Origin of the sequence: Streptomyces coerulescens (assembly GCF_042657965.1) — a bacterium.
Lineage (GTDB): Bacteria > Actinomycetota > Actinomycetes > Streptomycetales > Streptomycetaceae > Streptomyces > Streptomyces coerulescens.
Window position 1 is genome coordinate 1 of record NZ_JBHSKM010000024.1, and the last position, 55,419, is coordinate 55,419.

Below are 55,419 nucleotides of genomic sequence, written 5' to 3' on the forward strand. Positions count from 1 at the left end.
CTTACAGCGCCGATGGTACTGCAGGGGGGACCCTGTGGGAGAGTAGGACGCCGCCGAACTCCTTTTAGAGCTCTGGCTCTTGGGCACTCAGCCCGAGGGCCAGAGCTTTTTTGCGTTGAGGTAGGGTCAGGGGGCATCGTAGGTACGTTTCCCCAGGAGGCTCCCGGGTGGAGGTCCAGGAGACCCGTGTCCAGACGGACCGGGTCCTCACCATCCCCAACATCCTCAGCATGGCGCGGCTCCTTGGCGTGCCGCTGTTCCTGTGGCTGATTCTGAGGCCCGAGTTCGGCGGGCCGAAGAGTGATGGCTGGGCCCTTCTGGTGTTGGCTCTGAGCGGCGTCAGTGACTACCTGGACGGCAAGCTCGCACGCCGCTGGAACCAGATCAGCAGTCTCGGCCGGCTTCTCGACCCGGCGGCCGACCGGCTCTACATTCTCTCGACTTTGGTCGGCCTCACCTGGCGGGAGATTCTGCCCCTCTGGTTGACCGCTGCACTTCTGGCGCGTGAGCTGGTTCTCCTGGTGATGGTGGGCATCCTCAGGCGTCACGGCTATCCGCCTCCGCAGGTGAACTTCCTTGGGAAGGCAGCTACGTTCAACCTGATGTATGCCTTCCCGTTGCTACTGCTGAGTGACGGAAGTGGATGGATCCCGTCACTCGCTGCTATTTTCGGATGGGCGTTCGCCGGATGGGGTACAACGCTGTACTGGTGGGCAGGAGTTCTCTACGTGGTTCAGGTCCGCCGCCTGGTCCGTGCGGACGCCATGGCCGAGTGAACTCGCGGATTGAAGCGGGCGTAGTGGCCCGATGGCCCGCGGTGGAAAAGTGCGGGACAATCTGGACGGGTGAAGTCGGCTAGACCGTCGTCTCTTCGAGGAGGACGCTTCCGACATGAAGGCCGTCGTGATGGCCGGAGGCGAAGGCACGCGCCTTCGCCCCATGACCTCAAGCATGCCCAAGCCGCTCCTGCCGGTTGCCAACCGGCCGATCATGGAGCATGTTCTGCGGCTGCTCAAAAGGCATGGGCTGAATGAGACCGTCGTGACCGTTCAGTTCCTGGCTTCGCTGGTCAAGAACTACTTCGGTGACGGTGAAGAGCTCGGAATGGAGCTCAGCTATGCCAACGAGGAGAAGCCACTCGGTACCGCCGGAAGCGTCAAGAACGCCGAAGAGGCGTTGAAGGACGATGCTTTCCTCGTCATTTCCGGCGACGCGCTGACCGACTTCGACCTCACCGAGCTGATCAACTTCCACAAGGAAAAAGGATCGCTCGTCACCGTCTGTCTGACCAGGGTGCCCAATCCGCTGGAATTCGGTATCACGATCGTCGACGAGGAGGGCAAGGTCGAGCGCTTCCTCGAGAAGCCGACCTGGGGCCAGGTCTTCTCGGACACCGTGAACACCGGTATCTACGTCATGGAGCCCGAGGTATTCGACTATGTCGAGCCCGACGTGCCCGTGGACTGGTCCGGTGATGTCTTCCCGCAGCTGATGAAGGAAGGCAAACCGATCTATGGCTATGTCGCTGAGGGCTACTGGGAGGACGTCGGCACTCACGAGAGCTATGTGAAGGCGCAGGCCGACGTCCTGGAGGGCAAGGTCGACGTCGAACTCGACGGCTTCGAGATCTCCCCGGGCGTGTGGGTGGCTGAAGGCGCCGAAGTGCATCCCGACGCGGTGCTCCGTGGGCCGCTGTACATCGGCGACTACGCCAAGGTCGAAGCCGGTGTGGAAATCAGGGAGCACACCGTCGTCGGCTCGAACGTGGTCGTGAAGAGCGGAGCCTTTCTGCACAAGGCCGTCGTGCACGACAACGTGTACGTCGGGCAGCACAGCAATCTGCGTGGGTGCGTCGTCGGAAAGAACACCGACATCATGCGCGCCGCCCGGATCGAGGACGGCGCGGTCATCGGTGACGAGTGCCTGATCGGCGAGGAATCGATTGTTCAGGGCAACGTGCGGGTCTATCCGTTCAAGACCATCGAGGCCGGCGCCTTCGTCAACACCTCGGTGATCTGGGAGTCGAGAGGCCAGGCGCATCTCTTCGGCGCCCGCGGCGTCTCCGGGATCCTGAACGTGGAGATCACGCCGGAACTGGCTGTTCGCCTCGCCGGTGCCTACGCGACGACCTTGAAGAAGGGCTCCACCGTCACCACGGCCCGCGACCACTCCCGTGGTGCACGGGCACTCAAGAGGGCGGTCATCTCCGCGCTCCAGGCCAGCGCCATCGACGTACGGGACCTGGAGAACGTACCGCTGCCGGTGGCGCGGCAGCAGACCGCGCGGGGCAGTGCCGGCGGGATCATGATCCGAACGACACCGGGTGTACCGGATTCCGTGGACATCATGTTCTTCGACGGGCAGGGGGCGGACCTGTCGCAGGCCAGTCAGCGGAAGCTGGACCGGGTCTTCGCCAGGCAGGAGTACCGGCGTGCGTTCCCTGGAGAGATCGGGGACCTGCACTTTCCGGCCAGTGTGTTCGACTCGTACACCGGCTCGCTGCTGCGGAACGTCGACACGACGGGGATCTCGGAGTCGGGGCTCAAGGTCGTCGTCGACGCGTCGAACGGCAGCGCCGGGCTCGTGCTTCCCAGCCTGCTGGGCAAGCTCGGTGTGGACTCGCTGACCATCAACCCCGGTCTCGACGAGTCCAGGCCCACGGAGTCGGCGGATACGCGGCGGTCGGGGCTGGTGCGGCTGGGCGAGATCGTGGCGTCCGCGCGGGCCGCGTTCGGCGTGCGGTTCGACCCGGTCGGTGAGCGGTTGTCGCTGGTCGACGAGAGGGGGCGGATCGTCGAGGACGACCGGGCCCTGCTGGTCATGCTCGACCTGGTGGCCGCTGAGCGGCGTAGCGGGCGTGTGGCGCTGCCGGTGACCACCACGAGGATCGCCGAGCAGGTGGCGGCGTATCACGGGACGCAGGTGGAGTGGACGACCACCTCGCCCGATGACCTGACCCGGGTCGGGCGCGACGACACGACGATCTTCGGCGGCGACGGCAAGGGCGGGTTCATCGTCCCCGAGTTCAGCAGTGTCTTCGACGGTACGGCGGCCTTCGTGCGGCTGATCGGGCTCGTGGCGCGGACGCAGCTCACGCTGAGCCAGATCGACGCGCGGATTCCGCGGGCGCATGTCATCAAGCGTGATCTCGCGACCCCCTGGGCCGTCAAGGGCCTCGTCATGCGGCGGGTCGTCGAGGAGGCCGGAGATCGCTTTGTCGACACGACCGACGGAGTGCGGGTCGTGGAGACCGACGGGCGGTGGGTGATGGTGCTGCCGGACCCGGCGGAGGCGGTAACCCATCTGTGGGCCGAGGGGCCGGACGACGCGTCCGCCCAGGAGCTGCTCGACGAGTGGTCCGCGGTCGTGGACAGCGCCGGCCGGTAGAGCAAGCAGCACACGCGCGTGCCGGACAGGTGTCCCCGAAAGGGGGCCTGTCCGGCACGCCGGTGGGGCCATTCGGAGGTAGCGGCCGCGACGTGCGACGATGTGCGGCATGCCGCAGCCGCCCCCCGTTCGGAGCACATCTACGCCCCCTGCGCGCCCGGACGCGTCCATGTCGCTGCTCACCAACGTCATGGATCACAGCCTCGACGACGGGTACGCCGAGGCCGCCGCCCGCAAGAAGGCCGCGGGTGACGGGGGACTGCCCAAGACGCTGAGGGCGAAGCTGGGGCTCGCCGCCGGTCTGGTGCTCGCGGCGCTCGTGGTGACCGTGGGAGCGGCGCAGGCGCGCGTGGCGGCCCCCGTGGTGGCCAAGGAGCGCGAGGAGCTGATCGACCGCATCGACCGTGAGACGGCGACGGCGGACAAGCTGGAGGAGACCGTCGACGACTTGCGCGCCGATGTGAGCGCGCGGCAGCGCGAGGCCCTGAAGACCGCCGGCGGCGACCAGGCCGAGCTCGTGGGCATCCTCGCTGGCGCGGTCGAGGTGCACGGGCCCGGCGTGAAGCTCGTCGTGAACGACGCCAAGGAAGCGGGCACGGACGGCGACGGCGACCCGCGCGGGTCGTCCGGGTTCTCCGACACCGGCCGGGTGCGCGACCGCGACATGCAGCGTGTGGTCAACGGGCTGTGGGAGTCGGGTGCCGAGGCCGTCTCGATCAATGGACAGCGGCTGACGGCCCTGTCGGCGATCCGAGCCGCGGGTGACGCAATACTGGTCGACAACAAGCCGCTGGTGCCGCCGTACACGGTGCTCGCGGTGGGGGACGGGGAGCGGCTGAGCACCAGGTTCCAGGACAGTGCCGACGGGCTGTACCTGCACGCCTTGCAGGAGAACTTCGGTATCCGTACCAGCATTTCCGTGCAGGAGGACCTGCGGCTGCCCGCCGCCCCGAGCGTGATCGTACGTACAGCACAGCCGAACACCGAGAAAACCGAGAAGGGCACATCGTGATCGCCGTACTGGGCCTCGTCGTCGGAGTCGTGGCCGGACTGTTGGTCCGGCCTGAGGTTCCGGCGGTCGTCGAGCCTTATCTGCCGATCGCCGTCGTGGCGGCTCTGGACGCCGTCTTCGGGGGTCTGCGGGCCATGCTCGACGGCATCTTCGACGACAAGGTCTTCGTCGTGTCGTTCCTGTCCAATGTGGTCGTGGCCGCGCTGATCGTGTTCCTGGGCGACAAGTTGGGCGTCGGGGCCCAGCTGTCCACGGGTGTCGTCGTGGTGCTCGGCATCCGGATCTTCTCGAACGCCGCGGCGATTCGCCGGCACGTGTTCCGGGCGTGAGGCCGATGAGCAACCAGGAACAGAGCCCCGAGAACAGGCTGCGCAAGGAGCTGCCCGAAGAGGTGGCGACGGGCGCGGGCGAGGCGTCGGACGCCCCTGAGAGCACGGACACGCCCGAGGGGCGGCAAGAGCGACAGTCCGGGCTGACCGGTCGGCAGCGGCTGGCTCAGGGCCTGTGGCCGCCCCGCGTGACCCGGGCCCAACTCATCGTCGCCCTGCTGCTGTTCGGCCTCGGGTTCGGTCTGGCGGTGCAGGTCGCGTCGAACAGCGACAGCGACAGCGCCCTGCGCGGCGCACGTCAGGAAGATCTCGTTCGCATCCTCGATGAACTGGACGACCGTACTCAGCGTCTAGAGGACGAGAAGCAAGGTCTCGAGAAGCAGCGTGACGAACTGGAGAACAGTTCGAACCAGGCCGAGGAGGCCCGCAAGCAGACGGTCGAGAAGGAGAGGCAACTCGGCATTCTGGCGGGCACGGTGGCCGCTCAGGGACCTGGCATCACGATGACCATCGACGACACGAAGGGAACGGTCGAGGCGGACATGCTGCTCGACGCGATCCAGGAGCTGCGCGCGGCCGGCGCGGAGGCGATCCAGGTGAACGGCGTACGCGTCGTCGCCGGCACCTACCTCACCGATTCCGGCAACAGCGTGAGCGTCGACGGGAACAAGATCAACGCTCCCTATCGTTTCAAGGTCATCGGCAAGCCACAGGACCTGGAACCGGCGCTCAACATCCCTGGAGGCGTGGTGCAGACTCTCGAGAAGGAGCAGGCCACCGTGACGATCGAGCGGTCGGACAAGATCGTTGTGGACGCCTTGCGAGCGGCGAAGCGGCCTGACTACGCTCGGTCGTCCTCCCAGTGAACCGGCGGTGCATGGGGGACGTCCGGCCAGGGCATGAGGTTGCGGGGGGTCGGCGCACCGAATGGGTGGTGCGTGGTGGAAACTGTCTGGTGGAGACGGACGTTGTGAAGATGTCCGGGTCGGCCAGAGTGAGCAGTCAGGGTTCGTCCTGCCCCACGGGCGGGTCTGTTTCGGTCAAGGGGAATCGCCCGTGAAGTTGTTTGCGAAGTTGTTCGGCAAGAGCGCGCGAGAGGGCAGCGACAACGCCACCGCTCGTCACCGCGCACAAGGGGACGACGACGGCCAGCGCCCGCTGTTCAGGGACCAGGTGTCTGGGCCGGGCGGTGACATTTCCGGAGGTCAGGGCGCGCCGTCAGTTGACCCTGGCCAGTCCGGCGGCATAGGTTTCGGGCAACCGTCAACCTCAAGTACGGGTGGAGGGTTTTCCCCGATGTCGGCCCTGGTGTGTACGAGGTGCGGTAACCGCAACGCGGAGAACAGCCGCTTCTGTTCCAACTGCGGTGCTCCGCTGCGCAGCGGCGCGACGCCCGAGCGGCCGTCCGAGACGACCTCCACGATCTCCATCTCCGGTATCGAGGCCTACGACGCCGAGACCACCGGTCAGACGCAGATCCCGGCGCTGTCGCCCGAGGCGCAGGCCGCCGTCGACGCGCTGCCGCTGGGCTCCGCGCTTCTGGTGGTGCGCCGCGGACCGAACTCGGGCAGCCGGTTCCTCCTGGACGGCGATCTGACCACCGCCGGTCGGCACCCGCAGAGCGACATCTTCCTGGACGACGTGACGGTCTCGCGTCGGCATGTGGAGTTCCGTCGCGCTCAGGACGGCTCCTTCACGGTCGCCGACGTCGGCAGCCTGAACGGCACGTACGTCAACCGCGAGCGGATCGACCAGGTTGCTCTGAACAACGGCGACGAGGTGCAGATCGGCAAGTACCGGCTGGTCTTCTACGCAAGCCAGCGGGGCTACTGACCCTCCCCCGGAGACCGTCCGGGGAGACCCAGGGAAGGTCCATGCTGAAAACACCGAGCGGCGGTGCCGGCCACGGCATCGCCGCCACGGACGGTCGGCTGATGAGCATCGGCACGGTGCTGAACGTGCTGCGTGACGAGTTCCCTGACATCACCATCTCCAAGATCCGTTTCCTGGAGTCGGAGGGGCTGGTCGAGCCGCAGCGAACCCCCTCGGGGTATCGCAAGTTCAGCGTGCAGGACGTCGAGCGGCTCGGTCACGTCCTGCGGATGCAGCGGGACCACTATCTGCCCCTGAAGGTCATCCGGGAGCATCTGGACGCCATGGAGCGCGGTCAGGCGGCACCGCTGCCGACCGTGTGCCGGCAGCGGGACGGTGAAACGGTCCTGGAGCCCGTGGAAGGGCCCACGGCGGCCCGGGTCGGGCGCGCCGAGCTGCTGGCCGCGGCCGGGATCGACGAGCGCGAGCTCGCGGAATGGGAGTCGTACGGCCTGATCGCTCCGCTGCCGGACGGGGCGTACGACGCGGAGGCGGTCACCGTGGCCACGCTGGTGGCCGAGCTGGGGCGGTTCGGGATCGAGCCCCGGCACCTTCGGGTGATGAAGGCCGCCGCCGATCGTGAGGCCGGACTGGTGGACCAGGTCGTGGCGCCGCTGAAACGGCACCGCAACCCTCAGACCAGGGCTCATGCCGAGGCGCGCGCCAAGGAACTGGCGGGGCTCACGGTCAAGCTGCACTCCGCGCTGGTGCAAACGGCTCTCGGGGTGCGGCTGCCCTGAGCGGGGCATGCACAGGAAGGCCGGATCGGCCACCCGTTCTCTGCCCGACTACCCAAACGTCCCGGGCACGGCCTAGGGTTGCTGTGTGAACGAGCTCGATGTCGTAGGTGTCCGGGTCGAAATGCCCTCCAACCAACCGATCGTGCTCCTGCGCGAAGTGGGAGGCGACCGCTACCTCCCCATCTGGATCGGGCCGGGGGAGGCGACGGCGATCGCCTTCGCCCAGCAGGGCATGGCCCCCGCGCGACCGCTGACCCACGACCTGTTCAAGGACGTGCTGGAGGCCGTCGGCCAGGAGCTCACCGAAGTACGCATCACGGATCTGCGTGAGGGCGTCTTCTACGCCGAGCTGGTGTTCGCCAGCGGCGTCGAGGTGAGCGCCCGTCCGTCTGATGCCATAGCGCTGGCCCTGCGCACCGGAACGCCGATCTACGGCAGCGACGGGGTGCTGGACGACGCCGGCATCGCGATCCCGGACGAGCAGGAGGACGAGGTGGAGAAGTTCCGCGAGTTCCTCGACCAGATCTCGCCCGAGGACTTCGGCACCAGCAGTCAGTGAGACGGCGTGGGCGTCGGCCGGACTTGCGGTCCGTAGTGGCTCGGCCCACAGTCGGTTACGGCTCAAATGCCAGAATTTGTCGCCGGTGAGCGAGAGCGTCCCCGAGGCCCGCTCCGAAGGCATTCGGCTAGCCTTTCCCCGCGGTGGGGTGCGGGAAACCACTCCTAGGGTGATTATCACTCGGCGTGCCGAGTGTGGCGATCGTTGACGCACCCCTGGTGACTGCCTACCGTCGAGAAGGCAGGTCAAGGACGGAGGTCGGCGTGAGAAGCAGCGGCGACGGTACGGCTGGGGGTGCCCCCGGGCGCAGTCTCGGGGCGAGCGGTCCGTACCCGCTTCACAGCAGCGCTGTTCAGGGCGGTGCTGCCGATCACGCTCCGCATCGGCCGACGGCCGTGCCGAGCACCGGTGGAGGGGCGGCGTCCATGGGGTCGGAAGAGATCGGCTACCGCGGTCCGACGGCGTGCGCTGCCGCCGGCATCACATACCGCCAGCTGGACTACTGGGCACGCACCGGCCTCGTCGAGCCGAGCGTGCGGCCCGCCTACGGGTCCGGGACGCAGCGGTTGTACAGCTTCCGGGACGTCGTTGTCCTGAAGATCGTCAAGCGGTTCCTCGACACCGGGGTGTCGCTCCAGAACATCCGTACCGCGGTGCAGCACCTGCGGGAGCAGGGCTTTCGCGACCTCGAGCGCATGACGCTGATGAGCGACGGCGCGACCGTGTACGAGTGCAGCTCGCCGGACGAGGTGCACGCGCTGCTCCAGGGCGGACAGGGGATCTTCGGGATCGCCGTGGGTGTGGTCTGGCGGGACGTCGAGAGCGCGTTGTCGCAGCTGCACGGGGAGCGGATCGACACCGGGGAGACGCTCATCGGGCACAACCCGGCGGACGAGCTGGCTCGCCGGCGTAACCGGGCGGTCTGACAGGGCTTCGGCCCGGCCCGGCCGTGCTGCTCATTGTCAGTGGCGTGAGGCAGCATCGGAGATGTGAGAAACGCGCCCACGATCCTGCATCTCGACATGGATGCCTTCTACGCCTCGGTGGAGCAGGCATCCAAGCCGAGCCTGCGGGGGAAAGCCGTGATCGTGGGCGGGCTCGGGCCGCGTGGAGTCGTCGCCACCGCTTCCTATGAGGCCCGGGTGTTCGGGGTGCACTCGGCGATGCCCATGGCGCAGGCACGCCGGCTGGCGCCGAACGCCGCGTATCTCGTGCCCCGCTTCGGGATCTACCGCGACATCAGCGAGCGGGTGATGGGGCTGCTGCGGGAGCTTTCGCCGCTGGTGGAGCCGTTGAGCCTGGACGAGGCGTTCGTGGATCTGGAGGCCGGAGGGGCGGCTTGGGACGCGTCGTCGGCGCGGCTGGTGGGGGTGAAGCTGCGCGGCGACATAAGGGCTGCCACGGGACTCGCGGGGTCGGTGGGGCTGGCCGCGTCCAAGATGCTCGCGAAGATCGGCTCGGAGCAGGCCAAGCCCGATGGGCTGGTGCTGATCGAGCCGGGGACCGAGCGGGCGCTGCTCGGGCCGATGTCGGTGCGGACGCTGCCGGGGGTGGGGCCGGCGACGGGGGACCATCTGCGGCGGGCCGGGATCCATACGGTCGAGGAGATCGCCGAGGCCGGTGAGGACGAGCTCGTACGGCTGCTGGGCAAGGCCCATGGGCATGCGCTGTACGCGATGGCGCTGGCGCACGACGAGCGGCCCGTGGTGGCCGAGCGGGAGGCCAAGTCGGTGTCGGTCGAGGACACGTACGACGTGGACATTCATGACCGGGTGCGGGTCGGTCTTGAGGTGCAGCGGCTGGCCGATCGCTGTGTGCGGCGGTTGCGGGGGGCCGGGTTGTCGGGGCGGACCATCGTGCTGAAGGTGCGGCGGTACGACTTCTCGACCCTTACACGGTCCGAGACGTTGCGGGGGCCGACGGATGATCCGGCGGTGGTGCGGGAGGCCGCTGCTCGGCTGCTGGACTCCGTGGACACGACGGGCGGGGTGCGGCTGCTGGGGGTCGGGGTCAGCGGGCTGGCCGACTACACGCAGGAGGACTTGTTCGCCCAGGCCGCGGGGGAGCTGGGGGAGCAGCAGTCGGTGGAGGACGGTGAGGAGAGCGCGGAGGGGGTGGTCGTGGCGCGGGGGGAGGAAAGGCCGAGCGAGCGGAGATGGCTCGCCGGGCACGATGTGCGGCACGCCGAGTACGGGCATGGGTGGGTGCAGGGGAGCGGGCTGGGGCGGGTGACCGTGCGGTTCGAGACGCCGGGGTCGGAGCCGGGGCGGGTGCGGACGTTCCAGGTGGATGATCCGGGGCTGGAGGCGGTGGAGCCGCTGCCGCTCGTGGAGGAGCGGCCTGGGGAAGGGGGAGAAGTCGGGGGACCAGGGGGCTCTGAGGGCTCCGTGGTCGGTGGGGATGGTGCGGCTGCGCTGCCTGGATAGGAGGGTGTGGCTGAGGGGGTCGGCCGGTGGGACGTCCGTGCCGGAGTCGGCAGGGCTTGGAGGTCGGCTTTCGTCGTCCTCGTCGCTCTCGTCGGCGGGAAGGGGCGGAAGGCGGCCCGTTCGGGCTGGTCAGGGGTGCGGGGTCGTGGGGTCGTTGTTGTTGGGCGGCTCCGTGGGGGCCAGGTTGCCGAAGTCCCGGTCGGGGGGTGGGGGCGGGGCCGTTACATCAAGGCCGTAGTGGTGGTAGAGCTGGAGCTCCTGTTCGGGGGACAGATGGCGGCCCACTCCGAAGTCGGGGGCGTCCTTGATCAGGGCACGGTCGAAGGGGATGTGGAGGCTGCCCTCCACCAGCTCGCTGGGCTCCAGGGGGACGAAGGCGTCCCGGGAGAACAGGCCGGTGCGTATCGCCGCCCATTCCGGTACCCCGGTCGCGTCGTCGAGGTAGACCTCGTCGATGGTGCCGATCTTGGTGCCGTTGCGGTCGAAGGCCTTGCGGCCGATCAGATTGCGCGGATCGATGTCGGTCTGCACGGGCCCTCCACTTGGTCACAACTCATCCGTAAGCACTACGAAAAGGCAGATTGGTGAGAGCGGCCACTCGAAGGTCCGTGCGTCGACCTCGCTGGTAGGCTTCATAGCGGCTGCTGACCCCGTGCGGGAGAGTCCTCCGGACACCATCGGAGGCGCCGAAGGAGCAAATCCTCCCCGGAATCTCTCAGGCACACGTACCGCACGGACGAGGTCACTCTGGAAAGCAGGGCGGGTGTCGACGGCTTCCGCTCTCACCGACGGTGAAAGCCGACGGCCTTCGGGCGGTCCGGTGAAGCTCTCAGGTTGAGATGACAGAGGGGGAGGCCGTTCGGGTACCCGCGCCGTGGTGCCCCTCGAAGGTCGTGTCAGACCAGGAGGCCTCCGCAAATGACCGCCCATCGCATTCCGCTCTCCGAGCTCGAACAGGGAATCCCCTTCGAGCAGCGTCATATCGGCCCTGATCATGAGGCCCGGGCCAAGATGCTCGCCCAGGTCGGGTACGGCTCCCTCGACGAGCTCACCGCCGCCGCGGTGCCGGACGTGATCAAGAACGCCGACTCGCTGGATCTGCCGGGTGCCCGCACCGAGGCCGAGGTGCTGGCCGAGCTGCGTTCCCTCGCCGACCGCAACCAGGTGCTGGACTCGATGATCGGGCTCGGGTACTACGGGACCTTCACCCCGCCGGTCATCCTGCGGAATGTCATGGAGAACCCCGCCTGGTACACGGCCTACACGCCGTACCAGCCCGAGATCTCCCAGGGGCGTCTCGAGGCCCTGCTGAACTTCCAGACCATGGTCGCCGAGCTCGCCGGGCTGCCGACCTCCGGTGCCTCGCTGCTCGACGAGGGGACGGCCGCCGCCGAGGCCATGGCCCTGTCCCGGCGCATGGGCAAGAACAAGAAGGGGCTGTTCCTGGTCGACGCGGACGTGCTTCCGCAGACCATCGCCGTGATCGAGACCCGCGCCGAGCCGACGGGCGTGGAGGTCGTCGTCGCCGACCTCTCGGACGGCATTCCGGCCGAGATCGCCGCGCGCGAGATCACCGGCGTGCTCCTGCAGTACCCGGGCGCCTCCGGTGTCGTACGGGACATCAAGCCGGTCATCGACCAGGCGCACGAGCTCGGTGCCCTCGTCACCGTCGCCGCCGACCTGCTCGCGCTCACGCTGCTGAAGTCGCCGGGCGAGCTAGGGGCGGACATCGCGGTCGGTACGACACAGCGGTTCGGTGTGCCGATGGGCTTCGGCGGACCGCATGCCGGCTACATGGCCGTCCACGAGAAGTTCGCGCGCAGCCTGCCGGGGCGGCTCGTGGGCGTGTCCGTGGACGCCGACGGGAACAAGGCCTACCGGCTGGCGCTGCAGACGCGTGAGCAGCACATCCGGCGGGAGAAGGCCACCAGCAACATCTGTACGGCTCAGGTGCTCCTCGCCGTCATGGCCGGCATGTACGCCGTCTACCACGGTCCCGAGGGGCTGCGGAGCATCGCGCGGCGGACCCACCGCTACGCCTCGATCCTCGCCGCGGGGCTCAAGGCCGGCGGTATCGAGGTCGTGCACGGCTCCTACTTCGACACCCTGACCGTGCGGGTGCCCGGGAAGGCCACCGAGGTCGTCGCCGCCGCTCGGCAGAACGGCGTCAACCTGCGCCTCGTCGACGCCGACCACGTCTCCATCGCCTGCGACGAGACCACTCTGCGGGCCCAGCTGGGCGCCGTATGGGCGGCGTTCGGCGTCGAGGGCGACATCGAGGCGCTGGACGCGAGCGCCGCGGACGCGCTCACGGACGGGCTGCTGCGTACCGACGACTACCTCACGCACCCCGTCTTCCACCAGCACCGTTCCGAGACGGCGATGCTGCGCTACCTGCGCCGGCTGGCCGACCGGGACTACGCACTCGACCGCGGCATGATCCCGCTGGGCTCCTGCACGATGAAGCTCAACGCGACCACCGAGATGGAGCCGGTCACCTGGCCCGAGTTCGGGCAGCTGCACCCCTTCGCGCCCGCCGAGCAGGCGCAGGGCTATCTGACGCTCATCCACGAGCTGGAGGAACGTCTCGCCGAGGTCACCGGCTACGACAAGGTCTCCCTCCAGCCCAACGCCGGCTCGCAGGGTGAGCTGGCCGGACTGCTCGCCGTGCGCGGGTACCACCGGGCCAACGGCGACGAGCAGCGCACCGTCTGCCTCATCCCGTCCTCCGCGCACGGCACGAACGCCGCCAGCGCCGTGATGGCCGGCATGAAGGTCGTCGTCGTGAAGACCGCCGAGGACGGCGAGATCGACGTCGAGGACCTGCGGGCCAAGATCGAGAAGCACCGGGACGAGCTGTCGGTGCTGATGATCACGTACCCGTCGACGCACGGCGTCTTCGAGGAGCACGTCGCCGACATCTGCGCGCAGGTGCACGAGGCCGGCGGGCAGGTGTACGTCGACGGCGCCAACCTCAACGCGCTGGTGGGGCTGGCCAAGCCGGGCCACTTCGGCGGCGACGTCTCGCACCTGAACCTGCACAAGACCTTCTGCATCCCGCACGGCGGCGGCGGTCCGGGCGTCGGTCCGGTCGGTGTGCGCGCGCACCTGGCGCCGTACCTGCCGAACCACCCGCTCCAGCCGGCCGCCGGTCCGAAGACGGGCGTCGGCCCGATCTCGGCGGCGCCGTGGGGTTCCGCGGGGATCCTGCCGATCTCGTGGGCGTACGTCCGCCTCATGGGCGGTGAGGGTCTGAAGCGGGCCACGCAGGTGGCCGTGCTGTCCGCGAACTACGTCGCCAAGCGACTGGAGCCGCACTACCCGGTGCTCTACACCGGGCCCGGCGGACTCGTCGCGCACGAGTGCATCATCGACCTGCGTCCGCTGACCAAGGCGACCGGCGTGAGCGTCGACGATGTGGCCAAGCGGCTCATCGACTACGGCTTCCACGCGCCGACGATGTCGTTCCCGGTGGCCGGCACGCTGATGATCGAGCCGACCGAGTCCGAGGACCTGGCCGAGCTCGACCGGTTCTGCGAGGCGATGATCGCCATCCGTGCGGAGATCGAGAAGGTCGGGTCGGGCGAGTGGCCCGCCGAGGACAACCCGCTGCGCAACGCCCCGCACACCGCCGGCGCGCTGGGCGGCACGTGGGAGCACGCGTACAGCCGTGAGGACGCCGTCTTCCCGGCCGGGGTGTCCGCCGCCGACAAGTACTGGCCGCCGGTGCGCCGCATCGACCAGGCCTTCGGTGACCGGAACCTCGTCTGCTCCTGCCCGCCGCTGGACGCCTACGACGACTGAGCGGCAGCGGGCTGAGGTCCGCAGGGACGCTGCACGGAAGAAAGAAGGGCTCCCCTACGGCCACGCACGGCCGTAGGGGAGCCCTTCCGCGTGGGGAGCACTTTCGCGTGTCCGCCTCATACGGTCGTCAGGGCGACCTCCGTGGCCTCGACCAGGGCGACGACGGGGACGCCGGGGGACAGGTCCAGGTCGGTGGTGGCGTCCCTGGTGATGGCGGCGGTGACCGCGCCGCCCTCGACCGCGATCTTCACCGACGCCATCGCGCCGCCGGTGGCGATGCCGGTGATCGTGCCGGGGAGTTGGTTGCGCAGGGGGAGGCGGTCCTCGATCGGCGAGGTGGCGAGGGAGATGTGGGTCGCGGTCACGAGGGCGTTGACGGTGGTGCCCTCGGCCAGGCCGAGCTCTTCGACGGCCGACGGGGCGATCGCCGCGGTGAGGTCCTGGCCGCCGGTGAGATGGACGTCGACCATCGCCGTGGCCGCCCCCGGGGTGATGGCCGTGATCGTGCCGGGGAGCTGATTGCGGATGCTCAGGCCCATGGGAGACGCCTCGCACGGTGTTGTTCATGTGCTTGTGCGGCTTTTGCTCACCACCCTAGCCTTCGCCGCAGCTGCCGGGGCCCGCCCGGCGCGCGCCGTTCAGGAGATGCCGGACGCGTTGAGTACCGCCTCCGCCGTGGCGTCGTCGATCTCATGTCTCAGTCGTTCCAGTACGTCGATGCCCTCCAGCAGGGTTCCGCCGGCGCGGGAGCGGCGTACCCCGGTGTCCAGCTCGTGCCACAGCAGCGGGTTGCTGAGCAGGACGCGCGGGTCCAGGTCCAGACGGCGGCCGTCCGCGTCGCGCAGCGTCAGGTGCGCCGAGACGTCGCCGTACTGCCGCACGGTCACCAGCTCGTCCGTGCGCACGGCCTGACGTCGTACGAGGCCGCGCACCGCGAGCCAGCCGGGGCCGGCGGTCACGCGCTGGGGGAGCAGGATCGTGAACAGTACGGAGGTCATGACCAGCCACAGCAGGGTGCGCGGCGGCGTGAGGGTGTGGCCGTCCCAGTCGACCAGCAGGGTCAGGCCGAAGAACGTCGCTGCGCAGCCCGCGGCGAACCGGGCACTGTCATGCCAGTGACGGTCACCGGTCGGGGCCGGGCGCGGTCTGCTTCCGTCCACAGTGCCGACGGTAAGGGGCGGCGGCGCGGGAGCGAATGGCGCTGACCGTGCTCTGACGCCTTACGGCTCATCGTTGACGCGATCCTGTTGGGCCGCGGCCGGTTCGGCGGTGTGCGGGCGTCAGCCCGTGTGGACGCGGGGTCTGCGGTCGCGGTCCGGCTCGGCCTCGCGCAGGACCTCGCGGGTGACCGGGGCGACCTCGCCCTGGCCGAAGAGGAAGAAGCGCAGAAAGTTGGCGAACGGGGTGCCCTCGGTCCACTCGAAGTAGATGTGCGGGATACAGCCGGTCGTGTCGCGCACGTTCAGCAGCAGTGCGGCCAGCGCGTTGGGGATGGAGGAGGACTCCAGGGTGAGGACGCGGTAGCGGTCGTGCATGACCTGGCCGCGCACGATCAGGCCGGCCTCGAACTCGGACGGGTCGGTGACCGTGACCTCGACGAAGACGAAGTCCTCCTGCTCCGAGAGGTCGTTGTCGGTGCGGATCTGCTCGATCTTGTCGCGGTACTCGGCCTTGTCCCGGCTGTCGGGCTCGTTGGCGATGAACCGGATCTTGCGGCTGGCCATGTCCCGGATGAATCGTTCCGCCATGACATCGAGCGTCACGCCGGTGACACGGAGCTCGAAGGCGCGCAGCAGCCGCGACAGCAGCGAGATCAGGATGATGCCGGCGATGAAACAGGCGCCGATCTTCACGCCGTCGGGGCGCTCGACGACGTTCACGACGGTCGTGTAGAGGAACACCACCGAGATGACCGCGAAACCGATGAACCAGTTGCGCTGGCCGGCCTTGCGGGCCGCGATGGTCACGGCGATGGCGGCGGAGCTGATGAGCACCAGCACGCCGGTGGCGTACGCGCCGCCCTGGGCGTCGACGTCGGCGTCGAAGATCCAGGTGACCAGGAAGGCGACCAGAGTGAAGACGATGACCATCGGGCGCACCGCGCGCGCCCAGTGCGGGGCCATGCCGTAGCGGGGGAGATAACGCGGCATCAGGTTGAGCAGGCCGGCCATGGCGGAGGCGCCGGCGAACCACAGGATGGCGATGGTGGAGACGTCGTAGACCGTGCCGAAGGCGTTGCCGAGGTACTCGTGTGCGAGGTACGCGAGCGCGCGGCCGTTGGCCTGGCCGCCGGACTCGAACTCCTTCTCCGGAATGAGCAGGGTGGTGATGAAGCTCGTCGTGATCAGGAAGCAGCTCATGATCACGGCGGCGGTGGTGAGCAGTTTCTTGGTGTCCCGGATGCGTCCCTCGGGGTTCTCCTCGGTCTCCCCGATGTCGCCCTTCACGTGCGGCATCACGGCGACGCCGGTCTCGAAGCCGGAGAGGCCGAGCGCGAGCTTGGGGAAGACGATCAGGGCGACGCCGATCATGACGAAGATGTTGCCGTGCTCGGCGGTCAGGGCGCTGGTCCAGTCGGTGACCACATGGCCCGCGGTGATGACGTGGTACAGGCCGGAGACCACGACCACGGCGTTGAGCGCGAGATAGAGGCCCACCAGCGCGACCGCGACGCCGATCGCCTCCAGGAAGCCCTTGAGGAACACCGCGCCGAGCAGCGCCACGAGGACCAGGGTGATCAGCATCTGCTTGTCGTGCAGGGCGCTTTCGAGGTGCGGGTTCTCGACCAGGTGGGTGGAGGCGTCCGCCGCGGACAGGGTGATGGTGATCAGGAAGTCCGTGGCCGCGAAGCCCAGCAGGGTCAGGACGAAGAGCTTGCCCTTCCAGAACGTCAGCAGCCGCTCCAGCATCGCGATCGAACCCTGGCCGTGCGGGCTCTCCTCGGCCACCCGGCGGTAGACGGGCAGGGCGCCCGCGAGGGTGACGACCACCAGCACGATGGTGGCGATGGGCGACAGCAGGCCGGCCGCGAGGGCCGCGATGCCGGGCTGGTAGCCGAGGGTCGAGAAGTAGTCGACGCCGGTGAGGCACATGACCCGGTACCACGGCTGGCCCTCCTGGGCGGGCTCCTCCGCGGTCTGCGTGCCCTTGGGAGCATGGCCCTTGCCCATGTCGGACAGGCCCTCCAGCATCCAGGCGCGCAAGCGACTGGGAGGAGGGTGTTCGGTCGTGGCCATCGGCCTGCTCCTGACGTGCGGTCGGCATGCGATTCCGGCCATCACGCAGACGGCGGCACCAGCGTAAGCAGAGAGTGACGCATGGGCCCACGGATCAAGGGGCTGCGGGCGTCAAGCTTCCGTTAAGACTGGCCGGATCGGCGTCGGTGCCGCATCAACAGGCGGGCTCACGCACCTGTTGGGGCCTGGTTGGGCTGTATGGGCGAGGGGTGGTTCGGGTGAACACTCAGCGTCACCACCCCGGCAATACGGCGCCTCGCAGGCTCTCGTTCGTGACGTACCGAGCGAGGGCGTGTCCTTGTGGTGGTGGCGTTCGCACGCCGTCCGCGAGGAGCCGGACGCCGTGATCCGCGGGCTGCGGTTCCGCCTCCGGCACGGCTGCGACCTGCGGTGATCGTGGGGCCGTAAGAGAACCGTCAAAGGCGTGCAGCGGGCCGTATGGGAGCCGTCAACGGCGCTCGAAACCGGCCACGAAGGCTGTTTCCTCGGAATCGTCCCTGCCCGACCGAACCTCACTCCAGGAGCTCACGATGGCCGATCTGGCCTTCGTCGTCATCACGATCGCGTGTTTCGCGCTGGTGGCTCTCGTCGCCAAGGGGGTGACGAAGCTGTGACCGCCGAGAACATCGTCGGCCTCGTCGTGGCCGTCGCCCTGCTGGGCTATCTCGTCCTCGCCCTGATCTTCCCGGAGAGGTTCTGAGCCTAGACATGGGTCCCGTCCTCGCCGGCGTGCTCCAGCTGCTCGCGCTGATCGCGGCTCTGGCGCTCGCCTACATCCCCCTCGGCACCTACATGGCCAAGGTCTACTCCTCCGACAAGCACTGGCGTGTCGAGAAGTGGATCTACAAGGGCATCGGTGCCGACCCCGACACCGAGATGCGCTGGCCCGCCTACCTGCGCGGCGTGCTCGCCTTCTCCGCGGTCGGCGTGCTGTTCCTCTACCTGCTCCAGCGGCTGCAAGGTGTGCTGCCGGGTTCGCTCGGGTTCAAGTCCATCGACCCGGACCAGGCGTTCAACACGGCCGTGTCGTTCGTGACCAACACCAACTGGCAGTCGTACTACGGCGAGCAGGCCATGGGCCACGTCGTGCAGACCGCCGGTCTCGCCGTCCAGAACTTCGTCTCCGCAGCCGTCGGCATCGCCGTCGCCGTGGCGCTGGTGCGCGGGTTCGCGCGCTCGCGCACCGGTGAGCTGGGCAACTTCTGGTCCGACCTGGTGCGCGGCACGGTCCGCGTCCTGGTGCCGATCGCCACGATCGGCGCGATCGTCCTCGTCGCGTGCGGCGCCCTCCAGAACTTCTCCGGCATCCACGAGGTCGGCCAGTTCATGGGCGGGCAGCAGCAGTGGAACGGCGGTGCCGTCGCCTCGCAGGAGGCCATCAAGGAGCTCGGCACCAACGGTGGAGGCTATTTCAACGCCAACAGCGCCCACCCGTTCGAGAACCCCACCCCGTTCTCGAACCTGTGGGAGATCTTCCTGATCCTGCTCATCCCGTTCGCGCTGACCCGCACCTTCGGCCTGCTGGTCGGCAGCGTGAAGCAGGGCTACGCGATCCTCGCCACGATGGCCACCATCTGGCTGGGCTTCACCGCCCTGATGATGTGGACCGAGTTCGCCCACCACGGTCCCGCGTTCCAGATCGCGGGCGGGGCCTACGAGGGCAAGGAGGTCCGCTTCGGCGTCGGCGGTTCGTCGATCTTCGCCGTGGCGACGACCCTGACCTCGACCGGTGCGGTGGACTCGTTCCACTCGTCGTTCACGGGTCTCGGCGGCGGCATCACGATGCTCGGCATGATGCTGGGTGAGATCGCGCCCGGCGGTACCGGTTCCGGCCTCTACGGCATGCTGATCATGGCGATCATCGCGGTGTTCATCGCAGGACTGATGGTCGGCCGTACGCCCGAGTACCTGGGCAAGAAGATCGGCTCCCGCGAGATCAAGCTCGCCGCCTGCTACATCCTCATCACGCCGGCGCTGGTACTCGTCTTCACCGCCATCGCGATGGCCCTGCCCACCCCGGGCAACTCCATGACCAACAGCGGGGCGCACGGATTCTCCGAGATCCTCTACGCCTACACGTCCGCCTCCAACAACAACGGCTCGGCCTTCGCCGGTCTGAACGCGGACACGCAGTGGTTCAACAGCACGCTCGGCCTGTGCATGCTCTTCGGCCGCTTCCTGCCGATGATCTTCGTGCTGGCCCTGGCCGGCTCGCTCGCCGAGCAGAAGCCGGTCCCGAAGACCGCGGGCACCCTGCGGACCGACAAGCCCCTGTACACGGGCCTGCTGGTCGGCACGATCCTCATCATCACCGGTCTGACGTACTTCCCGGCCCTCGCACTCGGGCCGCTGGCCGAGGGGCTGGCGTGATGACCACCCGTACAGAGAAGCAAGAGGACTCGATGTCCACAGCCACCCCGACCCGGGCGCCGCACAGCGACGTACCCACCGGGCACAAGTCCCCCGAGGGCCGTGTCGGCGCGGGCCTCTTCGACCCCGGGCAGCTGCTCAAGTCGCTGCCGGACGCCTTCCGCAAGCTCGACCCCCGGGTGATGGTCAAGTCCCCCGTGATGTTCGTGGTGCTGATCGGGTCCGTGCTGACCACGGTCTTCTCCTTCAAGGACCCCGGCGACTGGTTCGGCTGGACCATCAGCGCCTGGCTGTGGCTGACGGTGATCTTCGCGAACCTGGCGGAGGCCGTCGCCGAGGGCCGCGGCAAGGCGCAGGCCGACACGCTGCGCAAGGCCAAGACCGACACCGTGGCGCGCAAGGTCGACGGCACCGTGGTCGCCGGCACCGAGCTGCGCATCGGCGACCTGGTCGTCTGCGAGGCCGGCGATGTCATCCCCGGCGACGGCGATGTCGTCGAGGGCGTCGCGTCCGTCGACGAGTCGGCGATCACCGGTGAGTCGGCTCCGGTCATCCGTGAGTCCGGCGGCGACCGCTCGGCCGTCACCGGTGGCACGAAGGTCCTCTCCGACCGCATCGTCATCAAGATCACGACTAAGCCCGGCGAGACCTTCATCGACCGGATGATCAACCTGGTCGAGGGCGCGGCCCGGCAGAAGACGCCGAACGAGATCGCGCTGAACATCCTGCTCGCGTCGCTGACGATCGTCTTCCTGCTGGCCTGCGCCACGCTGCCGCCGCTCGCCGACTACGCGGGCACGCATCTGACGATGGTCGTGCTGGTCGCCCTACTGGTCTGTCTGATCCCGACGACCATCGGCGCCCTCCTCTCCGCGATCGGCATCGCCGGCATGGACCGGCTCGTGCAGCGCAATGTGCTCGCCATGTCCGGCCGCGCGGTCGAGGCGGCCGGTGACGTCTCCACGCTGCTGCTCGACAAGACCGGCACCATCACCCTCGGCAACCGCCGGGCGGCCGAGTTCGTGCCGGTGGACGGTGTGACGGCCACCGAGGTCGCCGACGCCGCCCAGCTGTCCTCGCTGGCCGACGAGACGCCCGAGGGCCGCTCCGTCGTCGTACTCGCGAAGGAGCAGTACGGGCTGCGCGAGCGCGAGTTGACCGGCGCCGAGTGGATCGCCTTCACCGCCCAGACCCGGATGTCCGGTGTCGACGTCGACGGGCGCAGGATCCGCAAGGGCGCGGCCGGTTCGGTCATCGCCTGGGTGCGGGAGCAGGGCGGCACCGTCGCCGACGACGCGGACCGCATCGCCAACCGCATCTCCGAGGCCGGCGGCACCCCGCTGCTGGTCGCGGTGGACGACGCCGAAGGCGCCCGGATCCTCGGGGTCGTCCATCTCAAGGACGTCGTCAAGGACGGCATGCGGGAGCGGTTCGAGGAGCTGCGCCGCATGGGCATCAAGACCGTCATGATCACGGGTGACAACCCGCTGACCGCCAAGGCGATCGCCGAGGAGGCGGGCGTCGACGACTTCCTCGCGGAGGCCACCCCCGAGGACAAGATGGCGCTCATCAAGCGGGAGCAGGCCGGCGGCAAGCTGGTCGCGATGACCGGCGACGGCACCAACGACGCCCCGGCGCTCGCGCAGGCCGACGTCGGCGTGGCGATGAACACGGGTACGTCCGCCGCCAAGGAGGCCGGCAACATGGTCGACCTCGACTCCAACCCGACCAAGCTGATCGAGATCGTCGAGATCGGCAAACAGCTGCTGATCACCCGCGGTGCGCTGACCACGTTCTCCATCGCCAACGACGTCGCCAAGTACTTCGCGATCATCCCGGCGCTGTTCGCGGCGGTCTACCCGGGCCTGGACAAGCTCAACGTCATGGGCCTGTCCTCGCCCGACTCCGCGATCCTGTCCGCCGTCGTCTTCAACGCGCTGATCATCATCGCGCTGGTGCCGCTGTCCCTGAAGGGTGTGCGGTACCGGCCGGTCAGCGCCGACCGGCTGCTGCGCCGCAACCTGACCATCTACGGTCTGGGCGGCCTGGTCGCCCCGTTCATCGGCATCAAGCTCATCGACCTCCTCATCTCCCTCATCCCCGGAATCGGCTGATCGCCATGAACAACTCCGTATCGAACACGGCCCGGTTGCTCGGAGCGGGCCTGCGCGCCTTGCTCGTGCTGACCCTGGTGACGGGCGTCATCTATCCGCTGGCCGTCACCGGCATCGCCCAGGGGCTGTTCAGTGACAAGGCGAACGGCTCCGAGATCAAGGCGGACGGCAAGGTCGTCGGGTCGTCCCTCATCGGCCAGGCCTACAACCTGCCGCTGAAGAAGGGCCAGGAGACCCCGGCACCCGATCTGAAGTGGTTCCAGGGCCGACCGCAGAACGGCCTCGGCATCAACAGCGTCAACACGCAGTACCAGCTCATCCTGTCCGGCGCGACCAACCGGTCCGGCGACAACGAAGAGCTCATCCAGTGGGTGGAGGACGCCAAGGCCGCCGTCGTCAAGGACAACTCGACACCGGACCACAAGGTGAGGCCCTCGCAGGTCCCCGCCGACGCGGTGACGTCGTCCGGCTCCGGCCTGGACCCGGCCATCTCCCCGCAGTACGCGGACCTCCAGGTCCACCGGGTGGCCGAGAAGAACGGCCTGCCCGTCGCCCGGGTGCAGAAGCTGGTCGACGAGCACACCGACGGCCGCATCCTCGGCTTCATGGGCGAACCGCGGGTCAACGTCCTGGAGCTGAACATCGCGCTCAAGGCCCTCGTGGCCAAGAGCTGACGGCGTTAAGCGATCCGCACGGGAGTCGGCGGCCGGGCACGTCCGGTGAACCGGCCGAGGGCAACCGGAGCCGTACGGGACTGCTGGCCGCCGTAGCCCTTCCAGGACACCTCCGCCACAGCCCTCCAGCCAGCGCGGACGGCGCTTCTTGGCATACCTCTGACGGCGTTCCCCCCACGCCCGGCCGGGTCCGGTGTCAGCATCGCGTCAGCGTCCGGTGGAAACCCGTCAGCATCCCGTCATGAGGAGTCCTGACCCCCGGGCCACCGGGCATAGCGTCAAGAGCGAGCCCCGGTCCGCCTCCCCGCGTCCGGGGCGCCAAGCACTCGTGGAACGACCCCGATCCACCTCGGATCTCCCGGAGGCATCCATGGCAGACCACCTGTCCGACGAAGACCCGGAGCCCTCTCAACGGTTCCCGGCCGGCCCTCTGTATGTTCCGGTCCGGCCGGGACCGGCCGCCTGCGCGGCCCGCATCTTCCGTACGCCCCTCGGCGCCCGTACGGCCGTAGGGTTCACCTCGCGGGGGAAACTGACCGCGACCCTCGGCGCCGAACAGCCCTGGATCCGGCTCGCCGAACCCGCCCTGCGCGCCCTGATCGCACCGCTAGGCGTCACCACCGTCACCGTGGACCCTCAGTTCTGCGCCCCGGCCGCATCCGCGACCGCGGAGTGGGAGCACGAGGGTGCCGGGTACCGGTGCCCCCGCCCCGGCGAAGCCGTGCGTGTGACGGGGGCGGCGCGATGACCACCCTCCACCAACCCGCCGTCCCCACCGCGGACGACGCCCTCTCCGTGTGGCCGGCCTCGGCCGTCGAGCCCCGCGAGGGCGAACTCACCGTCGGCGGCGTGGCGCTCGCCGAGCTCGCCGACCGTTTCGGCACCCCCGTCTACGTCATCGACGAGGACGAGGTCCGCGAGCGCTGCCGTACCTACCGGCACGCCTTCCCCGACGCCGAAGTCCTGTACGCGGCCAAGGCGTTCCTGTGCCGGGCCATGATCCACTGGATGGCCGAGGAGGGCCTGGGCCTGGACGTCTGCTCGGCCGGCGAGCTGGAGCTCGCCGTCACCACCGGCTTCCCGCCGGAGCGGATCGTGCTGCACGGCAACGCCAAGTCCCCGCGCGACCTGGACACCGCGCTGCGCCTCGGGGTCGGCCGGATCGTCATCGACAGCCCCTCCGAGATCGCCCGTCTCGCGGCGGCGGTCGGGCCCGACGGTCGCCAGAGGGTGATGGTCCGCGTCGTGCCCGGCATCAGCGCCGGCGGCCACGAGAAGATCCGCACCGGCACCGAGGACCAGAAGTTCGGCCTCTCCATCGCCGACGGCTACGCCCAGCACGCCATCGCGCGCATACTGGGCCAGCCGCAGCTCGAACTCACCGGCCTGCACTGCCACTTGGGCTCACAGATCACCAGCGTCAAGCCGTATCTGGCCGCCGTACGACGTATGGTCGGCCTGATGGCCCGGCTGAACGAGCAGCACGGCATGGTCCTGCGCGAACTCGACCTGGGCGGCGGCCACGGCATCGCCTACCGCCCCGGCGAACCCGCCCTCGACCTCACCGCCCTCGCCCGCAAGGTACGCGCCGAACTGACGGAGGCGTGTGCTGCGGCCGGACTCACCGTGCCCCGCCTCATCATCGAGCCGGGCCGGGCCATCGCGGGCCCCGCGGGCATCGCGCTCTACCACGTCCTCTCCGTCAAGCGGACCGGCGCGCACACCTACGTCGCCGTGGACGGCGGCATGAGCGACAACCCGCGTCCCGCGCTGTACGGGGTGCGTTACGCGCCCCGCCTGGTGGGCCGGCACAGCACCGCCGCCCCGGCTCCGGTGACCGTGGTGGGCCGGCACTGCGAGGCGGGCGACATCGTCGCCGCCGACGTCGAGCTCCCCGACGACATCCGCCCCGGAGACCTCCTCGCCGTCCCGGCCGCCGGCGCCTACCACCTGTCCATGGCCTCCGGCTACAACCTGGTCGGCCGCCCGCCGGTGGTCGCCGTGGGCGACGGCCACGCGCGCCTCCTGATCCGCCGCGAGTCCCTGGAGGACATCCGCAGCCGTGACGTGGGGCTGTAGCCCGACGCGGCGAGTCGTCTGAACAGTCCGGCACTTAATGTTCGCCGCTCGGGTCGAATGTTTCGGCCCGAGCGGTACCTCACCTGGCCGTGCGTCAGAGCGCCGTCCGGCAGATTCACCGTGTTCAAGGGGTTGCCACCGTTTGGGAGGCGTCTCTAGGGTGCGGCAGCAGCGAAGCTTTCCGGATTTCATCCGAAACTTTCGAAGCTAACTGCTACCCAAGGAGCGCATGATGGGCGACCCGGGACTGTCCCGCAGAGGCTTCCTGGCGGCCTCCGCCGCGGCCGGTGTGGGCATGACGGCACTGAGCGGCTGCGGTGGCGACTCGGACGGAGGGTCGTCGGACGGCACGACCACCATCGAGTGGTGGAACATCTCCACCACCGAGCCGACCAAGGGCGTCTGGGCGGCGCTGGCCAAGAAGTTCGAGGCCCAGAACCCCAAGGTCAAAGTGAAGATCGTCCAGCTGGAGAACGACGCCTACAAGTCGAAGATGACGGCCCTCACCGCCTCCGGGAAGCTGCCCGACATCTTCCACACCTGGGGTGGCGGTGTCCTCAAGCAGCAGGTCGACGCCGGGCTGGTCGAGGACCTCACGGACCGTACGAAAGATTTCGCCGAGGGCCTGCTGCCGGTCGCGAAGGAGCCGTACCTGCTGGACGAGAAGGTCTACGGCATACCGTTCGACATCGGCATGATCGGCTTCTGGTACAACAAGGCGCTCTTCAAGGACGCGGGCATCGCCGAACCCCCGACCACCTGGAGCGGCTTCCTCGACGCCGTACGCAAGCTGAAGGCCAAGGACATCACCCCGCTGGCCCTCGCCGGCAAGGAGAAGTGGCCCGGCATGTACTACTGGGCCTATCTCTCGATGCGCACCGCCGGCGCCTCCGCCCTCCAGAAGGCCTACGACGACAAGGACTTCACCGGCGATCCCTTCGTCCAGGCGGGACAGCACCTCCAGGAGCTCGTCGACCTCCAGCCGTTCCAGAAGGGCTTCCTCGGCGCCGCCTACTCCAGCCCCACCGGTCAGGCCGCGACCGTCGGCAACGGCAAGGCCGCGATGGAGCTCATGGGCCAGTGGGCCCCGGTCGTGCAGGCCGACGCCGGCAAGGGCCTCGAGGACGACCTGGGCTTCTTCCCGTTCCCCGCGGTCGAGGGCGGCAAGGGCACGATCACCGAGGTGTTCGGCGGGGGCGGCGGACACGCCCTGCGCAGCGGAGCCCCGCAGGAGGCCGTCGACTTCCTGAAGTTCTTCGCCTCCGAGGCGACCGACGTGGAACTGGTCAAGAAGACCGGCGTCATCCCGGTCGTCCCGGCCGCCGAGAGCGCCCTCACCGACCCCAACATCAAGGCCGTACAGGCACAGTTGAAGGCCGCCACCGGCTTCCAGCTCTATCTCGACCAGGCCTACGCGCCCGCCGTCGGCCAGGAGGTCAACGACAGCGTCGGCGCGCTCATCGCCGGGTCCAAGTCCCCGCAGCAGGTCGCCGAGTCGATCACGAAGACCGCGAAGGAAGAGCAGTAGCCGGCGATGACCTCCACGTTCCTGCCGTCCGCCGACAAGCAGCCCGGCGCCGGCGTCGAGCCTCCGCCCCCGTCCGCCGGCGCGGCCCGGGGGCGGGCCCGGCGGCGCATGCTGCACTGGCTCACCGCGGTCGGTTTCCAGGTGCCCGCGCTGGTGCTGTTCCTCGTCCTGGTGCTGCTGCCGATGCTGTTCGCGCTGTACGCGGCCTTCTTCCGCTGGGGCGGCTTCGGGATGCCGTCCGACTACATCGGCGGCGACAACTTCACCCGCCTCTTCGAGGACCCCGTCTTCCTCGGGGACCTGTGGCGCTGTCTGCTCCTCGTCCTGCTGTCGCTCGCGATCCAGCTGCCGTTCGCGCTCGCCATGGCCGTCCTGCTCAACCAGAAGCTGCGCGGCCGGGCCTTCTACCGGATGCTGTTCTTCGGGCCGTACGTCCTGTCCGAGGCCATCACCGGCGTCCTGTTCGGCATGATCTTCGCCCCCGACGACGGCCTCGCCGACCAGATCCTCGGCGGCATCGGCCTCGACGGGCTCGGCGGCGAGTGGTTCGCCGACCCGTCGAACGTCATGGCCACCCTCTTCCTGGTCATGACCTGGAAGTACTTCGGCTTCCACATGATGCTCTACCTGGCCGGACTCCAGTCCATCCCGGCCGAGTTGACCGAGGCCGCGCTCATCGACGGCGCGAACGCCTGGCAGCGCTTCCGCAGCGTCACCCTGCCGCTGCTCGCGCCCACCCTCAGGATCAGCGTGTTCCTGTCCGTGATCGGGTCCATTCAGCTCTTCGACCTGGTCTGGGTGACCACCGCGGGCGGCCCCGACCATCACTCCGAGACGATGGCCGTGACCATGTTCCAGTACGGCTTCAAGCGCTACCAGGTCGGCTACGCCAGCGCGATCAGCGTGGTCATGTTCGGCATCAGCCTCGTCTTCGCCCTCGCCTACCAGCGGTTCGTGCTCCGCCGCGATCTCCAGGGAGCCACCACGACGATGCGGGGAGGCGCCAAGTGACGGCCAGGTCCGGCAGGAAGACCGGCACGAGGAACATGCCGCTGCACGTGATCCTCATGGTGGTCGGCGCGGTGATGGTCGTGCCGCTGCTGTACGCCGTGCTGTCCGGCTTCAAGTCCACCGACGAGCTCTCCCGCAACCCGGTCGGGCTGCCGGAGTCCTGGGTGTCCGGCAACTACACGGACATCCTCGGCTCCGGGGACTTCTGGCGGCTGATCGGCAACAGCACCCTGATCGCGGTCGGTACGACCGTCCTGGTCGTGGCGGTGTCCGCGCTGTCGGCGTTCTCGTTCGCGCGCTTCGCCTTCCGCGGCCGGGAGGGACTGTTCACCCTGTTCACCATGGGGCTGATGTTCCCCTTCGCGGTGGCCGCCCTGCCCCTGTTCCTGCTGCTGCGCTCCCTGGGCCTGCTGGACAATCCGCTCGGCGTGATCCTTCCGCAGGCCGCGTTCGGGCTGCCGATGACCATCATCATCCTGCGCGGCTTCTTCCGGGAGATCCCCGGCGAGCTGGAGGAGGCGGCCACGCTGGACGGATGCAGCTCCTTCGGGTTCTTCTGGCGGGTGCTGCTGCCCATGGCACGGCCCGCGCTGGGCACCGTCTCGGTCCTCGCCGTCGTCACCAGCTGGAACAACTTCTTCCTGCCGCTGCTGGTGTTCACCGACTCCACCTGGTGGACCATCCCGATCGGCGTCCAGCAGTTCCAGGGCCAGTACTCCGCGGACTACGCCCGCGTCTTCGCCTACCTGGTGCTGGCCATGGTCCCCGCCCTCGCCTTCTACTCGGTCGCCGAACGCCAGCTCGTCGGCGGCCTCACCGCCGGCGCGACCAAGGGATAGCCCGCGCAGGCGGACGTACGGCTCACCCACCATCCACCCAGTGAGGAGTCGCACCATGCGCAAGAACCGCCTCAGACTCGTCGGCGCGCTCGCGGCCGTCCTGGTCGCGGCGACGGTCCCGGCCGCGCAGGCACAGGACAAGCGGCCGCCCACCCTCGCCGACCTCGCCGAGCGCCATGGCCGCTACTTCGGCAGCGCGACCGACAACCCCGAACTCGTCGACGAGCCGTACACGGCACTCCTCGGCAGCGAGTTCGACCAGATCACGCCCGGCAACGGCATGAAGTGGTACGCCACCGAACCCCAGCAGGGCGTCTTCGACTTCTCCAAGGGCGACGAGATCGTGGCGCTCGTCCGCGCCAACCACCAGAAGGTGCGCGGTCACACCCTCGTCTGGCACAGCCAGTTGCCGGACTGGCTCACCGGCCGCGAGTGGACGGCGCCCGAGCTGCGGGCCGTGCTGAAGCAGCACATCCAGACCGAGGTGCGGCACTACCGCGGCAAGATCTACGCCTGGGACGTCGTCAACGAGGCGTTCAACGAGGACGGGACGTACCGCGAGACGGTCTTCTACCGGACGCTCGGCCCCGGCTACATCGCCGACGCCCTGCGCTGGGCCCACCAGGCCGACCCGAAGGCCAGGCTGTACCTCAACGACTACAACGTCGAGGCGACGGGCCCGAAGAGCGACGCCTACTACGAGCTGGCCAAGCAGCTGAAGGCTGAGGGCGTCCCGCTGCACGGCTTCGGCCTGCAGACCCATCTGGCGCTCCAGTACGGCTATCCGTCCACGCTGGAGGACAACCTCCGCCGCTTCGCCCGGCTCGGCCTCGACACGGCGCTCACCGAGGTCGACGTACGGATGCAGCTGCCCGCCACCGAGGAGAAGCTGGCTCAGCAGGCCGACTGGTACCGGGACATGACCGAGGCATGTCTGGCGGTGCGCCGATGTGTGGGGATCACGGTCTGGGACTACACGGACAAGTACTCCTGGATCCCGGCGTTCTTCCCGGGCGAGGGCGCGGCCCTGCCCTGGGACGAGGAACTGCGGCCCAAGCCCGCCTACTTCGCGCTGCGCCGGGCTTTGGGCTAGGCCGCCGCCGGCGTGTCCCGGGCGTCGGTACGAGGGTCGCCCGGGACACACGGTGCACTACCGTGTGTGATCGCCTCCGGACACACGTCGGGGCCGGCTCGCAGTCAGGGTCTGCGACCGGCCCCTGGGAGTACTCCGGGCGTCCGTCGTGCCGCCCGGTGGTGCGGGTCCTCACCGGCGTGGTCCGCCGGCAGGGGGTGCTACGCGGCGGTCATCACCTTGCCGGTGCCCAGCGGACGGTGCGGGGCGATGATCTGGCCGTCGGGCAGGAGCTCACCGGTGTCCTCGAAGAGCAGAACGCCGTTGCACAGCAGGCTCCACCCCTGCTCCGGGTGGTGCGCCACGAGGCGGGCGGATTCCCGGTCGGCGGAGTCGGCTGAGGGGCACGGTGGCTGGTGCTGGCACATGGATGGGATCTTTCGCTCTGTTGTGATCTGTGAGATGGCTGTTTCGTCTGTCGTGCGGCGTGAAGCTTCGTTCATGGCCGCTCCCCCGTTGCGATAAGTCGGTCGGAACCAAGTGTTGCCCCACGGGCGTCAATCCGCAGGGATTTCGCAGCACCGCTTTCTCACAGGTTGATGACGCTTCACCCGCGCGGATGGTTCATCCCAACTGCACTGTCTCTTCGGGTGGTTCGCAGTGGTCGGATGGGGCTAGTCCGTGTGGGCCGGAACGCCCGAGCGGCTCATTCGAGCGCTTTCTTGCTCGTACGAGTAATTCATGGTTCGTAGGCGCGTTTCCAGTTGTCCGGTACGAGCCTAATCCCCCCTCCGGAAACACGCGTACCCCGCCACCCGGAATGGGTGGCGGGGTACGCGGGCGCCCGCGGCGGTGCTGTCAGGCGGGGGAGCCGAGCAGTGGGGGCAGGGGCGGCAGCGGGGCCGGGGTCGCGCGGAGGGTGAGCACCGGGAGCAGTTCGGCGACCCGGTGCGGCGCGTGAGCCGCGATGCCGGGCGGCGCCGGGGCCAGCGGTACGAGGATGTCCTCGGCGGCCGGATGGCCGGTGGCGCCGTCCGCCGCGCAGTCGCCGTGCAGCCACAGGGCGAGCATGTAGAGACTCGGGATCGACAGCAGGCGAGGCTGGTAGGGCTGCGCGATCGTCTCCGCCTGGCGCAGCGCCCGCTCGGTCGAGGCGATGTAAGGGCCCTCGAAGAAGTGAGAGAAGGCCCAGCCGTCGGGCGTCAGCCGGGTCTCGGCGGCTGCTACCGCACGCTCCCCGCACCGGATCAGGAAGCGCCAGCCGGCCAGCCGTGTCGCGGACACACCCGCCGGGGTGATCTCGTCCAGGACATGGACGGGCAACGGCAGTTCGGGAGTGGCGGGCCCCTGGGCGGCGCGCAGCGAGGGCGTTCGGGCCTCGCGGACGGCGGTGGGTGAGCCGAGTGCGGTGAGGACGGAGCGAAGTGCGGGCGCGGGAGCCGGGGGGACATGCAGCGGCATGGTGGGTCGCCTCTCATTCGACAGGCACGGTGGCGCGAGGGCGGGGCGGGGGCGGACGGCGCTGTCAGCTCACGAGGTCAGAGAGGCGGGGGCCGGGGTCTGGAGCCAAGGGGGATGGGTGAGGCCTGCCGCACGTCACCTGGACGGCAGGACCGGGACCGCGGGCGCCAACCCTCTGCCTTGATTGCGGAGTTTATACGACGAGTGTTCAGACGGTGTTTCGTCTAACCGCTTTCAGTGCACTCGGCAAGGAGTCAATCGGTCGCTGATTCGCGGGAATCATCCCGATTCCCGCGCGGTGTCGGGGCGGTGACCTCGAAAAATGGCATGGGCGCGGACGGCCAATTCTCGTCGGCGTTTTTCACGAGTTCGTGAGCCGTCCGAAACTGCACAGTGCACCATGCCCGCCGAATGTGCCACCGGTCACATCCGACAGAGTAGCGGGCGCGGGGTTCGCGTGGGACGTTATCGATCGCTTCGGCTGGGCACACTCTCACCTGACCCGGGAGACCGGCGGCCGGATCTTCGGCCTGCCCATCCGAGGAGGGACGCTTCGATGGGGGAGAAGGTCGTGGCAGGTCGGTTCGATCTGTCCGATCGCCAGCACTACCGCGAGAAGTTGCGGCAGTGTCTGACGGGCCTGGAGCGGCTGCTGGCGGAGAAGCGGTTCGACCGCCCCAAGAACCTGATGGGGCTGGAGATCGAATTGAACCTCACCGGCGCCGACGGCATGCCGAAAATGTTGAATGCGCAGGTACTGGAGCGGATCGCGAGCCGCGATTTCCAAACAGAACTCGCCATGTTCAATCTGGAAGTGAACATAGCCCCACACCGATTGCAGGGGCGGGTATTCGACCAGCTCGCAGAGGAACTCCGTACGTCACTGGCATATGCCGACCGAAAAGCGGGCGAGGTCGACGCGGGAATCGTGATGATCGGCATTCTGCCGACGCTCGACCGGGACGACCTGGTCTCCTCGAACCTCTCCGACGTGGACCGCTACGCCCTGCTCAACGATCAGATCGTGGCGGCCCGCGGCGAGGACTTCATGCTCGACATCGAGGGCGTCGAGCGTCTGACGTGCACGTCGAAATCCATCGCCCCCGAGGCCGCCTGCACCTCCGTGCAACTGCATCTCCAGGTCACACCGGGACGCTTCGCCGACGTCTGGAACGCCGCCCAGGCGGTCGCCGCCGTCCAGGTCGCCATCGGCGCCAACTCGCCCTTCCTGTTCGGGCGTGAGCTGTGGCGCGAGTCGCGTCCGCCGCTGTTCCAGCAGTCCACCGACACCCGCCCGCCGGAACTCCAGGCCCAGGGCGTGCGACCGCGCACCTGGTTCGGAGAACGGTGGGTCGGCTCCGCCTACGACCTCTTCGAGGAGAACCTGCGCTACTTCCCGGCCCTGCTGCCGATCTGCGCCGACGAGGACCCGCTCGACGTGCTCGACTCCGGCGGCGTCCCCGGACTCGCCGAACTCGTCCTGCACAACGGCACCGTGTACCGCTGGAACCGGCCCGTCTACGGCATCGCCGACGGCGTCCCGCACCTGCGCGTGGAGAACCGGGTGCTGCCCGCCGGGCCGACCGTCACGGACGTCATCGCCAACGCCGCCTTCTACTACGGCGTCGTCCGCGCCCTCGCCGAGGAGTCCCGGCCGGTGTGGACCCGGATACCCTTCGAGGCAGCGGCCGCCAACTTCGACGCGGCCTGCGAGCACGGCATCGACGCCCGGCTGAACTGGCCCCGGCGCGGGCGCTACGGCGGGATGGCCGAGGTCGACGCGGTGAGCCTCGTACGCGACGAACTCCTGCCGCTCGCCGAGGCGGGCCTCGACGCATGGGGGGTCGAGCCGGCCGACCGGGACCTCTATCTCGGCGTCATCGAGGAGCGCTGCCGCAGGCGCATGAACGGTGCGTCCTGGCAGGCGGCCACCTTCCACCGCGCACTGGACTCGGGCCTGACCCGGGACGCCGCGCTGGCCGCCACGACCCGGCGCTACCGCGAGCTGATGCACCGCGGGGACCCGGTGCACACCTGGCCGGTGGGCCTTTTGGAGCCGGTGCCGCTGGGGTGACGGACGGTGCGAGCCGGCCTCGTCAGCCGCGCCGGTCCGGGGACGCCGCGTTCACGATCGCCTTCAGGATCACCGTGTGGATCTGGGACGGGTCGGTCACCTCGTGGCCCGACCCGCCCGTGGCCTCCGCGATGCGGTTGGCCTCGGCACGGTCGGCGTCGGGACCGACGGCGATCATGATGAGGGGCACGTGGCGCTCGGGGTCGGCCAGGCGCTCCAGCCGTGCGAGGAGCTCGGCGCGCGAGAGGCTGCCGGGGTCCTCGTTCACGCCGTCGGTCAGGATGACCAGGGCGTTGAACTTGCCCTCCGCGTAGGAGTCCGTCGCGTCCCGGTACGCGGCGAGCGTGGTGTCGTACAGGCCCGTCGCACCGTCCGGCACCGGCTCCAGGTCGCCGAACGCCGCCGACAGCCGGTCGCGCTGGGTGCCGGTGCCCTCGCGGTCCCCGAGCCGCTGGGTGGGCACACGGACGCGGTAGTCCTTGTCACCGTCCAGCTTGGTCGAGAAGTCCCACAGCCCGATCTCGTCCTCGGCCGTGAACGTGGCGAGCGCCTGGAGCAGCGACGCCTTGGTCACGTCCATCCGTGACCGCCCGGTCCCCGGCACGGTCTCGGACATCGAGGCGGAGGCGTCCACGACCGTGGTGATGCGCGCGCTCTGCACGGTGATCGTCCACACCCCGAGGGTCTCCTGGAGCGCGACCGCGGAGGCCGGCCGGGCAGGGGCCTTGGTGTACGGCTGAGGGCTGCTGCCGCCCGCCCGTGTCACCAGCGCGTCCGGCACCGCCTCGTCGGACGTCCGGAAGCCGTGCCGCTCCAGCAGCCGCAGCTGCCGTGCGTCCCGCAGATAGCTCATGAACCGGATCGCGGCCCGGCTCTCGTCGGTCGTCAGCCCGGTCTGGGGGAGCAGCGTGTACGGGTAGTCCAGTCGGGGCGAGCCGTCCTTCGGGTAGAAGAAGTCCAGGCCGCCGCCCTCGCCGTCGGACGCGGAGTTGTACGTGTGCGCCGACTGCTCGCTGACGACCAGCGCCTGATTGCGCTTCGGATTGCCCTGCTCGGTGCCCGAGGAGTCACGCGGCAGCGTGTCCAGGATCTGCCCGTCGCTGTCGGAGACACGCTGCGAGAGCGCCTTCATCATCGCCGCGGCCTGCGTGTCCCCGCCCGCTGTCCCGGCGGAGGCCGCGCTCAGCCGGGTGAGCGCGAGCAGCCCGGTCGCACTGCGCGCGGGATCGGCCGCGCCGAGCCGCAGCGAGTCGTCGCGCAGGGCGGCCCCGGCCAGCTCCAGCCAGGCGTACGACTTCTTCGGCCACCCCAGTGACTTCGCCGCCGTCGGCAGCATCGCCACGCCCACCGGGGTGGAGGCGACATGGCCGACCGTGGAGACGTCGGCCGTGTCGCCGTCCGTGCTGAGCCGCTCCAGCCACACCTCCGAGTCCGGCACCCACACCTGCGCGCCGGGGTCCTCGCCCGCGAGGAGCGTGTCGGCGACCTTGTACGACTCGCGTGCGCTGACCGTGACGGAGACGCACCGCCCGTCGGAGGTGAGGTCGTCGTCCAGGGCCTGTGCGGCGGCGGTCTCCAGGGCGGGGGCCAGGTCGGGGGAGGCGGCCAGGGTCAGCCGCACCGGGTCGTCCTGGCAGGAGGATCCGAAGGAGAGCAGTCCGCCTCTGACGGCGGCGGCCGTACCGCCGGCGACGGCCAGGACGAGGACCGTGGCGATGGCCACCGTGCGGCGTCGTGCGCGTCGACGGGGGTCGCTGCCGCCCGCCCCATACTGATCGGGCAAGCTGTGACGTCCCATGTCGGTCGTGCCCCTCCCTGTTGCCCTGCTGAACCGCGTGCCGGAATCCGGCCGTATGGCAGGCAGAGGGGCGGTACGCCCCGTACGGCGCCCGTCCCCCCGACGGCCTGTCGCGCACGGTCTTCGCAACTGCTTTCGAGACCCTAGCGGGGCGGCGATGAGGATGAGGCGGGATTACACAACTGGAGGCAGGAGTGCAGGGCGAGGCAGGCCCCGTGGCCGATTCTTTTCCTCATGAGCGGCTCTCGCGACGGATTCTCCGTGACGAGACGCTGCTCGTTCTGGGGCTTTCGCTCGGTGCGAGCGGTGTGTCCGCCCTGATCAGTTTTGTCGGCTCGGTCACCAAACCCGGTGGTCTCAAGGACCAGGCCGCCACCCTCAACGCCTCCGCCGCGCCGGGGCGTCCCTGGCTGGATCTCGCCTGGCAGCTCTTCGGGATCACCACCGCGCTGATTCCTGTCGCCCTGGTCGCCCACTTCCTCATGCGCGAGGGCCGGAGCCTGCGCACCCTCGGCTTCGACCGCACCCGCCCCTGGTTCGACCTCGGTCGCGGGGCGGCGATCGCGGCGGTGATCGGCAGCACCGGAATCGCCTTCTACCTGGCCGCCCGCGGACTCGGCTTCAACCTCACCGTCGTGCCCGAGGCGCTCCCCGACGTGTGGTGGAAGTACCCCGTACTGATCCTCTCGGCGTTGCAGAACGCGATCCTGGAAGAGGTCATCGTCGTCGGTTATCTGCTGCGCCGGCTGGGCCAGTTGGGCTGGACACCCGGCACCGCGCTGGTGGCCAGTTCCGTACTGCGCGGCTCGTACCACCTCTACCAGGGCATCGGCGGCTTCCTCGGCAACATGGCGATGGGCGTGGTGTTCGTCTACCTGTACCGGCGATGGGGCCGGGTGGGCCCTCTGGTCGTGGCGCATTCGCTGCTGGACATAGGAGCGTTCGTCGGTTACGCGCTGCTGGCCGGGAAGGTGGACTGGCTGCCGACGGCGTGACCTGGTCGCCGCCTAGGCGATCAACTCCCCCTCGATGACCGTCACGGCCCGGCCGCTCAGCAGCGTGCGGTCGCCGCGGAGCTCCGTGCGGACACGGCCGGAGCGGCGGGAGGCCTGAAGGCCCGTGAGGCCGGTCCGGCCGAGGCGCTCGGACCAGTAGGGGGCGAGGGCCGTGTGGGCGCTGCCGGTGACCGGGTCCTCGTCGATGCCGACGTTCGGGAAGAAGCAGCGGGAGACGAAGTCGTATCCGCGCGCCGGGTCCTCGGCGCGGGCGGTGGCGATGATGCCGCGCGACGAGTAGGCGCCGAGCGCCCTGAGGTCCGGGGCCAGGGCCAGGACCGTCTTCTCGTCGGCGAGTTCGAGGAGCAGGTCGCCGACGTTCGGGCCGGTGTCGAAGGCGGCGAGCGGCCGGGCGCCCAGCGCCCCGGTGACGCCCTGCGGGACCTCGACCGAGGTGAGCGGGGCGGTCGGGAAGTCGAGCGTGATCGACCCGTCGTCACCGGGCGTGGCGACCAGCACGCCACTGCGCGTGGCGAACCGGACGGGCCCCTCGTGGGCACCGGTGCCGTGCAGCACATGGGCCGTGGCCAGCGTGGCGTGACCGCACATCGCCACCTCGGCGACCGGTGTGAACCACCGCAACGCCCAGTCGGCCTCCCCGCCCTCGGGCAGCGGGTGCGCGAACGCCGTCTCGGCGTGATTGACCTCCATGGCCACGTTCTGGAGCCAGTCGTCCTCCGGGAACGCATCGAGAAGGAGCACCCCGGCCGGGTTCCCGGCGAAGGGGCGGTCGGAGAAGGCGTCGACGATTCGAATCCGCATGGCGCCGACCGTAGGGGGTCCCCGGAGGCGACGGCCAAGGCCAATTCGGGGGTGCTGGACCGAATCCCGCGCACCGCTCACGGATCGGTCTCTTGTCATCCGAACAGTTCCGATATATCGTTGACGCATCGCGACTGATCAACGATGGAATGGAGTGATTGCGATGCGTTCCCATGGATTCGAGCGTGGGCATGGTGGACACGGTCATCACGGCGGCCGGGGCGGCTTCGAGCAGCTGCGTGGCGCCTTCGGGCCGTTCGGTCCCGGCGGCGGCCCCGGTTTCGGCGGACCCGGATTCGGGCCCGGCCCCTGGGGGCCGAGGGGTCGTGGAGGGCCTCGGGGGAGGGCACGGCGCGGTGACGTACGGGCATCGATCCTCGCCCTGCTGAAGGACCGCCCCATGCACGGCTACGAGATGATCCAGGAGATCGCCGAGCGCAGCGGCGGGGCGTGGAAGCCCAGCCCCGGCTCGGTGTACCCCACCCTCCAGCTGCTGGAGGACGAAGGTCTGATCGTCAGTGAGACCGAGGGCGGCAAGAAGCTGTTCTCGCTCACCGAGGCGGGCCGCGAGGCGGCCGAGGACGGCCCCGAGGCGCCCTGGGAGGAAGCCTCCCGCGGTGTCGACTGGGAGGCCCTCGGTGAGATCCGGCAGGCCGGGTTCGGTCTGATGGAGGCCTTCGGGCAGGTCTGGAAGACGGGCAGCAAGGACCAGCGCGACAAGGCGCTGGCCGTCATCAACGACGCCCGCAAGAAGCTGTACCTGATCCTCGCCGACGAGGACTGAGCAGCACCGGCGGCCTCCCCGGCGTAACCAGAAGGCGCCCCGTGGAGCGATCCGCGGGGCGCCTTCGCGTGCGTACGGCGAAGGTCTCTCAGGTCACCAGCCCCGCCAGCTTGCGCAGCGACTCGTTCAGCGCCGCCGTCGCCGAGTCCTTCAGCTTCCCCGCCATCAACGACACCGCCGCGCCCGTGAACTCCCCGTCGATGCGTACGGTCGTCGCCGTGTCGCCGTCCGGGGTGAGGGTGTAGCGCGTGGCCACGGTCACCGCCATCGGGCCCTTGCCGCGGATCGCGAGCACCCGCGCCGGCTCCAGTTCCTCGATGGTCCACTCGACCTCGGCCGGGAAGCCCATCAGCTTCATGTTCTCCTGGAAGGTCCCGCCCACTTCGAGGGCCGCGGGGCCGCCGTTCGGGAAGCTGGTGTGGGTGGCGTTCCACTGGCCGTACGACGACCAGTCCGTCAGCTGTGCCCAGACCTTCTCGGCCGGCGCCTCGATGCGTGCCTCCGCGCTGACTTCGGCCATGCGACCACCCCTTCGTCTCGGGCTACGGTGTCGCGGAACGTAGCCGCGGGGGCCGGAACATTCAATACTGATGAACCGTCAGAAATTGTGGAGGCGCTGTCCCGTGCGGGACGCCCGTCTCGCGGGCTCAGCCCACGAGGCGTATCACCGCCGCGTCGAACAGATCCCACGCCCGGGGCAGCGCGCTCTCGTCGTGGCAGTGCCACGCCTCCCAGAACAGGTCGGCGAGCAGGGCGTCCTCCGGGGCGTACACCCGGTAGACGTACTGTCTGCCGTCGACGGCCGGCAGCGCCACCAGCCAGCACCTCTCCATGTCCCTGTGGGACGTGCGGCGCGGTGCCTCGGTTGCGTACGGGGCGCACTGCAAGGCGGCGCGCGCCCCTGCGGGTCTTTCGGCGTGATCTCATCCGTAAGGAGGAGATTTCGGCCTGCGGAGTCCACTCTGTGTGGGACGCGAAAATGGTTCCCCCCGCCGATGACTCGGCTCGATGTGGCTGATGGGGTAAGGGATGTGCAACCCCGTATCCCCCGGCAGTCGGCCCAGGAACAGGACTGTCGGCGCCCGGACACCCCGGCGGACGGTGCCAGGCTCAGCGACGAACTGGCGGCGGTGGTCTCCGGTGCCCGTCGCCGGGCCCTCAGGGACGGGGACCGGCAGATCGACACGGCCCATCTGCTGCACTCCCTGCTGGAACACGACCCGGATGTGTACGCCGTCTTCGGCGAGGGGCCCCAGATCGCCCGACTGCTCGGCTATCTCGTGCAGCGCAGCATCGGCTACGGCTTGCGCTGGCAGGGCACCGTCGAGGACTCCGGCGCCGTCCCCGTGGTGATGCACGGCGAGGGGTTCTCCCCGCTGGCCGCGACCGCGATGGAACAGGCCTGCCGACGCGCCGCCCTGCGCGGCGACAGCCAGGCCCGCGGCATCGACCTGCTCGCGGAGATCGTCGTCGACCCCCAGGCCCGCGCCGTCGAGGTGCTCGCCCGCGCCGGCATCGACGCGACCGCCGTACGCGAGCGCATCGACGGACATCGCGACGAGTACGTCGGCGGCAGCGGCGAGTCCGCACGCTAGCTCGACCGCCGACCGCCGACCGCCGACCGCCGACCGCCGACCGCCGACCCCGGATCCCGGATCCTCGATCCCGGATCCCCGATCCCCGATCCCCGATCCCCGATCCCTGGATTCCGGAACCGGGGTGAGCCGTGCTCATTTCCACCCCGTCGCGCGCCGTCGCCGCCCACCCACCGTCCACACCGCGAGACAGGTGTCAATGGGGATGACGCTGCTGTCATCGCCTGTCATCATGGGTCGGTGCGTAAGTCTGAGAGCGGCCGGGTGGGCCGCGGCAAGGGTGCCGGGCTCGGTCTGGCGGTCGGATCCGCGATCGCCTTCGGAGGTTCCGGGGTCGCGGCCAAACCGCTGATCGAGGCGGGGCTCGACCCGCTCCACGTGGTGTGGCTGCGCGTGGCCGGCGCCGCGCTGGTGATGCTGCCGCTCGCCGTGCGCCACCGCGCGCTGCTGCGTGACCGTCCTGCCCTGCTCGCCGGGTTCGGCCTGCTCGGTGTGGCCGGTGTGCAGGCGTTCTACTTCGCCTCGATCTCCCGCATCCCGGTCGGTGTGGCCCTGCTCGTCGAGTACCTCGCCCCCGCCCTCGTGCTCGGCTGGGTCCGCTTCGTACAGCGGCGGCCGGTGACCCGTGCCGCGGCCGTCGGCGTCGTCCTCGCGGTCGGCGGCCTCGCCTGCGTCGTCGAGGTCTGGGCGGGTCTGAGCTTCGACGCCCTCGGACTGCTCCTCGCGCTCGGCGCCGCCTGCTGCCAGGTCGGCTACTTCGTCCTGTCCGACCACGGCGGCGACTCCGGCGAACAGGCACCCGACCCGCTCGGCGTCATCGCGTACGGCCTGCTCGTCGGCGCCGCCGTCCTGACCGTCGTCGCCCGCCCCTGGACCATGGACTGGACGGTCCTCACGGGCACCGCCGACATGAACGACACCCCGGTCGCGGCGGCCCTGCTGCTGGCCTGGATCGTGCTCGTCGCCACGGTCCTCGCGTACGTCACCGGCGTGGTCTCGGTGCGGCGCCTCTCACCGCAGGTCGCGGGCGTCGTCGCGTGCCTCGAAGCGGTGATAGCCACGGTCCTCGCCTGGTTCCTGCTCGGCGAGCACCTCTCGGCACCGCAGATCGTCGGCGGCGTGGTCGTCCTCGCCGGGGCGTTCATCGCCCAGTCGTCGGCGCCCGCCAAGACCTCCGTGGAACCGGTGGCCAGTGGTGGACCGGAGCGTGAGTTGTCCGCCCGGGGAAACGTCGCCTAGGCTGCGCCATCATGCCTTCGACACTCGTTCTTCCGCCTCCGGCCGCCTGAGGCGGGCCTCCGGAAATTCGCCGAGCCTCGGTGCCTGACGGGAACTGACCCCCCGCACCGCACGGCGCAACGGTGCTGCCCGCGGACGAAGTCCATGGACCCCGCTGAACCGGGCTCCTCCCCACGCTTCTGCATGTCTGCGGAGAACCACTCGTGTCGTACACACCTGTCTCCGGCCTGCCCATCGGGCGAGGCCTCATCTATCTGATCATCGCCGGTGCCGCCTGGGGCACCGCGGGCGCCGCCGCCTCACTGGTCTACCGGACCAGCGACATGGGGCCGGTCAGCCTCTCCTTCTGGCGCTGCGCGGTCGGCTTCGTGCTGCTGCTCGCCGTACGTCTGCTGCGGCCCCGTCCGCGGCGGACCGTGTCCGAGCCTTTCGCCCGCAAGGCGCTGCGGGCCGGGGCCACGGGCCTCGGGCTCGCCGTGTTCCAGACGGCCTACTTCGCGGCCGTGGAGGCCACCGGCCTCGCCGTGGGCACGGTCGTCACCCTCGGCGCCGGCCCGGTGTTCATCGCGCTCGGCGCCCGGCTGGCGCTGGGGGAGCGGCTCGGCCGCGGCGGCGTCGCGGCGGTGGCCGGCGCACTCACCGGGCTCGCGGTGCTCGCGCTCGGCGGCGAGGGCGCGACCGTACGGCCGTGGGGCGTGCTGCTCGCGCTGGTGGCCGCCGCCGGGTACTCCGTCATGACCCTGCTCACCCGCAAGTGGGGCCGCGACGGCGGGGCCGACGCCGCCGAGACGTCCGTGTGGGCCTTCGCGGTCACCAGCGTGTGCCTGCTGCCGCTCGCCCTCGTCGAGGGGCTGCTGCCGCACACCGTCGATCCGCTCCGGCTCGGCTGGCTGCTGGCGTACATCGCGGCCGTCCCCACGGCTCTGGCGTACGCCCTCTACTTCGCGGGCGCCGCTGCCGTACGGTCGGCCACCGTGTCCGTGATCATGCTGCTGGAGCCGGTCAGCGCGGCGGTGCTGGCCGTCGTCCTGCTCGGTGAGCGGCTGACCGCCCCGACCCTGGTCGGCACGCTGCTGATGCTCGGGTCCGTCGCGGGCCTCGCGGCGGCGGAGACCCGCGGGGCACGCCGGGAGAAGGAGCGGGACCGGGAAAGCGAACCGATGCCCGCGTGATGCCGCGGGGTCCCGCACCGCACTGGTGCGGGACCCTTCGTCTTTCGTCCCTCATCCCCTCGCCGGTCGGCGTTCGCCGGTCGGCCGTCGTCTGCGTCGCTCCGCTCACGCGGGGCGGCGCCGCAGCATGTGTTCGCGTGCCGCCGCGTCGCGCGGACCGGCGCGACCGGCCAGGTTGCCGGCGATCCGGTCCTGGACCTCCGCCGTCCGCCGGCCTCCGAACTTGAACTTGGCGCGCACACCGGTCACTTCCAGCCGCAGTCCGCGGATGCCCGACAGCAGCCTGCCGTACGGCGCCCGGCCCACCGCCACCTCCGCGGAACCGCCCTCCGGCTGGAAGTGGCCGACCTGGCGGTTGAGCAGCTCGGCCTTCGCGGCCGGGTCGTCCACGACACGCGCCCGGCACCTGAGCTGCACCGCCGCGTAGAAGCTGGTCGGCTCGCCGTGCTCGGTCGGCTGCTCCGGCCCCGCCTGCCACGGGCCCGGTACGAACACGTAGTCGTCGACCACGCTCAGCACGACCTCGGGGTGCGCCAGGAGCGCCGGCCAGATCGGGTTGGGGCGGGCCAGATGCGTGACGACCTCGCCGCGGTCGGCGTCGTACGCGAAGTGCAGCGGCTGGACGTGCGGCGGCTCGCCGTCCAGGCCGTTGACCACGAGCTGCCCGAAGTCGTGGTCGTCCAGCCACCGCTGCCACTCGGTGTCGTGCCGGGGCGCGTCCCAGGGGTGGACCAGCATCACAGGTCCGCGAGGTAGGCGGGAAGTTCGGTGCCGGGGGCCAGGTCGGGGTCGCCGAGCGGAGTGTCGTAGCCCTTGCGCAGCGGGACGACACCGGCCCAGTGGGGGAGGGCGAGGTCCTCCGGCTCGTCGTTGACGCCGCCGGTGCGCAGTTTGGCCGAGACCTCGTTCAGGTCCAGGCGGATCACGGCGGTGGCGGCGAGTTCCTTCTTGTCGGCGGGCCGGGAGTCACGGGACCGGCCCGCCACCACGTGGTCGACCAGCGCGTCCAGGGCGGTCCGCTTCTCCTGCGGGTCCGTCACGTCGTACGCGGTGCCGTGCACCACCACGGACCGGTAGTTGATCGAGTGGTGGAAGGCCGAGCGGGCCAGGATCAGCGCGTCGACATGCGTCACCGTCAGACACACCGGCAGTCCTGGGTCCGCCTTGCCGGTCATGCGCAGCGGGCGCGAACCCGTGGAGCCGTGGACGTAGAGCGTCTCGCCGACGCGGCCGAACAGCGTGGGCAGCACGACGGGCGCGCCGTCGCGGATGAACCCGAGGTGGCAGACGTAGGCCTCGTCGAGTATCGCGTGCACCAGTTCCTTGTCGTACGCCGCTCGGTCGGCGGAGCGGGTGGGGACGGTGCGGTCGGTCGGCGTGTAGGCGACGCCTTGCGACGTCGGTTCCTCGGTCCCCTGCATTGCGTTCTCCATTGCACTAGTGCATAATGTTGTTTGTGCTAGGAGGATATCGGATCGAAGGGCGTCGCGCAGCCGAGATTGCGGCGAGCGTCGAGCGCGCGGTCGGCTCGGGTGAGCTGGAACCGGGCCAACTGCTGCCGCCGATGCGGGAGTTGGCGACGGACCTCGGGGTGAACCCCAATACTGTCGCCGCCGCCTATCGCGTTCTGCGGGAGCGCGGAGTGATCGAGACCGCGGGCCGCCGGGGGAGCCGGGTCCGGCCGAGGCCCGCCACCACCGGACGCGACTCCGCCCGGGTGGACGTGCCGGAAGGCGTTCGCGACATGGCGAGCGGCAATCCGGATCCCGTCCTGCTGCCGTCGCCGGCGAAGGCGTTCGCGGCCGCGGCCGAGCTCGCCGACCGGGATCCGGTGCTGTACGGGGACGACCCCGTGGAACCGGAGCTCGCGCGTATCGCGCGGGCCCGGCTGGACGCCGACGGGGTGCCGGAAGGGCCGCCGGCCGTCACCTCGGGCTCGCTCGACGCCATCGAGCGCGTCCTCACGGCCCACCTCAAGCCCGGGGACACCGTCGCCGTCGAGGACCCCGGCTGGAGCAGCCTGCTGGACCTGATCCCGGCGCTCGGCCTGCGCACGCTCCCCGTCGGGGTCGACGACGAGGGACCGCTGCCGGACGACGTACGGCGGGCCCTCGGCTCCGGGGCCCGCGCCCTGATCGTGACCGACCGCGCGCAGAACCCCACCGGGGCCGTGGTGAGCGCCACGCGTGCGCGTGCCCTGCGCTCCACCCTGGGCGAGCACCCGGAGGTCCTGCTGATCGAGGACGACCACGGCGACGGCATCGTCGACCTCCCCGTGCACCCTCTGGCCGGCACCACCCGCCACTGGGCGTTCGTCCGCTCGGTCGCCAAGGCGTACGGCCCCGACCTGCGGCTCGCTGTGCTCACCGGGGACGAGATCACGGTGGACCGGGTGCGCGGGCGGCAGCGGCTCGGACCCGGCTGGGTCAGCCGGCTGGTGCAGCGGGCCGTGGTGCGGTTGTGGAACGACGGCGCCGTGGACCCGGCGGCGGTGGCGGCGACCTATGCCGAACGTCGTGACCTGCTCATCCGGGCGCTGGCCGAGCGCGGCGTCGAGGCCCGTGGGCGCAGCGGCCTCAATGTCTGGATCCCGGTCCCCGACGAGACGGGTGCCGTGGCCCGGCTGCTGCACGCCGGCTGGGCGGTCGCCCCCGGGGCCCTCTTCCGCACCGCCTCACCGCCCGGAATCCGGGTCACCACCTCGACGCTCACCGAGGCGGAGGCCGGACCGCTGGCGGACGCGCTGGCGGCGGCGGTGGGGCCGGGCCCGGCGCGCAGCTACGTGTGAACGCCCGGCACGACAGCCGGCGCGGGCGCGTACGGTCCGCGCGCCCCTCCCTCAGGCGCTCCGCCGCACCTGGGTGAGGGCCGCACCGGCCAGCACGATCACGGCTCCCACCGGCGTCGACCAGGTCAGCGACTCGCCGAGCACGGCAACCCCTGCGGCCGTGGCGATGACCGGGATGAAGTAGGTGACCATCTGAGCCGTGGTCGGCCCCACTTCCGCGACCAACCCGTACTGGATCAGCACCGCGAGCCCGGTCCCGAGGGCACCCAGTGCCACGATCGCCAGCAACGGCACCAGGGAGAACGTCGTCGGCACCGAGGTGAACAGCGGCGTGACGACCGCCAGTTGAACCGTCGCCAGGAGCAGCTGTGCTCCGGTCAGCGACAGATGCGACTCGCCGGACCCGGCCAGCGTGCGACGGACGTAGATCCAGCCGATCGGGTAGCTCAAGGAGGCCAGCAGCGCCATCGTCGTACCCGTGGCGTCCAGCCCGTGAAAGCCCTGCCACGCCCCGAGCACCGTCAGCACGCCGAGGAAGCCGATGCCGAGCCCGGCCACCCGCACGCGCGTCGGGCGGTCCTCCGACAGGGCGACCATCGACAGGGCCATGCCCCACAGCGGCGAGGTGGCGTTGCAGATGCCCGCCAGTGTGGACGGGATCGTCAGCTCGGAGTACGCGAACAGGGAGAACGGCAGCGCGTTCAGCAGGAACGCGGCCACCGTCAGATGCCCCCATGTACGCACCCCGCGCGGCAACCGCTCCCGCTTCACCGCCATCGCGGCCGCGAGCACCGCCGTACCGAACACCAGCCTCCCCAGCGTGACCTGGAAGGGGGCGTAACCATCGGTGCCGACCTTGATCAGCAGGAAGCTGAAACCCCAGATCAGGGAGAGAGCGGCGAACCGCAGGCGCCAGTCGAGGCGGCCACGGGGGCGAGGGCGGACGGAGGACGCGGGCGCGGCTGCGGCCGCGTCGCGCGAGGCGGTGACGGTGGTCATGGCAGCAACCATGCCGTCCTCGACCTCGTAGCACAATCGAGATTTTGCGCCCGGTATCTCGTAGTATTGCTTACATGTTGAATCTGGAGCGCCTGCGCACCCTCGACGCCCTCGCCCGGCACGGCTCGGTCAGCGCAGCCGCCGAGGGGCTGCACATCACGACGTCGGCCGTCTCGCAGCAGATGTCGAAGCTGGAGCGGGAGGTCGGCCAGCAGCTCCTGGCCAAGAACGGCCGGGGCGTACGGCTGACCGATGCCGGGCGGCTGCTCGCCGAGCACGCGGCCCGCATCCTGTCCCAGGTCGAGCTCGCCCAGGCCGACCTGGAGGCACAGCGCGGGCAGGTGGTCGGCGAACTGCGGCTGGCCGCGTTCCCCACCGCCCTGCGCGGGTTGTTCCCCGCCGCGCTGACCGCGCTGCGCACCGAGCACCCGGCGCTGCGCCTGACCTCGCGCGAGCTGGAGCCCGAGTACGGGGTCGCCGCCGTGCTGCGGGGCGACGCCGACCTGGCCGTCGTCCTCGACTGGTACAACAAGCCCCTGCCCATGCCGGAAGGGCTCGCCAAGGCGCCGATCCTCGACGACCGCGTGGAGATCGCGATGCCCGAGGAACACCCGCTCGCCGACCGGAGCGAGGTCGACCTGGCGGACTTCGCGGACGACGAGTGGGTCGCCTGGCCCGAGGGCGAGTTCTGCCACGAGTGGCTGCTCTACACCCTGCGGACCAAGGGGATCGAGCCCCGGATCGCCCATCGCGCCGAGGAGCACCACACTCAACTCGCCCTGGTCGCAGCCGGGTTGGGCGTCTGCGTCGCGCCCCGGCTGGGCCGTGACCCGATGCCGCTGGGCGTGCGGGCCGTGCCCGTGCGCAACCGGGTCCACCGCTACATCTACGCGGTGTGGCGCGTGGACGCCGACCGCCGCCCGTCGATCCGGGCAGCGGTTCAGGCTCTGCGGACGGCGGCCGAGAAGGTCCGCTGACCCCGCAGTGCTTCGAGTCGGCCCCCGCTATGCCGACCCCAGCTTCCGGAAGTCCCAGGAGACGATCTTCTCGGGCGTCAGGCGTATCCAGGCGTGCCGGCCGTCGTGCGGCATCTCGTCGAGGCCGAAGTTCTTGCGGGCGAACAGCGTCTCGGGCACGTCGAGTTCGGCGCGCAGCTCGCCGACCCGCGGGCTCTCGCCCACGAACTCGACGGTGCCGGACAGCTCGACGCCACGCAACTGCTCGTACTCCTCGCCCGTGTCGATCACGATCGCGACCCGCGGATCGCGCCGCAGATCGGTCCACCGCTTGCTGCGGACGACCGAGTACAGCCACAGCGAGTTGCCGTCCCAGGCGAACCACAGGGCGCTGACATGCGGAAACCCAGTGGCGGACACGGTGGCGACCCGGCAGGTGCGCTGCTCGGTGAGGAACTCGTCCAGCTCACCGGGCGTCATCATGATCTTCCGGCCCCGGCGCTGAGTGACGGTCATACGGCCCCCTCTTCTCCCACGTCGTGCCAGAGGAGAGATCCTCTGACATCACGTCAGAAAAGAATGAGTCGTCTTCCTTCCCTACGCAATGGTGGCTACGCTCGCCCGCCACGCCGCCGCCGTCGGGCACAGGGAGACTCCATGCCGTCGTACGACCGACTCAGCGCACTCCTCGACCCCGCCACCACCGTCCTGCTCACCGTCGAATGCCAGCAGGGCGTCGTCGGCCCGGACAGCGCACTGCCCGAACTCGCCAAGGAGGCACGGGATTCGGGCGCGCTCGCCAATGTGGCCCGGCTGGTCGCCGCGGCCCACGAGCATGGTGTCCAGGTGATCCATGCGATCGCCGAACGCCGCCCCGACGGCCGCGGCGCCAACCACAACGCCCGCCTCTTCCGCGCCGCCGAACGGCTCCCCGTCCAACAGCTGTCCGGTACCGAGGCGGTACGCGTGGCGGCGCCGATCGAAGTCGCCGAAGAGGACCTCGTCGTACGGCGGTTGCACGGCCTGTCCCCGATCCAGGGCACCGACGTCGACGCCCTGTTGCGCAACCTCGGCTGCCGCACACTCGTGATCACGGGGGTCTCGGCCAATGTGGCCGTCCCCAACGCCGTGTTCGACGCCGTCAACCGCGGATACACGGCCGTGGTGCCCTCGGACGCCATCGCGGGGGTGCCCTCCGACTACACCCCCGCGATGATCAGCCACACCCTCGCGTTGGTCGCCACGGTCGCGACCACGGACGAGGTGCTGGGCTGCCTGGAGCGTCCGCGCCGGGTCAGGCCAGCGTGATCGAGTCGCCCGACACGCTGATCTGCTTGGCGGCCAGCGGCTGGGTCGCGGGCCCCTTCTTCACGCTGCCGTCGAGGACGGAGAACTGACTGCCGTGACAGGCGCAGGACAGGGTGTCCTCCTTGAGGTCCGTCATCGGGCAGTTCTGGTGGGTGCAGATCGTCGAGAAGCACTTGAAGTCGCCCGCCGCGGGCTGCGACACGACCACCTTCTCGTCGCCGAAGACCTTGCCGCCGCCCTCCGGGATGTCGGCGGTCTTCGCGAGCGCCGCGCCACCGCCGCCCGCCTCGGTGCTCGCGCCGCCACCCGCGGCGGCGCCCTGTTCGGTGGACGAGCCGGACGCCTCGTCGTCCGATCCGCACGCGGTCAGCGCAACGGCGAGCCCTGCCGCGCCGACCGCCGCCACGACGGTGCGGCGGCTCGGTCCCGACACCGGCTGAACTGATTCGCTGGTCATGCTGACGTTCCTTCCCGTCATTCGTGATCTGCCGAGAGGTACGGTCCTTTGGGACCGGCTGTTCAGACGATGTCGAAATCCTGACCCGGTCCGGGCAGGAGGTGGGTAAAGCGGAGCTGTCGGTTCCCTGTCCGGAGCTGTCGATCCGCTGTCGACGCCGACGCACCGCCGCCCGCAGGGGCCGCCCCCGGCCCCTCTTCGCGCCAGTAACCTGGGGCGATGCTCAAGGAAGTCATCGCGACCCGCTACATCACGCCCCTGCGTGAGGGCGGCTCACTGCCGGGACTCGTCGAAGCCGACGACTTCGGGACGTACGTCATGAAGTTCACCGGCGCCGGGCAGGGCCGCAAGACGCTGATCGCCGAGATCGTCTGCGGCGAGCTCGCCCGCAGGCTCGGGTTCAGGGTCCCCCGCCTGGTGGCCGTCGAGCTCGACCCGGTCCTGGGTCTCGGCGAACCCGACCAGCAGGTGCAGGAGCTGCTCAGGTCCAGCGGCGGCACCAACCTCGGGATGGACTTCCTCTCCGGCGCGCTCGGCTTCGACCCCCTCGCCTTCGAGGTGAGCTCCGGGGAAGCCGGGCGCATCGTCTGGTTCGACGCGCTGGTGAACAACGTCGACCGCTCCTGGCGCAACCCCAACCTGCTGATGTGGAAGCGCGACCTGTGGCTCATCGACCACGGCGCGACCATGATCTGGCACCACAACTGGCCCGGCGCGCAGGCCTCGGCGGAGCGCGCCTACGACGCCTCCGACCACGCCCTCGCCTCCTTCGCGCCCGATGTGCGCGGCGCCGCCGCCGAGTTGGCGCCGCTGGTCACCGAGGAACTGCTCACCGAGGTGACCGCCGAGATCCCGGACGCCTGGCTGGCCGCCGAGCCGGGCTTCGACACCCCGGACGACCTCCGGCGGGCCTACGCGGCACCCCTGCTGGCCCGGGCCGCCGTCATCCATGAGCGCGTCACCGGAATCGAGGAGGGCAAGTGAGCGAGCGCCACATTCACATGGCCGGGCATGTGGTCGAGCGCCACATCATCCGGGGGAGCGAGTCGAACGACCGGGATGTCTTCGAGTACGCCCTCCTGCGCGTCGTACCCCGCGTCGAACGCGGCGAGTGCATCAACGCGGGCGTGCTGGTGTACTGCCGGCCCCAAGGCTACGTCGGCGCCCGCACCCACCTCGACGAGGCACGGCTGCTCGCCCTCGACCCGGAGGCGGACGTGGCCGGTATCCGTTTCGCGCTCGGCGCGGTCGAGCGCGTCTGCGGCGGCAGCGAGGGGGCGGGGCAGGCGGCCGGCGACGACGCCGGGCGGCGCTTTCGCTGGCTCATCGCACCCCGCTCGACGGTCGTCCAGCCCGGGCCCGTGCACACCGGGCTCACCTCCGATCCGGCGGCCGAGGCCGAGCGGCTGCTCGAGCTGTTGGTGAAGTGAGGGATCAGGTAATGGATCACATGCGCGCGGCCACCGTTGACACCGCGTGCCAGGACTTCTAGCGTCACGTCCATCGAAGGTACTAAGCGGTCGCTCACCGAGGAGAGTCTCTGATGTCCACCACTGATCAGCGGGTCGCCGTAGTCACCGGCGGAGCGCGCGGGATCGGCGCCGCCACCGCCGTACGGCTGGCCGCCGAGGGCCGCGCGGTCGCCGTGATCGACCTCGACGAGGCCGCCTGCAAGGACACCGTGGAGAAGATCACCGCGGCCGGCGGCAAGGCCATCGCGGTCGGCTGCGACGTCTCCGACGAGGCGCAGGTCGAGGCCGCCGTCGCGCGGATCGCCGAGGAGCTCGGTGCCCCGACGATTCTGGTCAACAACGCGGGCGTGCTGCGCGACAACCTGCTGTTCAAGATGAGCGTGGCCGACTGGGACACGGTCATGAACGTCCACCTGCGCGGCGCCTTCCTGATGTCCAAGGCCTGCCAGAAGCACATGGTCGACGCGGGCTTCGGCCGGATCGTCAACCTCTCCTCGTCCTCCGCGCTCGGCAACCGCGGCCAGGTCAACTACTCCGCCGCCAAGGCCGGACTCCAGGGCTTCACCAAGACCCTCGCCAAGGAGCTCGGCAAGTTCGGCGTCACCGCCAACGCCGTCGCCCCCGGCTTCATCGCCACCGAGATGACCAAGGCCACGGCCGACCGCGTCGGCATGGGCTTCGAGGACTTCAAGGCCGCCGCCGCCACCCAGATCCCGGTGGCCCGCGTCGGTGAGCCCGACGACATCGCCAACGCCATCGCCTTCTTCACGGGCGAGGCGGCCGGGTTCGTCTCCGGCCAGGTGCTGTACGTCGCCGGCGGACCGCTCGACTAGGGACTGGGAAGACACGGACATGACTGAACTGCCTGCACTCTCCGGCAAGGTCGCTCTCGTCACGGGCGCCAGCCGCGGCATCGGCTACGGCGTCGCCGAGGCCCTCGTCGCACGCGGCGACCGCGTCGTCATCACCGGCCGGGGCGAGGACGCCCTCAAGGAGGCCGTCGAGCAGCTCGGCGCCGAGCGCGCCGTCTACGTGGCCGGCAAGGCGCACGACGAGGCCCACCAGGCCATCGCCGTCGAGCGCGCCATGGAGGCCTTCGGCCGGGTCGACTACCTGGTCAACAACGCCGGTACCAACCCGGTGTTCGGACCGCTGGCCGATCTGGACCTGGGCGTCGCCCGCAAGGTGTTCGAGACCAATGTGATCTCGGCGCTCGGCTTCGCGCAGAAGACCTGGCACGCCTGGCAGAAGGACAACGGCGGCGCGATCGTCAACATCGCTTCCGTCGCGGGTATCGCGCCCTCGCCGTTCATCGCCGCCTACGGCGTCAGCAAGGCCGCGATGATCAACCTCACCCAGCAGATGGCGCACGAGTTCGCGCCCAAGGTGCGGGTCAACGCGATCGCCCCGGCCGTGGTGAAGACCAAGTTCGCCCAGGCCCTGTACGAGGGCCGGGAGGCGGAGGCCGCCGCGTCCTACCCGCTGGGCCGGCTCGGCGTCCCCTCCGACATCGGCGGCGCCGCCGCGTTCCTCACCTCGGACCAGTCCGACTGGGTCACCGGGCAGACGCTCGTCGTCGACGGCGGCATCTTCCTCAACGCGGGCGTCGGCTGACCCTCGGGACACGACTCTCGACACCACTCGACACGGGCGCCGCTGGACATCAGCGGCGCCCGTGTCGACGTCCGGGAAGATCACTAAACATCTGACAACGTAGTCATCAAAAAAACGAACAAGTGCGCCACGAGACAGGAGGTCCAACGGCCGGAACACTGCGGTATCGTTCGCCGACCCTTGGTATGGCAGATCGAGGAGTGTGCGCGTGTTCAACTGGAACCGATGCCTGCGGCGGGTGGCGGCCATCGCGTCCATATCGTCCCTGGTCACTGGATGCGGCCTGCTGCCGTCCGATGCCCCGGACGACGAGGGCCCCATCGTGGTGGGAACCACCAGTGCCCCGAGCACACTGGATCCTGCGGCCTCCTGGGACGGCTCCTGGGAGCTGTTCCGCAACATTTACCAGACGTTGCTGAGCTACCCCGTCGGCGCGACCACGCCCCGGCCGGACGCGGCCAAGAGCTGTGACTTCACGGACAGCTCCAAGCAGATCTTCCGCTGCGAACTGCGCGACGACCTGACCTTCTCCAACGGCGACAAGCTCGACGCCAAGGCGGTCAAGCACTCCATCGACCGGATCCGCAAGATCAACGTCAATGGTGGTCCCGCCGGTCTGCTGGGCAGCCTCGAGCGGGTGCAGGCGCCGAGCGACAACGAGGTCGTCTTCTACCTCAACCAGGCCGACGCGACCTTCCCGTTCGTCCTCTCCACCCCCGCCATGGCGATCGTCGACCCGGACTCCTACCCGGCCGAGAGCCTCCGCGAGGACGGCGAAGTGGTCGGCTCGGGCCCGTTCGCGCTCAAGTCGTACGAAGAGGGCCAGCGGGCCGAACTCGTGCGCAACGACAGCTACAAGGGTTACGCGGACCTCAAGAACGACGCGGTGACGATCCGCTACTTCCAGGACTCCGCCTCGATGGTCAAGGCGCTGAAGGCCAAGCAGATCGACCTGACCGACCGCGGTCTCGCGGCCGCCGATGTCATCGACCTGCAGGGCAAGAGCTTCAAGGAGGCCGAGCTCCAGCTCGTCGAGGGCACCGGGGCCGACATCAGCTACCTGGTGTTCAATCCCAAGGACCCGTGGGCCGCCAAGAAGGAGGTGCGCCAGGCCATCGCCCAGGTCGTCGACCGCGGGGCCATCGCGCACAAGATCTACCGGGACACCGTCGACCCGCTGTACTCCATGGTCCCCAAGGGCCTGACCGGCCACACGACCGGCTTCTTCGACGACTACGGCGACCCCAGCGTCTCCAAGGCCCGCGAGATCCTCACCAAGGCGGGCATCAACGAGCCGGTGCCGCTCACCTTCTGGTACACCACGGACCGCTACGGCTCCGAGACGGCGCTTATGTTCGAGGAGCTGAAGCGCCAGCTGAACGCCTCGGGCCTGTTCGAGATCACTCTCAAGAGCCGCCCCTGGAAGACGTACGCCCCCGGTTACCAGAAGGGCGAGTACCCGGTGTTCGGCCGAGGCTGGTTCCCGGACTTCCCGGACGCGGACAACTACATCTCCCCGTTCGTCGGCAAGCAGAACGCGCTGGGCACGCCCTACGAGGCCACCAAGATCACCACTCAACTGCTGCCCGACTCCCGCCGTGAGTCGGACCGGGGCAACGTGGTGAAGGAGTTCGAGGAGGCACAGCAGATCCTCGTGGACGACGCGCGGTTGCTGCCGCTGTGGCAGGGCCGGCAGTTCCTCGCCGTGAACAGGGACATCTCGGGCGCGGAGCGCGCCCTGGACCCGTCCACGATCATGATGCTGTGGGAACTCTCCCGGAAGACCAGCTGGTAGACCGGGGCCGGGGCAGGTCCGCGGCGGTCGGGAGGGGCCGTTCGCGGGGCACGTTGTCAGTGGTCGCCTGTAGGTTCTGAGCCTGGAAGTGACCACACACGTGAGGACGTTGACGTGACCGACATCGCCATGCTGCCCGAGTCCTGGCGCGGGGTTCTGGGCGACGAGCTGCAGCAGCCCTACTTCAAGGAGCTGACCGAGTTCGTCGAGGAGGAGCGGGCGAAGGGTCCCGTCTACCCGCCGCGCGAGGAGGTCTTCGCCGCGCTGGACGCGACGCCGTACGACAAGGTGAAGGTCCTGATCCTCGGCCAGGACCCGTACCACGGCGAGGGCCAGGGCCACGGCCTGTGCTTCTCGGTCCGTCCCGGTGTGAGGACACCGCCCTCGCTGCGCAACATCTACAAGGAGATGCAGGAGGAGCTCGGCCACCCCGTTCCGGACAACGGCTATCTGATGCCGTGGGCCGAGCAGGGCGTCCTGCTGCTCAACGCGGTGCTGACGGTCCGCTCCGGCGAGGCGAACTCGCACAAGGGCAAGGGCTGGGAGAAGTTCACGGACGCGGTGATCAAGGCCGTGGCCGGCCGGCCCGACCCCGCGGTGTTCGTGCTGTGGGGCAACTACGCGCAGAAGAAGCTCCCGCTCATCGACGAGACGCGCCACGTGGTGGTCAAGGGGGCGCACCCCTCGCCGCTGTCGGCGAAGAAGTTCTTCGGGTCCCGCCCGTTCACCCAGATCGACGAGGCGGTGGCCCGGCAGGGCCACGAGCCGATCGACTGGCGCATCCCGAACCTGGGCTGACCGGCCTGCCGTCCACCGGGCCGGTCCTTCGACGAGCCGGCCCGGCGCCGTACGGAGCCGCCTGACCGGGAATGCCGGTGGGGCCGGTTAGCGTCGGAGGGGGACCAGCCGACGAGGGCCGGAGGACGCGGTGGCGGAGCGACAGGGGCAGCCGGAGCCGGACGCCGTGCTGACGCGGATCGGGCAGGTCGTGATGCTCCATCACGCCGGGGACCGCGAGGAGGCCCGGCGCCGCCTGCTGGATCTGTGGGCGGAACTCGGCGAGGACGCCGACCCGCTGCACCGGTGCACGCTGGCCCACTACCTGGCCGACACCCAGGACGACCCCACGGACGAACTGGCCTGGGATCTGCGCGCCCTGACGGAGGCGGAAGCCGCCGCCGGCGCGGCCGCCGTACGCGCGCTGTACCCCTCGCTGCACCTGAACCTGGCGGCCGACTACGTCAAGCTCGACCGCACGGAGGCGGCCATCGCCCATCTGCGGCGGGCGCGGGGGGCGGCGGGGGTGCTGGGGGACGACAGCTACGGGGACGGGGTGCGGGCGGGGATCCTGCGGCTGGAGGGGCGGCTGGGAGAAGGCGTCTGAGGGGCGTCGGCCGGAGACCGCGCTCAGCGTCCGTAGGTCCGGTCGCAGATCTGCGACTCCGGGCTGTCCGGCCGCCAGCCGCCGTACTTCCTGCCCAGTGCGCAGATGTCCCCGTTGCCCCGGACCTCCTTGGGCAGCGACTGCGACACGTCAGGGACCGGGGCGGCCGGCTGTTGCGGGCCAGGAGTGTCGGAGTGCGGGCGGCCGGGATTCCGATGCTCCCGGTGGTCTTCGGGGGAGTGCGAGCGAGGGGGCGGGGGTGTCGGCCGTGCCGGTGACGGGGGCGTGGGGGACGCGGGGTGTGCGTCGGACGGTGAGGCGTCGGGGCTCCGGGACGGGTCGACGAGGGTCAGGGCCTCGCGGGCGGGCGCCTGCACGACCTTGGGGTCGGTAGCGACGCCCGGCCCGGGAACCGGCGGCCGGTACGGCGCCGACGGCGCCCCGGGAGCCATCGGCTGCTGGACCGTCGTGCAGCCGCCGAGGGCCGAGACGGCCACGGTGACCAGGAGCGTTGCGGTGGTCGTCGTTCGATGCACGGGCGCAACTCTGCTGGGTCGTCCGCCCGTTGGGACAGCGGACAAGCAGAGGTTGGTCCACACGGGTGATCTCCGTCCCCGTACGGGCGGCCCGCGCCCGCCCCCGCTGACGTCAGTCGCCGGTCGCGCCGTCCACCCGCTCGCGCAGCAGGTCGGCGTGCCCGTTGTGACGGGCGTACTCCTCGATCATGTGGGTGTAGATCCACCGCAGGTTGAACTGGTCGCCGGTGCGCCTGCTGCGGCCCTTGGAGAGGTCGTCCAGGCCGAACCCGGCGGCGTTGCGCCGGGCGATGTCGATCTCGGCCTGCCAGGTGGCGTAGGCCTCCTGCCAGGTGTCCGCCTCGGTGAGATGGAACTCGCCGTCCGGGTCCGCCTCGGAGCCGTAGATCGGCCCGGCGCCGTCGGCGACCAGCACCTGGCGGAACCAGCCCCGCTCGACCTCCGCCATGTGCCGCACCAGCCCCATCAGGGACAGCTCGGACGGTTCCACGGATGGGGTCCTGAGCTGGGCGTCGGTCAGGCCCTCGCACTTCCAGGCGAGCGTCCGGCGGTGGTAGTCCAGCCAGCCCTCCAGCATCGTGCGCTCGTCGGCGGTGGTGGCGGGCTCGTCGCGTTGTGTCGTCATGCCTGCATCGTCGCTCAACTCACCCGGGCTCACCAGGAGTTTTCACGGGCGCGGACGCGCCGCCGAACATCCCGCCGAGCAACTCGCGCAGACCTGCCCGTACCTCCTGCAGGCTCGGTGCCTCCGTGTTGAAGGACCCGGCCACACAGCTGAACATCAGCCCGTCCGCCCACGCGACCAGCGACAGCACGTGCCGGGCGGGGGTCGTCGAGCCCAGCCCGGTCACCAGGGCCATGAGCTGGTCGCGGAAGCGGGCGCCGGTCGCGTCGAAGTAGGCACGCAGCTCTGGGCGGCGGGTGGCCTCCAGGGCCAGTTCGTAACGGGCGAGGGTCAGCTCGCGGTTGCGGGTCAGGGCGCGGTGCGTGGCCAGTGCCAGCCCGTCGACCAGCGAGTCGACACCGCCGCGCGGGTCCGGCATCTCCTCCAGCGCCAGGACCTTCGCCTCGCGCTCGGCGAGCCTGCGCACCGACAGCTCCAGCAGCGCCTGCCGGGT

The 55,419-nt window shown here is 69.9% G+C and carries 55 protein-coding genes and 1 riboswitch (1 of these 56 only partly in view); of the genes, 37 read left to right on the forward strand and 18 right to left on the reverse strand.

Translation table 11 applies throughout. The annotated features are described in order from the left end of the window. The first annotated feature begins 167 nt into the window (after positions 1-167). The 10 genes from ACFPQ9_RS29455 (at position 168) to ACFPQ9_RS29500 (ending at position 10,325) form a co-directional block, all read left to right on the forward strand. Positions 168-776: a CDP-alcohol phosphatidyltransferase family protein gene (locus ACFPQ9_RS29455; RefSeq protein WP_380859870.1), complete on the forward strand. Its 609-nt coding sequence runs from the start codon at positions 168-170 to the stop codon at positions 774-776. Between the two features lie 115 nt (positions 777-891). After that, positions 892-3,387, forward strand: coding sequence for a sugar phosphate nucleotidyltransferase (locus ACFPQ9_RS29460; protein WP_380859873.1), 2,496 nt, complete (start codon positions 892-894; stop codon positions 3,385-3,387). 109 nt (positions 3,388-3,496) lie between these two features. Then, positions 3,497-4,399: a DUF881 domain-containing protein gene (locus tag ACFPQ9_RS29465; protein WP_380859876.1), complete on the forward strand. Its 903-nt coding sequence runs from the start codon at positions 3,497-3,499 to the stop codon at positions 4,397-4,399. After that, positions 4,396-4,728: a small basic family protein gene (locus tag ACFPQ9_RS29470; RefSeq protein ID WP_003988855.1), complete on the forward strand. Its 333-nt coding sequence runs from the start codon at positions 4,396-4,398 to the stop codon at positions 4,726-4,728. The genes ACFPQ9_RS29465 and ACFPQ9_RS29470 overlap by 4 nt, the downstream gene beginning before the upstream one ends. Positions 4,729-4,733: 5 nt before the next feature. Then, positions 4,734-5,594, forward strand: a complete 861-nt coding sequence (locus ACFPQ9_RS29475) for a DUF881 domain-containing protein (protein ID WP_380859880.1) — start codon at positions 4,734-4,736, stop codon at positions 5,592-5,594. Positions 5,595-5,655: 61 nt separating this feature from the next. Further along, positions 5,656-6,561 (forward strand): FHA domain-containing protein, encoded by a 906-nt coding sequence (locus tag ACFPQ9_RS29480; protein ID WP_380859883.1) that lies wholly within the window; start codon positions 5,656-5,658, stop codon positions 6,559-6,561. 41 nt (positions 6,562-6,602) lie between these two features. Further along, the gene (gene ftsR, locus ACFPQ9_RS29485) at positions 6,603-7,340 is read left to right on the forward strand and encodes a transcriptional regulator FtsR (protein ID WP_380859886.1); all 738 of its coding nucleotides are present in this window, start codon (positions 6,603-6,605) and stop codon (positions 7,338-7,340) included. Between the two features lie 85 nt (positions 7,341-7,425). Next, positions 7,426-7,899 (forward strand): bifunctional nuclease family protein, encoded by a 474-nt coding sequence (locus ACFPQ9_RS29490; RefSeq protein ID WP_004002801.1) that lies wholly within the window; start codon positions 7,426-7,428, stop codon positions 7,897-7,899. A gap of 263 nt (positions 7,900-8,162) precedes the next feature. Then, positions 8,163-8,825, forward strand: coding sequence for a MerR family transcriptional regulator (locus tag ACFPQ9_RS29495; RefSeq protein WP_380859891.1), 663 nt, complete (start codon positions 8,163-8,165; stop codon positions 8,823-8,825). 63 nt (positions 8,826-8,888) lie between these two features. Further along, a complete protein-coding gene (locus tag ACFPQ9_RS29500) occupies positions 8,889-10,325 on the forward strand; it encodes a DNA polymerase IV (RefSeq protein ID WP_380859894.1) in 1,437 nt (478 codons plus the stop codon). A gap of 129 nt (positions 10,326-10,454) precedes the next feature. On the opposite strand, the gene ACFPQ9_RS29505 is transcribed toward ACFPQ9_RS29500, so the two are convergent. Continuing rightward, positions 10,455-10,856: a PRC-barrel domain-containing protein gene (locus tag ACFPQ9_RS29505; RefSeq protein WP_380859897.1), complete on the reverse strand. Its 402-nt coding sequence runs from the start codon at positions 10,854-10,856 to the stop codon at positions 10,455-10,457. A 114-nt stretch (positions 10,857-10,970) separates the two neighbouring features. After that, a riboswitch (glycine riboswitch) is annotated at positions 10,971-11,066 on the forward strand. 177 nt (positions 11,067-11,243) lie between these two features. Between ACFPQ9_RS29505 and gcvP the strand changes: the two genes are divergently transcribed. Further along, a complete protein-coding gene (gene gcvP / locus ACFPQ9_RS29510) occupies positions 11,244-14,129 on the forward strand; it encodes an aminomethyl-transferring glycine dehydrogenase (RefSeq protein WP_380859900.1) in 2,886 nt (961 codons plus the stop codon). 116 nt (positions 14,130-14,245) lie between these two features. Here the strand turns inward: gcvP and ACFPQ9_RS29515 are convergent, their stop codons facing one another. The 3 genes from ACFPQ9_RS29515 to ACFPQ9_RS29525 form a co-directional block, all read right to left on the reverse strand. Beyond that, a complete protein-coding gene (locus tag ACFPQ9_RS29515; RefSeq protein ID WP_380859903.1) occupies positions 14,246-14,668 on the reverse strand; it encodes a TOBE domain-containing protein in 423 nt (140 codons plus the stop codon). A gap of 99 nt (positions 14,669-14,767) precedes the next feature. Then, positions 14,768-15,289, reverse strand: a complete 522-nt coding sequence (locus ACFPQ9_RS29520; protein ID WP_380859906.1) for a hypothetical protein — start codon at positions 15,287-15,289, stop codon at positions 14,768-14,770. A 120-nt stretch (positions 15,290-15,409) separates the two neighbouring features. Next, on the reverse strand, positions 15,410-17,365 hold the full coding sequence (locus tag ACFPQ9_RS29525) for an APC family permease (protein WP_380859909.1): 1,956 nt from the start codon (positions 17,363-17,365) through the stop codon (positions 15,410-15,412). 610 nt (positions 17,366-17,975) lie between these two features. Between ACFPQ9_RS29525 and kdpF the strand changes: the two genes are divergently transcribed. The 10 genes from kdpF to ACFPQ9_RS29575 all read left to right on the forward strand — a co-directional run bounded on the left by kdpF (position 17,976) and on the right by ACFPQ9_RS29575 (position 29,073). Beyond that, positions 17,976-18,065: a K(+)-transporting ATPase subunit F gene (kdpF, locus tag ACFPQ9_RS29530; protein ID WP_016434100.1), complete on the forward strand. Its 90-nt coding sequence runs from the start codon at positions 17,976-17,978 to the stop codon at positions 18,063-18,065. Positions 18,066-18,073: 8 nt separating this feature from the next. After that, positions 18,074-19,735 (forward strand): potassium-transporting ATPase subunit KdpA, encoded by a 1,662-nt coding sequence (gene kdpA / locus ACFPQ9_RS29535; RefSeq protein ID WP_380859917.1) that lies wholly within the window; start codon positions 18,074-18,076, stop codon positions 19,733-19,735. Next, on the forward strand, positions 19,735-21,849 hold the full coding sequence (gene kdpB / locus ACFPQ9_RS29540; protein ID WP_380859920.1) for a potassium-transporting ATPase subunit KdpB: 2,115 nt from the start codon (positions 19,735-19,737) through the stop codon (positions 21,847-21,849). The genes kdpA and kdpB overlap by 1 nt, the downstream gene beginning before the upstream one ends. A 5-nt stretch (positions 21,850-21,854) precedes the next feature. Then, positions 21,855-22,523, forward strand: a complete 669-nt coding sequence (locus ACFPQ9_RS29545) for a potassium-transporting ATPase subunit C (protein ID WP_380859923.1) — start codon at positions 21,855-21,857, stop codon at positions 22,521-22,523. A gap of 370 nt (positions 22,524-22,893) precedes the next feature. Beyond that, positions 22,894-23,271 (forward strand): SAV_915 family protein, encoded by a 378-nt coding sequence (locus tag ACFPQ9_RS29550; RefSeq protein WP_380859926.1) that lies wholly within the window; start codon positions 22,894-22,896, stop codon positions 23,269-23,271. Next, on the forward strand, positions 23,268-24,602 hold the full coding sequence (lysA, locus tag ACFPQ9_RS29555) for a diaminopimelate decarboxylase (protein WP_380859929.1): 1,335 nt from the start codon (positions 23,268-23,270) through the stop codon (positions 24,600-24,602). The genes ACFPQ9_RS29550 and lysA overlap by 4 nt, the downstream gene beginning before the upstream one ends. A 232-nt stretch (positions 24,603-24,834) precedes the next feature. After that, on the forward strand, positions 24,835-26,130 hold the full coding sequence (locus ACFPQ9_RS29560) for an extracellular solute-binding protein (protein ID WP_380859932.1): 1,296 nt from the start codon (positions 24,835-24,837) through the stop codon (positions 26,128-26,130). A gap of 6 nt (positions 26,131-26,136) precedes the next feature. Further along, positions 26,137-27,141 carry a carbohydrate ABC transporter permease gene (locus tag ACFPQ9_RS29565; RefSeq protein WP_380859935.1) on the forward strand — a complete coding sequence of 335 codons (1,005 nt, stop codon included), beginning with the start codon at positions 26,137-26,139 and terminating at the stop codon, positions 27,139-27,141. Between the two features lie 35 nt (positions 27,142-27,176). Continuing rightward, positions 27,177-27,980 (forward strand): carbohydrate ABC transporter permease, encoded by an 804-nt coding sequence (locus tag ACFPQ9_RS29570; protein WP_380861302.1) that lies wholly within the window; start codon positions 27,177-27,179, stop codon positions 27,978-27,980. 55 nt (positions 27,981-28,035) lie between these two features. After that, on the forward strand, positions 28,036-29,073 hold the full coding sequence (locus ACFPQ9_RS29575) for an endo-1,4-beta-xylanase (RefSeq protein WP_380859938.1): 1,038 nt from the start codon (positions 28,036-28,038) through the stop codon (positions 29,071-29,073). A 200-nt stretch (positions 29,074-29,273) separates the two neighbouring features. Here the strand turns inward: ACFPQ9_RS29575 and ACFPQ9_RS29580 are convergent, their stop codons facing one another. Next, positions 29,274-29,480: a DUF5999 family protein gene (locus ACFPQ9_RS29580; protein ID WP_030053671.1), complete on the reverse strand. Its 207-nt coding sequence runs from the start codon at positions 29,478-29,480 to the stop codon at positions 29,274-29,276. Between the two features lie 430 nt (positions 29,481-29,910). Continuing rightward, positions 29,911-30,513: a hypothetical protein gene (locus tag ACFPQ9_RS29585; protein ID WP_380859942.1), complete on the reverse strand. Its 603-nt coding sequence runs from the start codon at positions 30,511-30,513 to the stop codon at positions 29,911-29,913. 556 nt (positions 30,514-31,069) lie between these two features. Between ACFPQ9_RS29585 and ACFPQ9_RS29590 the strand changes: the two genes are divergently transcribed. Then, positions 31,070-32,587: a glutamate-cysteine ligase family protein gene (locus tag ACFPQ9_RS29590; protein WP_380859945.1), complete on the forward strand. Its 1,518-nt coding sequence runs from the start codon at positions 31,070-31,072 to the stop codon at positions 32,585-32,587. Positions 32,588-32,609: 22 nt separating this feature from the next. Here ACFPQ9_RS29590 and ACFPQ9_RS29595 read toward each other — a convergent pair whose 3' ends face one another. Then, positions 32,610-34,385, reverse strand: a complete 1,776-nt coding sequence (locus tag ACFPQ9_RS29595; protein ID WP_380859948.1) for a substrate-binding and VWA domain-containing protein — start codon at positions 34,383-34,385, stop codon at positions 32,610-32,612. 194 nt (positions 34,386-34,579) lie between these two features. Between ACFPQ9_RS29595 and ACFPQ9_RS29600 the strand changes: the two genes are divergently transcribed. Continuing rightward, positions 34,580-35,380, forward strand: coding sequence for a CPBP family intramembrane glutamic endopeptidase (locus tag ACFPQ9_RS29600; protein WP_380859951.1), 801 nt, complete (start codon positions 34,580-34,582; stop codon positions 35,378-35,380). A gap of 12 nt (positions 35,381-35,392) precedes the next feature. Here ACFPQ9_RS29600 and ACFPQ9_RS29605 read toward each other — a convergent pair whose 3' ends face one another. Further along, on the reverse strand, positions 35,393-36,202 hold the full coding sequence (locus ACFPQ9_RS29605; protein ID WP_380859954.1) for a PhzF family phenazine biosynthesis protein: 810 nt from the start codon (positions 36,200-36,202) through the stop codon (positions 35,393-35,395). A 163-nt stretch (positions 36,203-36,365) separates the two neighbouring features. Between ACFPQ9_RS29605 and ACFPQ9_RS29610 the strand changes: the two genes are divergently transcribed. Continuing rightward, positions 36,366-36,986 (forward strand): PadR family transcriptional regulator, encoded by a 621-nt coding sequence (locus tag ACFPQ9_RS29610; RefSeq protein ID WP_380859957.1) that lies wholly within the window; start codon positions 36,366-36,368, stop codon positions 36,984-36,986. An 88-nt stretch (positions 36,987-37,074) separates the two neighbouring features. Here ACFPQ9_RS29610 and ACFPQ9_RS29615 read toward each other — a convergent pair whose 3' ends face one another. Both ACFPQ9_RS29615 and ACFPQ9_RS29620 read right to left on the reverse strand, forming a co-directional pair. Then, entirely contained in the window at positions 37,075-37,506 is a 432-nt protein-coding gene (locus ACFPQ9_RS29615; protein ID WP_380859960.1) for a type II toxin-antitoxin system Rv0910 family toxin, read from the reverse strand. Between the two features lie 127 nt (positions 37,507-37,633). Next, positions 37,634-37,801, reverse strand: coding sequence for a hypothetical protein (locus tag ACFPQ9_RS29620; RefSeq protein WP_380859963.1), 168 nt, complete (start codon positions 37,799-37,801; stop codon positions 37,634-37,636). 216 nt (positions 37,802-38,017) lie between these two features. On the opposite strand from ACFPQ9_RS29620, the gene ACFPQ9_RS29625 reads away from it, so the two are divergent. From ACFPQ9_RS29625 to ACFPQ9_RS29635, 3 genes are all read left to right on the forward strand, one after another. After that, entirely contained in the window at positions 38,018-38,581 is a 564-nt protein-coding gene (locus ACFPQ9_RS29625; RefSeq protein ID WP_380859966.1) for a Clp protease N-terminal domain-containing protein, read from the forward strand. A gap of 240 nt (positions 38,582-38,821) precedes the next feature. Further along, positions 38,822-39,820 carry an EamA family transporter gene (locus ACFPQ9_RS29630; RefSeq protein ID WP_380859969.1) on the forward strand — a complete coding sequence of 333 codons (999 nt, stop codon included), beginning with the start codon at positions 38,822-38,824 and terminating at the stop codon, positions 39,818-39,820. 203 nt (positions 39,821-40,023) lie between these two features. Continuing rightward, entirely contained in the window at positions 40,024-40,992 is a 969-nt protein-coding gene (locus tag ACFPQ9_RS29635; protein ID WP_380859972.1) for a DMT family transporter, read from the forward strand. Positions 40,993-41,097: 105 nt separating this feature from the next. On the opposite strand, the gene ACFPQ9_RS29640 is transcribed toward ACFPQ9_RS29635, so the two are convergent. Together ACFPQ9_RS29640 and ACFPQ9_RS29645 are read right to left on the reverse strand one after the other, a co-directional pair. Continuing rightward, on the reverse strand, positions 41,098-41,730 hold the full coding sequence (locus tag ACFPQ9_RS29640; protein ID WP_380859975.1) for an FMN-binding negative transcriptional regulator: 633 nt from the start codon (positions 41,728-41,730) through the stop codon (positions 41,098-41,100). Continuing rightward, positions 41,730-42,413, reverse strand: a complete 684-nt coding sequence (locus ACFPQ9_RS29645; RefSeq protein WP_380861304.1) for a pyridoxamine 5'-phosphate oxidase family protein — start codon at positions 42,411-42,413, stop codon at positions 41,730-41,732. The genes ACFPQ9_RS29640 and ACFPQ9_RS29645 overlap by 1 nt, the downstream gene beginning before the upstream one ends. 35 nt (positions 42,414-42,448) lie before the next feature. Here ACFPQ9_RS29645 and ACFPQ9_RS29650 point away from each other — a divergent pair, with 35 nt between their 5' ends. Beyond that, a complete protein-coding gene (locus tag ACFPQ9_RS29650) occupies positions 42,449-43,780 on the forward strand; it encodes an aminotransferase class I/II-fold pyridoxal phosphate-dependent enzyme (protein ID WP_380859978.1) in 1,332 nt (443 codons plus the stop codon). A gap of 51 nt (positions 43,781-43,831) precedes the next feature. Here ACFPQ9_RS29650 and ACFPQ9_RS29655 read toward each other — a convergent pair whose 3' ends face one another. After that, entirely contained in the window at positions 43,832-44,779 is a 948-nt protein-coding gene (locus ACFPQ9_RS29655) for a DMT family transporter (protein WP_380859981.1), read from the reverse strand. A gap of 74 nt (positions 44,780-44,853) precedes the next feature. On the opposite strand from ACFPQ9_RS29655, the gene ACFPQ9_RS29660 reads away from it, so the two are divergent. Beyond that, the gene (locus ACFPQ9_RS29660) at positions 44,854-45,756 is read left to right on the forward strand and encodes a LysR family transcriptional regulator (RefSeq protein ID WP_380859984.1); all 903 of its coding nucleotides are present in this window, start codon (positions 44,854-44,856) and stop codon (positions 45,754-45,756) included. Positions 45,757-45,783: 27 nt separating this feature from the next. Here the strand turns inward: ACFPQ9_RS29660 and ACFPQ9_RS29665 are convergent, their stop codons facing one another. After that, the gene (locus ACFPQ9_RS29665; protein WP_380859987.1) at positions 45,784-46,251 is read right to left on the reverse strand and encodes a pyridoxamine 5'-phosphate oxidase family protein; all 468 of its coding nucleotides are present in this window, start codon (positions 46,249-46,251) and stop codon (positions 45,784-45,786) included. 141 nt (positions 46,252-46,392) lie between these two features. On the opposite strand from ACFPQ9_RS29665, the gene ACFPQ9_RS29670 reads away from it, so the two are divergent. Beyond that, positions 46,393-47,043: a cysteine hydrolase family protein gene (locus ACFPQ9_RS29670; RefSeq protein ID WP_380859990.1), complete on the forward strand. Its 651-nt coding sequence runs from the start codon at positions 46,393-46,395 to the stop codon at positions 47,041-47,043. Here the strand turns inward: ACFPQ9_RS29670 and ACFPQ9_RS29675 are convergent. After that, positions 47,030-47,500: a Rieske (2Fe-2S) protein gene (locus ACFPQ9_RS29675; RefSeq protein ID WP_380859993.1), complete on the reverse strand. Its 471-nt coding sequence runs from the start codon at positions 47,498-47,500 to the stop codon at positions 47,030-47,032. The genes ACFPQ9_RS29670 and ACFPQ9_RS29675 overlap by 14 nt on opposite strands. Before the next feature lie 219 nt (positions 47,501-47,719). Between ACFPQ9_RS29675 and ACFPQ9_RS29680 the strand changes: the two genes are divergently transcribed. The 7 genes from ACFPQ9_RS29680 to ACFPQ9_RS29710 all read left to right on the forward strand — a co-directional run bounded on the left by ACFPQ9_RS29680 (position 47,720) and on the right by ACFPQ9_RS29710 (position 53,765). Then, positions 47,720-48,484: a HipA family kinase gene (locus tag ACFPQ9_RS29680; RefSeq protein WP_380859996.1), complete on the forward strand. Its 765-nt coding sequence runs from the start codon at positions 47,720-47,722 to the stop codon at positions 48,482-48,484. Further along, entirely contained in the window at positions 48,481-48,930 is a 450-nt protein-coding gene (locus ACFPQ9_RS29685) for a DUF3037 domain-containing protein (protein ID WP_380860004.1), read from the forward strand. Before ACFPQ9_RS29680 ends, ACFPQ9_RS29685 begins: the two co-directional genes overlap by 4 nt. 113 nt (positions 48,931-49,043) lie before the next feature. Beyond that, entirely contained in the window at positions 49,044-49,805 is a 762-nt protein-coding gene (fabG, locus tag ACFPQ9_RS29690; protein ID WP_107912163.1) for a 3-oxoacyl-ACP reductase FabG, read from the forward strand. Between the two features lie 19 nt (positions 49,806-49,824). Further along, positions 49,825-50,586, forward strand: a complete 762-nt coding sequence (locus tag ACFPQ9_RS29695; RefSeq protein WP_380860008.1) for an SDR family oxidoreductase — start codon at positions 49,825-49,827, stop codon at positions 50,584-50,586. A 208-nt stretch (positions 50,587-50,794) separates the two neighbouring features. Further along, positions 50,795-52,381, forward strand: a complete 1,587-nt coding sequence (locus ACFPQ9_RS29700; RefSeq protein WP_380860011.1) for an ABC transporter substrate-binding protein — start codon at positions 50,795-50,797, stop codon at positions 52,379-52,381. A gap of 114 nt (positions 52,382-52,495) precedes the next feature. Next, entirely contained in the window at positions 52,496-53,179 is a 684-nt protein-coding gene (gene ung / locus ACFPQ9_RS29705; protein WP_380860014.1) for a uracil-DNA glycosylase, read from the forward strand. Between the two features lie 130 nt (positions 53,180-53,309). Next, complete coding sequence (locus tag ACFPQ9_RS29710; RefSeq protein ID WP_380860017.1) at positions 53,310-53,765, forward strand: hypothetical protein; 456 nt, start codon at positions 53,310-53,312, stop codon at positions 53,763-53,765. 23 nt (positions 53,766-53,788) lie between these two features. Here the strand turns inward: ACFPQ9_RS29710 and ACFPQ9_RS29715 are convergent, their stop codons facing one another. The 3 genes from ACFPQ9_RS29715 to ACFPQ9_RS29725 form a co-directional block, all read right to left on the reverse strand. Then, positions 53,789-54,301 carry a hypothetical protein gene (locus ACFPQ9_RS29715; protein ID WP_380860020.1) on the reverse strand — a complete coding sequence of 171 codons (513 nt, stop codon included), beginning with the start codon at positions 54,299-54,301 and terminating at the stop codon, positions 53,789-53,791. A gap of 112 nt (positions 54,302-54,413) precedes the next feature. Next, on the reverse strand, positions 54,414-54,926 hold the full coding sequence (locus ACFPQ9_RS29720) for a DinB family protein (protein WP_380860022.1): 513 nt from the start codon (positions 54,924-54,926) through the stop codon (positions 54,414-54,416). Between the two features lie 19 nt (positions 54,927-54,945). Continuing rightward, positions 54,946-55,419 carry the 3' portion of a TetR/AcrR family transcriptional regulator gene (locus ACFPQ9_RS29725; RefSeq protein ID WP_380860025.1) on the reverse strand. 174 nt of this gene lie beyond the right edge of the window, so the window shows 474 of its 648 coding nt (coding positions 175-648); the start codon falls outside the window, past its right edge; the stop codon is at positions 54,946-54,948.

Excerpts from the sequence above, each read along its gene's own strand:
- ACFPQ9_RS29545 (WP_380859923.1), top strand. The coding sequence starts at position 21,855 with ATGAACAACTCCGTATCGAACACGGCCCGGTTGCTCGGAGCGGGCCTG.
- ACFPQ9_RS29720 (WP_380860022.1), bottom strand. The coding sequence starts at position 54,926 with ATGACGACACAACGCGACGAGCCCGCCACCACCGCCGACGAGCGCACG.
- ACFPQ9_RS29695 (WP_380860008.1), top strand. The coding sequence starts at position 49,825 with ATGACTGAACTGCCTGCACTCTCCGGCAAGGTCGCTCTCGTCACGGGC.
- ACFPQ9_RS29570 (WP_380861302.1), top strand. The coding sequence starts at position 27,177 with ATGCCGCTGCACGTGATCCTCATGGTGGTCGGCGCGGTGATGGTCGTG.
- ACFPQ9_RS29460 (WP_380859873.1), top strand. The coding sequence starts at position 892 with ATGAAGGCCGTCGTGATGGCCGGAGGCGAAGGCACGCGCCTTCGCCCC.
- ACFPQ9_RS29605 (WP_380859954.1), bottom strand. The coding sequence starts at position 36,202 with ATGCGGATTCGAATCGTCGACGCCTTCTCCGACCGCCCCTTCGCCGGG.
- ACFPQ9_RS29660 (WP_380859984.1), top strand. The coding sequence starts at position 44,854 with ATGTTGAATCTGGAGCGCCTGCGCACCCTCGACGCCCTCGCCCGGCAC.
- ACFPQ9_RS29525 (WP_380859909.1), bottom strand. The coding sequence starts at position 17,365 with ATGGCCACGACCGAACACCCTCCTCCCAGTCGCTTGCGCGCCTGGATG.
- ACFPQ9_RS29615 (WP_380859960.1), bottom strand. The coding sequence starts at position 37,506 with ATGGCCGAAGTCAGCGCGGAGGCACGCATCGAGGCGCCGGCCGAGAAG.
- gcvP (WP_380859900.1), top strand. The coding sequence starts at position 11,244 with ATGACCGCCCATCGCATTCCGCTCTCCGAGCTCGAACAGGGAATCCCC.
- kdpB (WP_380859920.1), top strand. The coding sequence starts at position 19,735 with ATGACCACCCGTACAGAGAAGCAAGAGGACTCGATGTCCACAGCCACC.
- ACFPQ9_RS29515 (WP_380859903.1), bottom strand. The coding sequence starts at position 14,668 with ATGGGCCTGAGCATCCGCAATCAGCTCCCCGGCACGATCACGGCCATC.
- ACFPQ9_RS29575 (WP_380859938.1), top strand. The coding sequence starts at position 28,036 with ATGCGCAAGAACCGCCTCAGACTCGTCGGCGCGCTCGCGGCCGTCCTG.
- ACFPQ9_RS29480 (WP_380859883.1), top strand. The coding sequence starts at position 5,656 with ATGGGTGGTGCGTGGTGGAAACTGTCTGGTGGAGACGGACGTTGTGAA.
- ACFPQ9_RS29465 (WP_380859876.1), top strand. The coding sequence starts at position 3,497 with ATGCCGCAGCCGCCCCCCGTTCGGAGCACATCTACGCCCCCTGCGCGC.
- ACFPQ9_RS29590 (WP_380859945.1), top strand. The coding sequence starts at position 31,070 with ATGGGGGAGAAGGTCGTGGCAGGTCGGTTCGATCTGTCCGATCGCCAG.
- ACFPQ9_RS29640 (WP_380859975.1), bottom strand. The coding sequence starts at position 41,730 with ATGCTGGTCCACCCCTGGGACGCGCCCCGGCACGACACCGAGTGGCAG.
- ACFPQ9_RS29675 (WP_380859993.1), bottom strand. The coding sequence starts at position 47,500 with ATGACCAGCGAATCAGTTCAGCCGGTGTCGGGACCGAGCCGCCGCACC.
- ACFPQ9_RS29665 (WP_380859987.1), bottom strand. The coding sequence starts at position 46,251 with ATGACCGTCACTCAGCGCCGGGGCCGGAAGATCATGATGACGCCCGGT.
- ACFPQ9_RS29645 (WP_380861304.1), bottom strand. The coding sequence starts at position 42,413 with ATGCAGGGGACCGAGGAACCGACGTCGCAAGGCGTCGCCTACACGCCG.
- ACFPQ9_RS29655 (WP_380859981.1), bottom strand. The coding sequence starts at position 44,779 with ATGACCACCGTCACCGCCTCGCGCGACGCGGCCGCAGCCGCGCCCGCG.
- kdpA (WP_380859917.1), top strand. The coding sequence starts at position 18,074 with ATGGGTCCCGTCCTCGCCGGCGTGCTCCAGCTGCTCGCGCTGATCGCG.
- ACFPQ9_RS29595 (WP_380859948.1), bottom strand. The coding sequence starts at position 34,385 with ATGGGACGTCACAGCTTGCCCGATCAGTATGGGGCGGGCGGCAGCGAC.
- ACFPQ9_RS29550 (WP_380859926.1), top strand. The coding sequence starts at position 22,894 with ATGGCAGACCACCTGTCCGACGAAGACCCGGAGCCCTCTCAACGGTTC.
- ACFPQ9_RS29565 (WP_380859935.1), top strand. The coding sequence starts at position 26,137 with ATGACCTCCACGTTCCTGCCGTCCGCCGACAAGCAGCCCGGCGCCGGC.
- ACFPQ9_RS29560 (WP_380859932.1), top strand. The coding sequence starts at position 24,835 with ATGGGCGACCCGGGACTGTCCCGCAGAGGCTTCCTGGCGGCCTCCGCC.
- ACFPQ9_RS29610 (WP_380859957.1), top strand. The coding sequence starts at position 36,366 with ATGCGTTCCCATGGATTCGAGCGTGGGCATGGTGGACACGGTCATCAC.
- ACFPQ9_RS29670 (WP_380859990.1), top strand. The coding sequence starts at position 46,393 with ATGCCGTCGTACGACCGACTCAGCGCACTCCTCGACCCCGCCACCACC.
- fabG (WP_107912163.1), top strand. The coding sequence starts at position 49,044 with ATGTCCACCACTGATCAGCGGGTCGCCGTAGTCACCGGCGGAGCGCGC.
- ACFPQ9_RS29680 (WP_380859996.1), top strand. The coding sequence starts at position 47,720 with ATGCTCAAGGAAGTCATCGCGACCCGCTACATCACGCCCCTGCGTGAG.
- ftsR (WP_380859886.1), top strand. The coding sequence starts at position 6,603 with ATGCTGAAAACACCGAGCGGCGGTGCCGGCCACGGCATCGCCGCCACG.
- lysA (WP_380859929.1), top strand. The coding sequence starts at position 23,268 with ATGACCACCCTCCACCAACCCGCCGTCCCCACCGCGGACGACGCCCTC.
- ACFPQ9_RS29580 (WP_030053671.1), bottom strand. The coding sequence starts at position 29,480 with ATGTGCCAGCACCAGCCACCGTGCCCCTCAGCCGACTCCGCCGACCGG.
- ACFPQ9_RS29585 (WP_380859942.1), bottom strand. The coding sequence starts at position 30,513 with ATGCCGCTGCATGTCCCCCCGGCTCCCGCGCCCGCACTTCGCTCCGTC.
- ACFPQ9_RS29475 (WP_380859880.1), top strand. The coding sequence starts at position 4,734 with ATGAGCAACCAGGAACAGAGCCCCGAGAACAGGCTGCGCAAGGAGCTG.